The 57671-nt window shown below is 46.5% G+C and carries 43 protein-coding genes and 3 pseudogenes (1 of these 46 cut by a window edge); 11 read left to right on the forward strand and 35 right to left on the reverse strand.

Annotated features, from left to right (window positions below):
- Positions 1-225: 225 nt before the first annotated feature.
- The 13 genes from WDV75_RS05955 to WDV75_RS06015 all read right to left on the reverse strand — a co-directional run bounded on the left by WDV75_RS05955 (position 226) and on the right by WDV75_RS06015 (position 18259).
- Positions 226-372, reverse strand: a complete 147-nt coding sequence (locus WDV75_RS05955; protein ID WP_273571435.1) for a hypothetical protein — start codon at positions 370-372, stop codon at positions 226-228.
- Entirely contained in the window at positions 366-596 is a 231-nt protein-coding gene (locus tag WDV75_RS05960; protein ID WP_273571434.1) for a hypothetical protein, read from the reverse strand. The genes WDV75_RS05955 and WDV75_RS05960 overlap by 7 nt, the downstream gene beginning before the upstream one ends.
- 473 nt (positions 597-1069) lie before the next feature.
- A complete protein-coding gene (locus WDV75_RS05965) occupies positions 1070-2344 on the reverse strand; it encodes a condensation domain-containing protein (protein ID WP_338860874.1) in 1275 nt (424 codons plus the stop codon).
- A 38-nt stretch (positions 2345-2382) separates the two neighbouring features.
- Complete coding sequence (locus tag WDV75_RS05970) at positions 2383-3759, reverse strand: MFS transporter (protein ID WP_273571431.1); 1377 nt, start codon at positions 3757-3759, stop codon at positions 2383-2385.
- Between the two features lie 76 nt (positions 3760-3835).
- A complete protein-coding gene (locus WDV75_RS05975) occupies positions 3836-4426 on the reverse strand; it encodes an aminodeoxychorismate/anthranilate synthase component II (protein ID WP_273571430.1) in 591 nt (196 codons plus the stop codon).
- Entirely contained in the window at positions 4423-5823 is a 1401-nt protein-coding gene (locus WDV75_RS05980; RefSeq protein ID WP_273571428.1) for an anthranilate synthase component I family protein, read from the reverse strand. Before WDV75_RS05980 ends, WDV75_RS05975 begins: the two co-directional genes overlap by 4 nt.
- Positions 5816-7144 (reverse strand): phenylacetate--CoA ligase family protein, encoded by a 1329-nt coding sequence (locus WDV75_RS05985; RefSeq protein WP_273571426.1) that lies wholly within the window; start codon positions 7142-7144, stop codon positions 5816-5818. The genes WDV75_RS05980 and WDV75_RS05985 overlap by 8 nt, the downstream gene beginning before the upstream one ends.
- Positions 7141-12705, reverse strand: a complete 5565-nt coding sequence (locus WDV75_RS05990) for a non-ribosomal peptide synthetase (protein ID WP_273571424.1) — start codon at positions 12703-12705, stop codon at positions 7141-7143. The genes WDV75_RS05985 and WDV75_RS05990 overlap by 4 nt, the downstream gene beginning before the upstream one ends.
- An 11-nt stretch (positions 12706-12716) precedes the next feature.
- The gene (locus WDV75_RS05995) at positions 12717-13844 is read right to left on the reverse strand and encodes a DNA glycosylase AlkZ-like family protein (protein ID WP_273571422.1); all 1128 of its coding nucleotides are present in this window, start codon (positions 13842-13844) and stop codon (positions 12717-12719) included.
- Between the two features lie 144 nt (positions 13845-13988).
- A complete protein-coding gene (locus tag WDV75_RS06000) occupies positions 13989-14699 on the reverse strand; it encodes a flavodoxin family protein (RefSeq protein ID WP_338860880.1) in 711 nt (236 codons plus the stop codon).
- 61 nt (positions 14700-14760) lie between these two features.
- Positions 14761-16116, reverse strand: a complete 1356-nt coding sequence (gene glyA, locus WDV75_RS06005; RefSeq protein ID WP_187655509.1) for a serine hydroxymethyltransferase — start codon at positions 16114-16116, stop codon at positions 14761-14763.
- On the reverse strand, positions 16113-17111 hold the full coding sequence (locus WDV75_RS06010) for an alpha/beta fold hydrolase (protein ID WP_273571418.1): 999 nt from the start codon (positions 17109-17111) through the stop codon (positions 16113-16115). The genes glyA and WDV75_RS06010 overlap by 4 nt, the downstream gene beginning before the upstream one ends.
- On the reverse strand, positions 17108-18259 hold the full coding sequence (locus tag WDV75_RS06015; RefSeq protein WP_273571416.1) for a hypothetical protein: 1152 nt from the start codon (positions 18257-18259) through the stop codon (positions 17108-17110). The genes WDV75_RS06010 and WDV75_RS06015 overlap by 4 nt, the downstream gene beginning before the upstream one ends.
- 1138 nt (positions 18260-19397) lie before the next feature.
- On the opposite strand from WDV75_RS06015, the pseudogene WDV75_RS06020 reads away from it, so the two are divergent.
- Positions 19398-20432, forward strand: a pseudogene (locus tag WDV75_RS06020) (3-deoxy-7-phosphoheptulonate synthase).
- A 60-nt stretch (positions 20433-20492) separates the two neighbouring features.
- On the opposite strand, the gene WDV75_RS06025 reads toward WDV75_RS06020, so the two are convergent.
- The 5 genes from WDV75_RS06025 to WDV75_RS06045 are packed head-to-tail and all read right to left on the reverse strand — an operon-like array spanning position 20493 to position 25178.
- Positions 20493-22007 carry a conjugal transfer protein TraG N-terminal domain-containing protein gene (locus WDV75_RS06025; protein WP_273571413.1) on the reverse strand — a complete coding sequence of 505 codons (1515 nt, stop codon included), beginning with the start codon at positions 22005-22007 and terminating at the stop codon, positions 20493-20495.
- Complete coding sequence (locus tag WDV75_RS06030; protein WP_273571412.1) at positions 22004-22354, reverse strand: hypothetical protein; 351 nt, start codon at positions 22352-22354, stop codon at positions 22004-22006. The genes WDV75_RS06025 and WDV75_RS06030 overlap by 4 nt, the downstream gene beginning before the upstream one ends.
- 8 nt (positions 22355-22362) lie before the next feature.
- A complete protein-coding gene (locus WDV75_RS06035; protein ID WP_273571411.1) occupies positions 22363-23799 on the reverse strand; it encodes an integrating conjugative element protein in 1437 nt (478 codons plus the stop codon).
- Between the two features lie 15 nt (positions 23800-23814).
- On the reverse strand, positions 23815-24783 hold the full coding sequence (locus WDV75_RS06040) for a TIGR03756 family integrating conjugative element protein (RefSeq protein ID WP_273571409.1): 969 nt from the start codon (positions 24781-24783) through the stop codon (positions 23815-23817).
- Positions 24780-25178, reverse strand: a complete 399-nt coding sequence (locus WDV75_RS06045) for a TIGR03757 family integrating conjugative element protein (protein ID WP_273571407.1) — start codon at positions 25176-25178, stop codon at positions 24780-24782. The genes WDV75_RS06040 and WDV75_RS06045 overlap by 4 nt, the downstream gene beginning before the upstream one ends.
- A gap of 421 nt (positions 25179-25599) precedes the next feature.
- Between WDV75_RS06045 and WDV75_RS06050 the strand changes: the two genes are divergently transcribed.
- From WDV75_RS06050 to WDV75_RS06070, 5 genes are read left to right on the forward strand one after another with little or no spacing between them, the layout of a single operon-like run.
- Positions 25600-27336 carry a type VI secretion system baseplate subunit TssF gene (locus WDV75_RS06050; protein WP_338860887.1) on the forward strand — a complete coding sequence of 579 codons (1737 nt, stop codon included), beginning with the start codon at positions 25600-25602 and terminating at the stop codon, positions 27334-27336.
- An 18-nt stretch (positions 27337-27354) separates the two neighbouring features.
- On the forward strand, positions 27355-29526 hold the full coding sequence (gene tssI / locus WDV75_RS06055) for a type VI secretion system Vgr family protein (RefSeq protein ID WP_338860889.1): 2172 nt from the start codon (positions 27355-27357) through the stop codon (positions 29524-29526).
- Positions 29527-29528: 2 nt separating this feature from the next.
- The gene (locus WDV75_RS06060) at positions 29529-31049 is read left to right on the forward strand and encodes a VRR-NUC domain-containing protein (RefSeq protein ID WP_273570484.1); all 1521 of its coding nucleotides are present in this window, start codon (positions 29529-29531) and stop codon (positions 31047-31049) included.
- A 14-nt stretch (positions 31050-31063) separates the two neighbouring features.
- Positions 31064-32254, forward strand: a complete 1191-nt coding sequence (locus WDV75_RS06065) for a type VI immunity family protein (RefSeq protein WP_273570485.1) — start codon at positions 31064-31066, stop codon at positions 32252-32254.
- On the forward strand, positions 32238-32507 hold the full coding sequence (locus WDV75_RS06070; protein WP_187650394.1) for a PAAR domain-containing protein: 270 nt from the start codon (positions 32238-32240) through the stop codon (positions 32505-32507). Before WDV75_RS06065 ends, WDV75_RS06070 begins: the two co-directional genes overlap by 17 nt.
- 101 nt (positions 32508-32608) lie before the next feature.
- Here the strand turns inward: WDV75_RS06070 and WDV75_RS06075 are convergent, their stop codons facing one another.
- On the reverse strand, positions 32609-35860 hold the full coding sequence (locus WDV75_RS06075; RefSeq protein ID WP_273570486.1) for an Ig-like domain-containing protein: 3252 nt from the start codon (positions 35858-35860) through the stop codon (positions 32609-32611).
- A 450-nt stretch (positions 35861-36310) separates the two neighbouring features.
- Between WDV75_RS06075 and WDV75_RS06080 the strand changes: the two genes are divergently transcribed.
- Complete coding sequence (locus tag WDV75_RS06080) at positions 36311-36655, forward strand: hypothetical protein (RefSeq protein WP_273570487.1); 345 nt, start codon at positions 36311-36313, stop codon at positions 36653-36655.
- A gap of 300 nt (positions 36656-36955) precedes the next feature.
- On the opposite strand, the gene WDV75_RS06085 is transcribed toward WDV75_RS06080, so the two are convergent.
- Both WDV75_RS06085 and WDV75_RS06090 read right to left on the reverse strand, forming a co-directional pair.
- Positions 36956-39736 (reverse strand): conjugative transfer ATPase, encoded by a 2781-nt coding sequence (locus WDV75_RS06085; protein ID WP_273570488.1) that lies wholly within the window; start codon positions 39734-39736, stop codon positions 36956-36958.
- Positions 39736-39816 (reverse strand): annotated as a pseudogene (locus tag WDV75_RS06090) (TIGR03751 family conjugal transfer lipoprotein); the annotation flags it as partial. The pseudogene WDV75_RS06090 and the gene WDV75_RS06085, both read right to left, overlap by 1 nt.
- Here WDV75_RS06090 and WDV75_RS06095 point away from each other — a divergent pair.
- Positions 39810-40814 (forward strand): annotated as a pseudogene (locus WDV75_RS06095) (helicase RepA family protein); the annotation flags it as partial. The pseudogenes WDV75_RS06090 and WDV75_RS06095 sit on opposite strands and share 7 nt — an antisense overlap.
- 373 nt (positions 40815-41187) lie before the next feature.
- Here WDV75_RS06095 and WDV75_RS06100 read toward each other — a convergent pair.
- The 6 genes from WDV75_RS06100 to WDV75_RS06125 all read right to left on the reverse strand — a co-directional run bounded on the left by WDV75_RS06100 (position 41188) and on the right by WDV75_RS06125 (position 48345).
- Positions 41188-41640 carry a hypothetical protein gene (locus WDV75_RS06100; protein WP_273570489.1) on the reverse strand — a complete coding sequence of 151 codons (453 nt, stop codon included), beginning with the start codon at positions 41638-41640 and terminating at the stop codon, positions 41188-41190.
- Positions 41641-41643: 3 nt separating this feature from the next.
- Entirely contained in the window at positions 41644-43359 is a 1716-nt protein-coding gene (locus tag WDV75_RS06105; RefSeq protein ID WP_273570490.1) for an S-type pyocin domain-containing protein, read from the reverse strand.
- A 19-nt stretch (positions 43360-43378) separates the two neighbouring features.
- Entirely contained in the window at positions 43379-44164 is a 786-nt protein-coding gene (locus WDV75_RS06110) for a DUF4123 domain-containing protein (protein ID WP_273570491.1), read from the reverse strand.
- Positions 44161-46167 carry a type VI secretion system Vgr family protein gene (locus tag WDV75_RS06115; RefSeq protein ID WP_273570492.1) on the reverse strand — a complete coding sequence of 669 codons (2007 nt, stop codon included), beginning with the start codon at positions 46165-46167 and terminating at the stop codon, positions 44161-44163. The genes WDV75_RS06110 and WDV75_RS06115 overlap by 4 nt, the downstream gene beginning before the upstream one ends.
- A gap of 32 nt (positions 46168-46199) precedes the next feature.
- Positions 46200-47957 carry a type VI secretion system baseplate subunit TssF gene (locus WDV75_RS06120; RefSeq protein WP_273570493.1) on the reverse strand — a complete coding sequence of 586 codons (1758 nt, stop codon included), beginning with the start codon at positions 47955-47957 and terminating at the stop codon, positions 46200-46202.
- A 100-nt stretch (positions 47958-48057) separates the two neighbouring features.
- On the reverse strand, positions 48058-48345 hold the full coding sequence (locus tag WDV75_RS06125; protein WP_273570494.1) for a hypothetical protein: 288 nt from the start codon (positions 48343-48345) through the stop codon (positions 48058-48060).
- A gap of 675 nt (positions 48346-49020) precedes the next feature.
- Here WDV75_RS06125 and WDV75_RS06130 point away from each other — a divergent pair.
- Both WDV75_RS06130 and WDV75_RS06135 read left to right on the forward strand, forming a co-directional pair.
- Positions 49021-49890: an integrase domain-containing protein gene (locus tag WDV75_RS06130; RefSeq protein WP_273570495.1), complete on the forward strand. Its 870-nt coding sequence runs from the start codon at positions 49021-49023 to the stop codon at positions 49888-49890.
- A 256-nt stretch (positions 49891-50146) separates the two neighbouring features.
- Positions 50147-50416 (forward strand): helix-turn-helix domain-containing protein, encoded by a 270-nt coding sequence (locus tag WDV75_RS06135; RefSeq protein ID WP_273570496.1) that lies wholly within the window; start codon positions 50147-50149, stop codon positions 50414-50416.
- A 633-nt stretch (positions 50417-51049) separates the two neighbouring features.
- Here the strand turns inward: WDV75_RS06135 and WDV75_RS06140 are convergent.
- From WDV75_RS06140 to WDV75_RS06170, 7 genes are all read right to left on the reverse strand, one after another.
- Positions 51050-52078 (reverse strand): tyrosine-type recombinase/integrase, encoded by a 1029-nt coding sequence (locus WDV75_RS06140; RefSeq protein WP_273570497.1) that lies wholly within the window; start codon positions 52076-52078, stop codon positions 51050-51052.
- Positions 52079-52187: 109 nt separating this feature from the next.
- Positions 52188-53186 carry a TraI domain-containing protein gene (locus WDV75_RS06145; RefSeq protein ID WP_273570498.1) on the reverse strand — a complete coding sequence of 333 codons (999 nt, stop codon included), beginning with the start codon at positions 53184-53186 and terminating at the stop codon, positions 52188-52190.
- Between the two features lie 227 nt (positions 53187-53413).
- Positions 53414-54103 carry an N-6 DNA methylase gene (locus tag WDV75_RS06150; RefSeq protein WP_273570499.1) on the reverse strand — a complete coding sequence of 230 codons (690 nt, stop codon included), beginning with the start codon at positions 54101-54103 and terminating at the stop codon, positions 53414-53416.
- A 117-nt stretch (positions 54104-54220) separates the two neighbouring features.
- Entirely contained in the window at positions 54221-55144 is a 924-nt protein-coding gene (locus WDV75_RS06155) for a DUF1281 domain-containing protein (RefSeq protein ID WP_273570500.1), read from the reverse strand.
- A gap of 90 nt (positions 55145-55234) precedes the next feature.
- Positions 55235-55543 carry a TA system toxin CbtA family protein gene (locus tag WDV75_RS06160; RefSeq protein ID WP_273570501.1) on the reverse strand — a complete coding sequence of 103 codons (309 nt, stop codon included), beginning with the start codon at positions 55541-55543 and terminating at the stop codon, positions 55235-55237.
- 9 nt (positions 55544-55552) lie between these two features.
- Positions 55553-56101 (reverse strand): hypothetical protein, encoded by a 549-nt coding sequence (locus WDV75_RS06165; protein WP_273570502.1) that lies wholly within the window; start codon positions 56099-56101, stop codon positions 55553-55555.
- Between the two features lie 119 nt (positions 56102-56220).
- Entirely contained in the window at positions 56221-56841 is a 621-nt protein-coding gene (locus WDV75_RS06170; protein ID WP_273570503.1) for an antirestriction protein, read from the reverse strand.
- A gap of 118 nt (positions 56842-56959) precedes the next feature.
- Between WDV75_RS06170 and WDV75_RS06175 the strand changes: the two genes are divergently transcribed.
- The gene (locus WDV75_RS06175) at positions 56960-57160 is read left to right on the forward strand and encodes a hypothetical protein (protein WP_273570504.1); all 201 of its coding nucleotides are present in this window, start codon (positions 56960-56962) and stop codon (positions 57158-57160) included.
- An 87-nt stretch (positions 57161-57247) separates the two neighbouring features.
- On the opposite strand, the gene WDV75_RS06180 is transcribed toward WDV75_RS06175, so the two are convergent.
- Positions 57248-57671, reverse strand: the final stretch of a protein-coding gene (locus WDV75_RS06180; RefSeq protein ID WP_273570505.1) for an AMP-binding protein. Its footprint extends 2678 nt past the window's final position; 424 of the gene's 3102 nt are visible here — the last part of the coding sequence; its start codon lies beyond the right edge, outside the window; the stop codon is at positions 57248-57250.

Here is a 57671-nt window from a genome sequence, read left to right on the forward strand (position 1 = left end):
ACCGTTCCGTGGTGCGTCAGACAATGTGTAGCAGGGCGGGATTGTGTTGAGTTATTGCAGGAGCTCGCGACGTGCTCAGCACAGCGATGACATGCTCCCCGTTCAGGGCCTGATCAGCTCAGGATGAACGCCTCATTATCTTGACGTGATGAATTTCTCCTTCATTTTTACTGCATCAGCCTGTAATCAGGCAATGGGTTGAAGATCCGATAAGGCGATCGTTTATCAATCAAACAAAATGGCGGTTAATGGTCTGTTTTGCGTGGTTTCACTGAGTAATGCGGGGTTCAAATCGGCCGTAAAGTCAGGCTCTACGTGCTCTGGACGTTGGCCGCTTTGCGGCGTCACTTGGTAAACGCTGCGCTTTAACACAAGTGACGCCGCGCAATATTCGGGACGTTTTTCGTGATAAATGCAAAATGCAGGTGAATGTTGTACCGATTAAAACGGTATCGATTAACGTAAGGCAGAGCCTGTTCTGCTCGGTTATGTATGTGAATAGCCGATGATGAATACCACCGGGAAACTTTCATCCTCAGACGGAAGGTTAGGTGTCCGAGGATATCTGCTTCCAAAAGTGCGCAGATGTACCGCATTGCATGCACTCCCTTTCAGGCTACAGGAGTTTTGTTTCGCCACCCGATGGGTGATCTTTACAGGCGATAAGATCATTGATAACAATTAAGTACTCTATCGATTGGATAGAGTGGGGTCAAATTTTTGTTCGATAATATGTTGTGGAAGAACGGGCCATCATTTTTTTTTTGATGAAAATAACTTCCGTCTGCTCATAATTTTAACAAGCTTGTAGAATGTCTGGGATTCTTATCTCATGACTTGCCTAGGTGAATTATTTCAGCCACCCTATGGGCTGGATAAACTCCTGCTATGGAAAATGGTAGAAAGCAAGGTGACTATTTGTTAACACTTACAGTTCTACTGCTCAAAAAGTGCCAATCACTCGGCTTGGGTAAATAGGGGCTCAACGGTAATAAAAAGACGTGGAGTCACGTGCAAGAAAGAAAAAATCACTCTTAGTTTGCCAAAAGGATACAATTGATTACAGTATCTAACCCAAACTAATACTCTCTAAATCCTCAATCATCTGTTTTATTACCTGTTCTACACACATGCCATAAGCATTAACATCCATATCTATTCTCCCCGATATATATTCAGAGTGTTCATCTAAAGTAATTTCAAAACCTGCTCGGCAAGTACCATTTGGTAGCAGCTGAAGATTCATCCATTCACTATTTCCTAGAGGTATTCGTGTACCGTCACACCGTGAGTTCCAGGCATTAAACAGTTGAGGGAAAGGAAGTTCATAGGCTACAGTTCGAGGTGAAATACCATCGGGATACAAAGCAGCCGGTTCTATGTCCTGGCGAGCAGATGCTTTGATTACGTCACGTTGCAGTCGATTAAACATACTTGGTAGCAATTCACCTGGCATATGATGAGTCGTGATCGGAACAGTGTTCGACAAAGGGCCAACAACGGTGAACTCATCGGAATACTTTCGGTTGATAAACGGAACTCCTGTGACAACAGTAGCAACTCCACTGATCATACTGATTGCACGTTGGAAAATAGAGAATAACAATACAAATGGAGTGATACGACAAGCCCTTGCATAGACCAAAACACTACTACGCAATACAGAAGTGCTAAACCTTACACTCTGCATAACTCCTACCGAGCCATTTGGAGTTTCTCGGATCGCATCAAGGCCATACGGCCCCTGTTCTGGATAAACCTCAACTCGTTCCTGTAAACTTATCACTTTTTTTGATACACGAGTGTTCACCATATGGGCATATTCTATCCAGCATTTAGATATTCCAGACTTATCACGATAACATTGAACTATGTCTTCAATTAACAAATCAATTGATGCGCCATCGCAGGTATAAGTCCAAAATCCTATCCACACGTGAATCCCAGTATCATCAATAACTGATGCTATTCTGAGTCCGGGTTCACTAGCTCTACTTGCTTGGTGAGCCAGGAATACCTCATCCGTTATGTCTGTATGCTTATAATTCAAGCGTTCCCAGAGAGCATTACGTAATTTAGTTTTGTTTGGAGCGTGACCAATAAGGTCATCACCTTCAATATCAAATTGAGCAGCTAAAACGGGATGCCGTATTAATGTATCAACAACTGCATTAAATACTCGCTCTGGCACACATCCTGGAGAAAAATCGAGTCGTAACGCCCCGGAATAAGCTCTCCCCGTTTTATCTAACATTGCTCCGATCCATTTTTCACGTAGGCTTACCGTACTAGGTACTACTATAGGAAGTTCATCCACAGATGAAATTAGATAGTTCTGGTACATAGAAGGCCCCAAATGTTTAATTTCAGTGTTTTCTATATCTAGACTAATGCATTACGCCTAATCCCAATAAGAACTGCCCCACCAATAAAAATCATTGCAGATAAAACAAATGCAGCTATGAAACCGTTAGATTCAATCGTCGAAATCCCAACCCCATCCGTAAAACTAATAGCAACAGCGACTAGAAGTGTCATTCCTCCTACCTGAAACAACTGTTGAATTGTTGTTGCTATGCCTGATCCAGCTCCAGCATCAGATTCAGAAAGCCCCGTAGTTGCGAGAGATTGTGCAACCGGAGCAACACAACCAAAACCAACAGACGTGACAAGCATCGCTGGCATCATTCCGATCCAGTAGTTTTGCACAGGTATCCCGATTGCAAACAATACGAAACCAAAAGCAGAGATAGATAGACCAAAAACAGCCGCAATCTGAGAATTCCACCTTTGAGTCATGAGCTGAGAGAGAAAAATTCCTGGGAAGAAGCCAAAACAGAATGGCAACCAAGCGAGGCCTGTTTGCAAAGGAGTCATCCCAATATAATCTTGCAGCAACAGAACACCGAGATAAAAAACAGCACCAGATGTTCCCGCTTGAATTGCAATAATAGCGTACCCTGTTAATCGTGGCGATCTGGTCATTAGTCGGGCAGGAATGATGCTACCATCAGAATGCTTACAACGCTTTAACACTGCGGTAACACCGAACAAGCCCAATAAGAACAGCATAATTCGGAGCCATAAAAGCTGTTCGATGCCAGATCCAATCAGACCAAGCACTGTTATACACACTGCAACCGCTAACATCAGAGCATTACTAAGATCCAACCGAGTAGATCTTTGATTAGAAAATTTTGGTATCACTAATACTGTAGCTATAGCTAGGATCAATACAATCGGTACATTAATTCCAAAGACCCAGCGCCATGAGAGCTGCTCTGTGATTACACCAGATAGCAGAACCCCAATTATTGAGCCAAGTCCACCAAGAGCAGCCCAGACTGAAAATGCTTTACCGCGATCAGGTCCCGAAGGGAATAGCAAGGATATCATCGCTAAGCCAGTCGCCGAAGCTAAAGCTTCACCAACCCCTTGTCCAGCACGACCCATGATTAAGATAGTAGCGTTAGGGGCGATCGTAGCCACAAGAGAACTTCCCCCGAAGATTGCAAGACCTACTTGGAATGTACGCAATACCCCATAGGCATCGCCTATCCGCCCTCCAAGTAATAGTAACGAGCCAGCAGTGATGAGATACGCGTTTACAATCCAAGTCAGAGACCCATCTGTAAGCCCTAGATCGTACTTAATCCGTGGTAGTGCTACATTTACTACGGTGGCATCAAGCAGTAATATTAACTGAATAATAGAAACGACACCCAGCGCTTGCCATTTCTTCTTGCTTACAGTATCCATAGTTCCTTCCTCTAAATTTTGGGATTCAATTAAAGCTGGTTCTATTCCGGTTAATACGCCCCATTTGTTTTTAGGATTAGTACTGTATGACCTTACGATTAACTAAAGCTAATGAATTTTGAATCATTTTGAGTCCATACTCCGTTCCTATACTTTCGGGATGAAACTGCACACTTTCGATGGGACGAATGCGATGACGCACAGCCATGTTCACCGCCTCTCCTTTAGTATATGCAGTCGCCACTAATTCATTTTCAATTCCAGAATTAATGATAGATAGTGAATGGTAACGCACAACATTAACAGGTGATGGGATATCACGAAAAATACCTTGACCATCGTGTTGCACCTGTGAATACTTACCATGTTTCACAGTAGGTGCTCGTGTAAGCTTCCAACCAAAATATTCCCCAATTGCTTGGTGGCCTAAACAAACCCCAAATATGGCCTGATCTTCACCCACTGCACGAATTATTTCAGGATAACCCTGCTCTTGAGGAGTTCCGGGACCCGGTCCTAAGACCAAAAGTTGTGGCTTCCATTTTTGATACTTACCTATTGGATCATCATTAACACGCACCACTTGCGTCTGTACCCCAACCATGGAGTAGTACTGCTCAATAACAAATACAAAACTGTCGAAAGCATCCACTAATAATACTTTCATACCCCTTCCCCCATTGCTCGAGCAAATGATTTGATCTTCGCACCAGTTTCCTCCCATTCAGCTGAGGCTTGCGAATCAGCAACAATACCCGCAGCAGACTGCAATACATAACAGCCAGAATTTCCAATAATTGTTCGTATCGTCAAAGCAAGAACTCCGCATTTTTCTCCCATAAGGTATCCCGCACATCCAGTGAACAATCCGCGTGGCATTCCTTCTAACTCCATAATAATTTCCATTGCTCGAATTTTAGGTGCCCCCGTCATTGTTCCAGCAGGGAAATTTGCTACAATCAAGTCCCATATATCACAATTATTACGAACCTTAGTTTCAATTGTAGAAACCAAATGGTGAAGTGAGCCATAGACATCTTCTTTCATAAACGAAGTTACCTTAACTCCGCCAGGAATCGCGCAACGAGCTAAGTCGTTACGTGCTAGATCCACAAGCATCAGGTGTTCAGCCGTTTCTTTAGGAATCTGATCCAGCTGATTGCCTTTCATATCTTCCCGGGCCATAGTTCCAGCTATAGGGCGAACTTGAGCTACACCATCATGAACACGGATCATGAGCTCTGGGCTGGAAGATACTACGTGCTGATTATCAAGATCTAAATAGTACATGTAAGGAGCAGGATTAACTGATGCAAGTCGTTCATATAAGTCTATTGGAGGAATTGTTGCATTCGATACAGCACGACGACAAAGTTGTACCTGATAAATATCACCGGCTCTAATATATTCTTTTGCTCGTTCTACTGCGGAATAAAATGCGCTACGGTCAGTTAAGTCCCTAATAACACCAAAATTCCATGAATTGGTAGGTGTGAGGACTTCCCTTGGTTTGTTAAGTACTGCCACTAAAATTGTGGTATCTATAACCTCATCAGGGTTAAGCTTCAATACATCAATTTTCGCACCATCACCTGTGCCATCGTAGCGTATAACGTGTCGGTAGATACGGATCACTACTTCTGGTACTCCTTCCTCAGTACCCATTCCAGGTAGGTGTTCCACAAAACGAGCTGCACTATACCCTAGTACTAACATTAACGGGAAACCATCCGGCAGTGCGAGAATCTGTGTCACCTCCCGTAAACGTTTCCATAGAGGTTTATTGCGGTCATTTACCACTAATTCACATGCCGCAATGTACTCCTCAAAAGGGCCATTGCCCCTAATTCTCCACGTATCATTCACTAATATGAGTTCAAACAGTAAGTCGATCATGAACATCGTTTGTGAACCATCAACAGCTTGAAAACCAGTTCCAGTTTCGAACAAAGCTGGGTTAGGGTACAAACTGAGAAGTTCCTTCCGTACTTGTATTATCGGAGCGGCCTCTGGAATCTCATATTGTTCTACAATCCACGAATGTTTCAGATGCTGTTCAATCATAGGGTTGATTCCTCTTATCTTGAATGCGAGCATGCTTCCAGGATACATAGGCACCAGTCTCCGTTCTTGGATCCAACCGATCTACCAAATGTAGCCTAACTGGAACATTAAAAAGCTCCTCCATCTGCTTTTGAACCTGAGTAACTGATCGCCCCTCAATCTGAGCAATCATTGATATCTCTATCTCATCAGATCCGCTATTTGTCTCCAAAACCGTAACCTGGTATCCCCAAATCCGCTCAGCTGCCCTTAAAACAACAGATTCAATTGATGAGGGTAAAATCAAGCGGCCACCAAGTGTCATAACGTCATTGATCCGACCAAATACTTTCAAGCAACGGGAGTGGTCACCACAACTGCAAACCTCTGGTGACTGAAGATAAGCTAAATCTCCTGTACGAAACCGAATTAACGGCTTAGCCCCAGGTACTAGCATCGTCAGACATAATTCACCTACATCACCATCTAATCCAGAGATTGGAATAATTTCTGCAAGATAATTTGTCTCTGAAAAATGTAAGTTACCTTTTGAACAACCCGTCGCAATTGCATGAGCTTCTTGTGAGCCATATAGGCCATGAGTACAATGCGCATCCCATATATGGGATATATTTGAAAGCATTCCTGGTGTACATAATTCTCCAAGAACAAAAATCTGCTCCACTGAAGTTTTTTTAGGATCGACTCCAAGACTTATATAGAGACGAGCTAACGCCAGCGCTATTGCCGGAGAGCAAATTAATGAACGCACACCAAGATCAGTGATAAGGCTGGACGCTTTATCCAAACCAACTCGTGGACTTTCCGGCCACAATCGTACAAATGGAATCCCAAGATTCCGGCAAATTTCACCATAGGTATCCCCAAACGCATACAGTTCTGATGGGCCCATGATAGCAGTAAGAGCCTGCATCGTACCGAAAGTTGATTGGTATACCTCTTCGATAGCTCTTTGAACGTAGATTCCACTAGTTTCAACATCAATTGATGCCCGTGGGCATGGCGTTGGCTGCCCAGTGGTTCCTGTTGTTTCATAGTACATAGCTATCTCGTTGAATGGGACACAGCAGACAGCAGTACCTGCAGAACGAAGATCGTCTTTGGTAGTAAAAGGAATACCGTCAAGAATCTTGAATGAACTTGAAGAGCCTTGTTTATTATGTAGATGTTTGCGATAAAATGGCGATTTATCCGCAACATATTTCAGTATTTCTTGTACCCGTAATTCAGTTTTTTGATACAGACAATGAAGTTTTATTTGCCCATTCAAATATGCAGTAACATATTCAAGCCATTCCTGATGTAATTGCTTATTGGTCATGACAGACTCCTTTCTGCAATTTGTTCAGCACATTCGCGAATTGACTCGGTCAACATAATACTTTCAAGTGGAATTGAAATTTCAAATTTGGACTCTAATTCGATTTTAATCTTCATCGCAGTCAGTGAATTACCTCCTAAATCGAAGAAGTTGTCTTCAGGTAATACAACTGGTTCGGCAAGTTGGACTGAAATTACTCGTATAACTTCTCGTAAGATAGTCTGTTGATTTCTGATATTAGGTTCTTTCATGTCATCCCTCAGTATGTTACGCAAAGCTATTACATCCACCTTACCGTTTTTTGATAAAGGTAGTTTCGTCATGTGCTTAATAGTTTTTGGAATCATATAGGTAGGTAGATATCGTGTAATTACTTCACTGATAATGGTTTCATAGTTAGGAGTACCAATATAGGCCAATGCTATCTGTTTCGGGCGCCCATCTGGGCCAGGCAATGCCACTGCACACGCTCTGGATACCCCGTCACAGGATTGAGCTATGTTTTCGATTTCTCCAAGTTCTATCCTAAGCCCATTAATTTTAATCTGATTATCTATACGCCCAAGGATTTCAATTTCACCGTTAGGCAAATAGCGTCCCAAATCTCCTGTACGATAAATTCGATGTCTAGTTCTAGGATGATAAGCGAAAGCACGTTGAGTAAGTTCTGTCTGGCCTATATATCCACGAGCCAACGAAATGTCACTTTCTACCAGCATTTCACCTGGCACCCAGTCCGGACAATCTATCCAGTCGTCAGCAACAATGTGATATGCAGAATTTCGCATCGGCATACCATAAATAACTGAGCGAACTATGCTGCCTTCACATTCATTAATTTCATGTATAATTGACCAATTCGTGGTCTCTGTCGGCCCCCCACACGAAAACATCTGAGCAGAAGGGAAGAGCATTCTTGCTCGTGGTAATAATGACAGTGGGATCCAATCACCAGCCATTACTATTTTGGTTACTGACTCAATAATATATGTAGTACGAGCAACTTCAGCCACACTACATACGAGTTCCATAATAGCAGGAACACATGCCCAAAATGTCACCTTATGGCGACGATGTAATCGTAGCCAAGTGTCAGGATCTGGTCCAGCTGCTTGATCAGGCACCACGACTGAGCCGCCATGGACTAAAGGACCAAAAATATCAAATACTGACATATCGAAATGCAGAGCAGCAGTAGCGAGATGCCTGGTTGATGTATCCAGACCAAAACGTTCAACGACATCGCATACATGATTGACCACTGCGATCTCTGGAATTTCAACTCCCTTTGGATTACCAGTAGAACCTGAAGTAAAAATCACATATGGCGCATAGTTTTCACGAATGGGTTCAATAGCAGTTTCAGTATCTTGTTGAATCCAAATATTAAGGTTTGCAGTCGTACACTCTATCCTATGGATACCTTGGGATAATATAGTCTCTGGTGATGAGATTACAGTTTGTACCTCAGACTGTGTGAGCATTGCATCTATTCGCTCAAGCGGTAGATCAATATCTATAGGAACATAACCGACACCAGCCAGTAAACATCCATAAGCAGCAACATACTGCATCACTCCTTTAGGTAATACGATCCCGACAAATCGATCGCTAGGAGAGCAAACTTTCTTAATTAGAAAATTGACTTGTGCTGCTGCATTGCCTATCTCACCCCAAGAATATGTTCTATGGGCATCTATGACTGCTGGTTCATTTACACGATTTGAAAGACAATCTAAAAATAAGTCTCGCAAGTGAACTTCAGGCACTGATTTCTGTGTTGAGTTAACAATATTTCGTATAGCAATCTGCGATGCTGGCCGCAAGTCAAGCCATGTACGTTTCCAAATTTCTGAATCACATGCTAGCTGTTGCAGTAATTTACAAAATGCACCAAACATAGCTTCAATTACATCAGGGCGAATAACGCCTGTAAGATAGTCCCACTTGAAATATAACACCCTATCTGATTCTCTGACCTGAACATCCAGCGTCACTTGCGGAGTTTGCGACACTCCGAAGACTTCTCGGCCTAACCGAGCAACATCGTGTCGTCCAGGATGACCAAGAAGGCTTGTCAACACTACTGGCATCAATGGTGCACGCCCATTTCTCCGTATCCGAGACAGTTCTCGTAATACTTCAACACCAGTAAAAAGCCTATGATCAAGTGCATTCCAGATCGCGTTCTGTAGTTTCTGACCACGCTTCTCGAGTGTATCGTCAGTGATAGTTTCGTAAGGAACAAGTAATGTGTTAGTGAAATCTCCAACAACTAAATCAATATCATCACTAACTGGCATTCGATCTGAGACAGGGAAATTTAATGTAAACCGATTTTCTTCGCTCCAACAACGTAGAACTTCACACAAGACCAAAGCTACAACCCCTGAAGGTGAAATATTTCGTTCTTGAGCTTGGGCTTTTAATCTATCCCAAGATTCTTGTTCGAGTGTACCTTCATATCTTTCAAATCTTGAGGGGACAGCAGATTCTCCTATTTCAAGCTGCGGTAATTGAGGGGCTGACGGCAAGTCTACGATTTTTTGTAACCAATATTCTCGATCAGCACGATATTGTTCGCTTTGAATAACTTTGTGCCTATAAGCAATATAGTCGAAAAATGAAGTTTTAAGTTTTGGTAACTGAGGATTTTCCTCAATATATAAGTCGATCAAATCAGGAATCATAACCTGAAATATTGACCATGCATCAGCGATCAGCATGTCAATACTGAAGTGCACTCTACTTAAGTGCGAGCTAATCTTACTCACGACAAACTTAAATAAGGGCCATTGCGTTGTTCCAATTTCATCATCCGCCATACGGCGACGTATTAGATTAATTTTGTCATTTATTTCACTATCGGGAAGACCACTCAGATCTATATATTCGACTGCCTCACGTCCATTGACTACACCAATTTGCTGATAACCGTTTTCATTAATCGTCATTCGTAACATTGGGTGGCGGTCAACTAACAAACTCACAGCACGTACAAATCTTTCTTGTTTCAGGTCTTCTACTTCCCACTCAAAATATCCTTGGCAGCCAACACCACCGTAATCGAAGTCAGATCCACGCCCAATCCACAGAGCTTGCTGACTTTCATTAAGCGTAAAAGACTGTAGCTGTTTGTCGGCTGGCAGATGTTCAAACGTTGGTAACTTGCTGTTACGTGAATCGTTGCCCAAACGTATAAGATTCGACAACACAGGCTCTTCGAGAAAGGCGCTCATCTCTATATGAATTCCATGCTTACAAGCAAGTTCGCCCAACATTCTCATCGCTCGTAAGGAATCTCCACCAGTGCTAAAGAAATTAGATTCAAGGGTTGCCTCATTATATCCCGTCCAATTCAACCAACAGGAACGCAACACATTTTCAATTTCCGTGCTTGGAGAGAAAATAGTATCCGTCATATCTGGCTCAGCCGGAGATATCTTCAGAGCGCGATAGTCCACCTTACCGTTTCGTCCCATTGGTAGCACATCAACAACTATTCGATTCGGTTGAGCTGCGGGTTTTAACCTCTTACTAAGATGTTTACGTACGGTATCTATGACATCCATGCTTTCCGTAGTGTATAAGACAGGTTCAATAAATAGCACTAGAGTTATTCCAGTATCGTTGGTGAAGCAAATTGCGGCAGCTTTTGCTACTCCAACGACTTCAAGAGCAGAAATTTCTATTTCTATTAGATCTATCCTATGTCCGCGAATTTTTACGATCGAATCCAATCGCCCAAAAATTTCGACGGTGCCATCCAAACTCATCCGTGCTCGATCTCCAGTGAGATATTGCAATGCTGAAGTATCATCGAATATATTCGGATGGAAAGATTTCCTAGTATCCTCAATATTGATATAGCCTACAGAGAGAGTTTCTCCGGTAATAACTAATTCTCCAACACAATTCGCTGGGAGTTCTTGACCTGTATTATCAACTACATACATATTTGCTCCAGCGACTGCGTGTCCCACAGAAGGCAACAAAGTGTGACGCCGAGGAGATGACAAATTTCCAATCGAGACCACCGCAGCTTCTGCGGAACCATAAACATTGAATACTTGGTAGCTGAGATTAATAGGAGGCCATTGTTTACATCTCTCACCAGCAATCAACATAGTGTGCAGGTTCGTTTGCCATTCACCAGCCCAAAACGCTTCAGCAATAGATGTCATTACTAGTGTATGTGTAACATTGTTCTTTACAAACCAAAGAGCTAGTAACCTTATATCCTGTAAGATTTCAGATGAAGGAATACATACTGTTCCACCTGCATATAACACTGGCAGAGGATCAACCTCAACCATTCCATACCCCGGTGATGTCAACCATGTTCCTCGTGAATTTTCCCCCAGCTCGGCACATTTAATAACTGCATCAAGTGTGGCAGCCATCCCACGATAGGATAAACAAACAGCTTTGGGTCGACCTGTCGTTCCAGAGGTACCAGAAATGAAGCACTCCTCATTGGTCGTTTCAATCCAATGACCACATTCCCAGTCAATCTGTGTTAGCTGCGTATCTTCTTTACCTATTTCACCTATTTCCAATATAGGACAGCTTGTGAGATTGCGTGCCCTTTCTACCATACTGCCAGTAGTCAGCACTGAGTCGGGAAGACATTCCTGAAGAAAGTTACATATCAAATCATTAGGGTTAGCAGGATCTATTAATACACAAGTTCCACCCATTCTCTGGGCAGCAATAATTGAAGCCAAATGTTGCCAACCCCGTTCTAGAAAAAGAGCAATCCTCGGCTGTAAACATTGGAGGGATGTCTGCTTACGCACCTGCTGTATTATCATGCTGGAAGAATTCCAAAGCTCGGCGTAAGTCAAAGTCTTACCATTATTATCATCCACGATTGCTAAGGCTAATGGCCTCATCTGCACGTGATTAAATATATTTTCTATCAATGAATTACGCAGAATTAATTCATACAGAGGGCGTGTAGGTAGAGTCTCAGGCATAGGAATTGCTATAGGATGAAATACCCGTGTACATGCGAAGAGTGTAACTTTTCGTAAGTGTTCACGAGCAGCTTGGTCAATCCGATCTTTCCTCACAGACAGGACACACTTATCTCTCTTTGCCACAAGCCATACTAATGATTCCAAAGGTGGAGAATTTTGGCCATCAGCCACCTCTATATCAGCAGCATGGGGTAGAACATTTGGTTGTGTCAGCTCTGTTATTTTACGCAGCTCTGCAATATAGGTACGAACATCATCAACACCACATAGCTCATTCGTATCAATCTCAAGATAATTTACTGAAATATCAGAGTATATTCCTATAGTTATTTTTCCTTCAGTGCTGAGTAAAGACCCCAACATTGCAGCAATAACAATAAGGCTATCGACAGATGCAACAAATCCATCAGGTAAAAGAATTTCCTCTTCTACCCGTTCAACCAATGTTGGTTGATCAGTGGAACAACATTCAAAAGCATCCCATATTGTCCGAGCAGTACGGGGAAACTTCCCAAATTTCTTGTTATCTAACCGATTATTATTTAGTTCAGGTGCTGTTAATATCATGTCATTCTTCATGTCATCCAACCTTATCCATTGTAAATTATTTGGTTATTAGGATCGTAGAATGCTCCGATTCGGTTAGCCCAAATTGAGGCAGCTTTTTGAATATCTTCTTGTTCCTTGCCTGTAACATTTGAGAGATCAATCTGAATAGAACGTTTGGAACCATTAACTTTCATATCCCAGGTAGCCACAGCCCGTGCTCCCATTAAAACAACTGGGAGACCATTTCCCGCTGCATCGTATCCACCAACTTGATCAAGCCCGAGACAAATACGTTGTCTTGAACCAGGGGCATACCCCATTACCAACGGATCCCAAGCAGGCAAAAAACGCACATCAGTATTTAGTTTCTGAGCTGTTTTGGAAATACAATGCTCAAACAGCTTTTGCCTAGTTATACTTATCCACATTCCTCCCCCTATCTCGCACGCCCTAGAGTTTTCCATAAGCCAACGAGACTTTTCCTTGGAAACTGGTAGCCACCAAGCTAAGTCATCGATTGTGACTGGCCCATAATGTTCAACGTAACGAACAGCAATGCCCTGCAATAGCCATTCATTAGTTAATAATGTGTCATTGCTTTGGAGCAGTTCACTAGGAGCAGCAGCATATAGCCACCTGTTAGACCAAATATTTGGAGGAGGGATCCGAATTAAAACGCCGTCGTAAGTAGCAACAGAGACGCACGCACGAGCCTGAGAACCAGTTAATCCAAGAGCGTTCCCAATATCTTGCAAGCGGACAGGAGCACTTGTAGTGAATTCCGTAAGATCAGGTAATATTTGCCTATAATCTGCCAAAGTAAGGCCGACATCACGCAACCGCCACTCATGATTGGCCAAAGACAAACGTGTAGCACTAAATACCGTTGCGGCCAAAGATTGTGGGAGTAAAAACTTTGAGCGTCGCATTCCTGGTATCCGAACTAACCCAGGATCAGCTTCCATAGAAATAGCTTTTGTTCGCGCAATATTATTATTGCGCGTCAAAAAAACTAGCCAACTGGTTGGACGAGTTGAATATACACCAACATAAGCCTCAGCGACTTCCTTTACAGTTGCTCCTTTAAAGCGCTCAAAATGTTCCGATATAATCCATTCAGATAAAAAATTGTTAGGTAGCCCATCCCAGTTAATCTTGCTATGCTTCATTTTTCTGTGTCCCTCACTCATTAGGAGGATGTTAGTCACTTAAAATCACATTAGAATAAGAAGGCACAAATACCCATAACTCATACAAGTGACATGGCAGAATCCGCATACGTCATTCCCATACTGCCCGTATGTGAACATTATCTAGTACATATCGAGCTTTGATGGGACGTAAAATTCACCATTTTCATTCATACGATGACGCTCTCCAGGCTCTAAAACCTGTAATGCTTTTTGTCCCGTTAGCTGTTCGTATTCACGTATGAGTTGAGTCATCGATACCATTCGGTCGAGCATCCGACGCAGCATCTCCATTCCTTCTTGATCTCTAAGCACTTCACCTTTTTTGTCGCCCATCAAGATAGCTGGAAAACCATACCCAACTACAATCATTCGATTCAAGAGCGCACATTGGAGCATTTGATTGTAAACTTCGACATGTCCCATCCTCCGCCCTGTAACCATTACCCCAGCCACCTTATTAGTTAGTGTTCGATTATGTCGCAAAAAACCAGTTCCAATACGCTCTAAAAAAGCAGACATTAAAGGGGTTGCACCAAACCCATGCACTGCACATGCAAAAATAACACCATCACTAGCTTCCATTAGGTGAATTGCATGTGCTGCATCATCATTTTGTACGCATGGCTCATTACGAAAATTACAGTCTCCGCACGCTCCACATGGTTCAATTTTAAATTTGGCTAAAGAGAAAACATCTAGAATAATGTCTTGCTTTTCCAGATAATGTTTTGCCCATTCTAGAGCCTGCGTATTGTTTCCATCTATTCGCTCTGATCCATTAATAGCGACATACCTGATTTTATTCGTCATATTCTTTTCCATAGTATCCATTAACCCAATTCATAACCGACATAACATTTTCTAGATATTAATCAATTAGTTATCCAGTTATTTAATATTCCATGTAATTGATTAAAGGATACATTGTGCATAATGTCTCGGCCTCTGAACGAAACTCTTTATGTATAGCGGGGTCTAGCACAAATTTATGCTCATCAAGCGGCTTCACTGCATTCAATATCCGACAAAACAAATCAACAAGTTGAACGCATCCTAGCTGGTCTATATGGCGTTGTGCCAAGGATCCCGTACCAATACGTAACCCACTTGTGACAAATGAAGGACGAGTCTCTCCAGGTACTCGATTCTTGTTAACTATAATTCCACATTGTTCTAACGCCGATTCAGCAATGGAACCAGTGATAGAACCATACAGACGAATTAGAATTGTGTGGTTCTCAGTCCGTCCCCCTATAACTTCATAGCCATGCTTCTGAAATTCGCTTGCTATTGTGTCAGCTATAATTCGGATTCGTTCCATATAAGCGTCAAACTCTGACGACATTGCATAGCCAAAAGCTGCTGCTTTCGCAGCAATCATATTGACAGCTGGGGCTCCCTGCATTCGAGGGAATACTGCTTGTTCCAAAGTACGTGCAAAGGTTGTTTTCAAGCCTAAAACCTTTTCGTTGGCATCACGTCCAGACATAATCAAACCACCGCGTGGTCCTGCAAGTTGTTTATGAGTACAAGTAGTAGTTATGTGTGCGGAATTGATTGGGCTAGGGTGTCGTCCAGTTGCAACAAGTCCCGCAATATGCGAAATGTCAGCAAGCAAAATTGCTCCTGTTTCATCGGCAATTTTTCTGAACTGCTCAAAATCTACAATTCTTGAATAAGCGGTAGCACCACAGATAATTATACGAGGATGATGGATATGAGCTAACCTTCTCACTTCGTCATAATCTATAAGCCCTTCTGGTGTGGTACCATATCCAATTGCTCGGTAATATGTACCCGAAAATGTAACGGGGCTACCGTGGGTAAGATGCCCTCCATGATCAAGGCTCATTCCTAGCAAAGTATCTCCAGGCTCAAGTAAAGCTGAAAGCACCTGATAATTTGCACTTGATGCTGAATGCGACTGCACACCGGCATATTGAGCACCAAATAACTCCTGCGCTCTTCTGATGGCTAAGGATTCGACTAAATCAACATTCTCACATCCTGCATGATACCGCCGACCAGGAATTCCCTCTGCCGTAACATTGACCAATGCAGAAGCTGACGCTGCCAAAATTCGAGGAGTAACCGCACAGCAAGACGCGACCAGTGACAATGTTCGGTGTTGACGCCTTACTTCGTCATCTAAGATCTTCGCAAGTTCTTTATCTTGTATTTCTAAATCCGCCAAACCTCTTTGTAGTAGACTAGCTTGGTTTTGGAGTAATTCATTATTGACCATCATTCTGTATACCTTCTTTTTCTATTGCGTGTTGCAAATGAAATTACTGTGTCTGAAACTTCTCTAGAATGAGTACGCATAAAATAGTGCCCACCGCCGATTAAATTTTTTGAATCAACAACATCAATAAAATTTTTCCATTTTTCTACTGTGTCACTGAACTTAGGTGTAGTAGGATCTGCATCACCTAATAGTACCAGTGCGGGTATCCCACGAGCTGGGTGCTGTGCTAAAGTTTTATATGCCTCCGCAGCGATTAAGTGATCTCTTCTGCCTCGAATTAACATCTCATCAATTTCCGTATCAATCAGCCCGTTAAACGCACCTAAGAATCTTAAATATTGGCTCCATGTATGGTCTGAAGTTTTTTCGGATTCGCTTATTGCCATATCAGGAGCATCCATTGGATTTGATGCCGCAACCACAAGAGATAGAGAGGTAACCATAGATGCTGTAGCTGAAGCTAGGCAGCCAGCCAGTGCTGCGCCAGCACAATGTCCATAAACAATGAATTGATTAGAATCAATTTTTTCAATCTCACTAACGAGTGTACTAACCAGTGTAGAGAAATCTGATGAGTCTCCGATTTCAAAATCACCAAAATCCACCCCAAATACACGCACATCCCTATTTTCACGAAATAGATCTTTATATGCTGTAGGATCTCCTCCTCCAAATGGAACTCCAATTACTACAATCGATCCATTGGAGGAATTCTCGTCGTATAGAGGAATAAGCCGCGCACTACGATTAATGGATTCAGAGAGGATATACTTAGCTAAATCTCCTGCAGTTGGATTTTCGAAAAGAGATACGATCTGTAAATTTCCCCCTAACCGTGATACCACACGAATAGCATCAAAAGAGTCACCACCAAGTCTGAAGAAATTATCATTTGTGGAAACAGACTCGATCTTAAGAACATCACAAAATACAGTAGCTATCCGCTCTATTTCGTCGGCAAGTTTTTTTTTACTTATTTCAATATTTTCAATCATTTTATTTCCTTCTTTCTATCCGAAAGTTCATAAGCTAGTTCATTGAGTAAGTCGTCTACTGCAGCCCTACTACAAAATGCTCCCTCTATTTCCAATCGAATCTCTGAAGCATTTATTCGTTTGATGTCTATGCCCACAGGAAATGTAGAACTTATAACTTGAGAGGAAGGGATTCCACGGGATGCGGCTCCATTGATAAACAACTCGGACACACGACAGCATGTAAGCACCTCACGCAAAACCGAGCTATATCGCGCACAAGCCTCTAAGCTGGTCTTCAGCTTGCTAGGAGTGCATTTTGTCCACCCAAAAGGAATTGCAAAGAGCCCTGTCATCATACCGATAGCCCCTGATTCGTGTGGTAAACGCCAACTACGCGATGAACATACCGTGTTCCCTTCCTGTACCACATCTGTTGTATTACGTAGCACCTCAAGAACTATTTCTATAAGTTGCTGTTCCTTATTAATGTTCTCAGTTTGAACTATGCGGTGTAGACTTATCCGCTCCACTCGCGTATTCCACGCTAATCTCCCTATTCCTGACAGCCGCACAGGTATCATTGGATGATCACATATCTCTTCTAGTAGTACTCGATGATCGTCTTTTGCTGCCATAAGTTGGCGCTCCACATAACTACAATAGAGCTGCCGACCTTGTTTCATATTGTGTAGCGCTAACTCTATCTTTCCTGCATATGCCATCTGTACTAGATCACTAACGATCATAAGGGTATGTTCATCCGCAAGCGCATGATGTATAGAAAGACAACAGTGCTGGTAATCCCCCCTCAATACGTTGTACATCGCGAATAGTACTGTTCCGGATCTAACTGCTAATTGTGTCAGCCGCAAAACTTCATGATCTGTTACCTCATGACTTTCAATTGCTTTAATATCAATATATTGCTCTATTTTTTCACCCCACCCAGCGACCACAAGTTCACGCAAAAATTCTTTATCCAAGAGTCTCCCCTTCAGTTTTATGATCGTGGATACTTCTTGTATAAATCCCGAATAAAATGTATGAGCAACCACAGCTTTCGCCTCAGCACTTAGATTTAGGGGAACATTTGTCAACGTTTGCATTACCCTCAACCATTCTGTGGTTTCTCTATCAGATAAAATAGGAAATATTTTTTTTGACATATTCACTTCACTCCTCAAAACCACTTATTAACCAGTGGAAAAGACATTCACAGTAAATTAATACTGTGTTTACCTTTATTATATTTGTTAGAAACGAGGCGTGCTTCATCTATCAATAGATAGATGAGTGTTCATACATTAGGGTAAACAAATGAATACCCCTCAACTTTTTTCTGAATACATATCAAGCAATTACAGTAATTTATATATACATATAAAAACCAGAGTTATTATTTTTTTAATAAATATTTATTTCATTGTATATTCTATAATGAGTTAACCATATTAATAATAAAATCAAAACAATATAAAAAATCTAAGCACTAAAAAATTAAGCATTAAAATTCAAAATTTAGTATAAAACAAAACTTATGCATCCATTCAAAACAATATTATTTCTCGCAACTGTCATATATAGTATCTAATCTCTCTTTATATTTTATACCATGACATTTTTCAACAATACATAAACATTATAACTACAACATTTTTAAATTTATAAATTCACATCAACTCGAACTCTGCGCTCACTTAACTTTTTAATTTTAATACTCATATATTAAATCATAATCACAATATAGAAAACACACTAAGACGTTATATCTAAAAAAATCAATAAGAAAAATCAAGGCTAAACACGACTATCTTAATAGACTTATTTCTATAAATTAAAAGCAATTTTAAAGAATAAAGTTATAAGGCAATTGGCTTACCCACACAAAAATAATCACTATTTATCATTAGCATGTTTATACCAAAAATTAATTTTGACAACAAAAGAAAAACAATTAACAAATTGAAAACCATTAATATTTTGCTTGTTTTTCTAAATTAGAATTAAACTTTTTCTTTCAATGTCTATAACTCAAATTAATTGAGACATCTGTTGCATTTTTTGTTTTTCATAATTAAATTAATTTACATTTAAATAATATTTACTATAACATTCTTAATAAATATAGTTATAGTATATTTCTCCTGCCACTGTGGTTATTACATTGTAGGTTTTCATATACCACAAATGATAAATTATTTTTAACTTTCACTCCATATAGAAATATTAACAATATTTTATATTTAATAATATTGTAAAAACAACAATAACGATATTAACTAAACATATTTTCAGAGGTTATATATGAATTCGAATTATTTTAGATTCTTACCAAACTTACCTATTCCTAACCAACTACCTTATAAAATAAAACTTAATAATGAAGTTATATTACACGTTAACAATAGCAGAGAAATCATTAAAAAAATTTTAACGGGAAAAGATGAACGGTTATTAGTAATTATTGGTCCCTGCTCTGTCCATGATGAAGAAGCGTGCCTAGATTATGCATAGCGATTAAAAAATATAATGCAACAATACCAAGACTCATTATTTATCGTAATGAGAACCTACTTAGAAAAACCTAGAACAACGTTAGGATGGAAGGGCTTTATTTCTGATCCCAATTTAGATGGTTCAGCTCACTATGCAGAAGGTTTATACCGCTCGCGAGAGCTTCTTTATAAAATCAATCAACTGGGAATAGCTACAGCTACAGAAATTCTCAATCCATATTTATACCCTTATTACTCTGATTTAATTAGTTGGGCAGCTATAGGTGCAAGAACAACAGAATCACAACCACACCGAGAGCTTGTATCTGGGTTACCCTATGCTGTTGGTTTTAAGAATAGCACCGATGGTAACATTCAAGTGGCTATAGATGCCATTAAAACGGCCAGACACTCGCACGTAACTTGTACCATTAACAATTTTGGTCAACTATCACTGGTATCTACACCAGGTAATCAGCATGTGCACATAATTCTTCGGGGTGGGAAGGCTCCCAATTATCATGAGCTTGACATTATACAGCTTAATGAAATACTAAAAAAACAATGTGTTATGATAGATTTGAGCCATGGTAACAGTCAGAAAAATCATAAACAGCAATTAATAGTAGCTGAATCTGTATGCCAACAAATAGAAAAAGGCTCTGTATCCATAAGAGGAGTGATGGTTGAGAGCTTTATTAAAGAGGGTAATCAACCGTTGAGCAAGCCTTTAGTTTATGGGCAATCTATCACTGACGCTTGTTTGAGCTGGCAAGATACTATAACGTTACTTAGTAAATTTCATGAGACGGTGCTCACCAAATACCAAGTTACAAAAAAGTGAAGGTAACTTTTCCCACACAAGACGCGGTAGGTTATAAATAGTATCTGCTCCCTTATGCTGTTACTTTCCCTTCGACAACATCTTTTGCATCACCATTTGCCCGAACAAGCCGGCAGACTGCCTGACCTGTCCCACGCCCTGGCTCATCATGCCCGCCATATCGCCCATCCGCACACCCGCCCAGGCCAGTGCCCCCAGCCAGACCATTGGCAGCACAATAAACAGCGTGCCCATCACCAGCCCCATAATCAAATCATCCGAGGTGTTCTGAAATCCCGCCAGATTCAACAGGCTGTGGGTGTCTGAGCCATACAAGGCGTCCAGTAAATAGCTATCTAACCAACGGGCAGTTTCCCACCAGAAAGTCAGGAAATTCAACGCAAACAGGGCGAACGTCAGTGTGAGTACCGTCTTAAATTCATAGGCGGCAAACAGCAGGATCAACGGGATCAGGATATACAACGCCATCAGGATCACCGCCTGTATCATCGGCAAAGCCTGACGCACCGCATCAAACGCCGGCATGCTGAGGAATCCCCCCAGCAGAGTCCCCGCAGAAGACCCCACTCGATTTGATTTGTCCCAGACCGTAAAATCGGCATTGCCGCCATACCCCGCATACACATAGCCGTCCTGAGACATTGTCAAGTTAACCGGACTGACTAAACGGCGGATCACCGCTTCTTGATATTCACGGGTTTCCTTGCCCAGCATTTTGAGGGCTGCCGACAGACGCAACCACAATCCCGGATCAGCCTCAGCCAATACTCTGGCCTTCAGTCCGGTTTTAGGGGTTGACCACCAGGCCTGACAGGTGGGATAACCACCCTGCCCGGTATTGGGCCGGCCAGTGTCCCGGCTTTTATTCCACGGAAATAGTCCCCTGGGCATTCGGGATTGCAGCGTCCGGTAATCGCCGGATAAGAAGGTGCGACTGCCCAGCCAGTCAATATCATGCAGGGTGGTCGGATCGGAGGTTTGCCCCTGATCCCGTTGTTTCCACTGATACAGTGCCAACGCATAGCAATCGTGGGTAAAATCCTGCAACTCCGCCGCCAGTGCCGGGTTGCTGATGCGGGTATGCTGCACCTCAAAGCGCACTTGCCGCAGATCCGGCCGGCAGGGAATGGAAGCGACCGCCGCTTGCGTTAATCCCTTTGACAACCGATGCACCACGGCCCACCAGAGGGGCACCGCCGCCGTCTGATTATTCAGGCTGGAGATCACCGGCGCATAACCACTTTTATCCGGCGCTTGCGGTGTCCAGGTGCCGCAACTTTTGGCACGGGACTGATCATACTGGAGGGTACTGAGGCTGACATTGACCAGCGGCACACAACACACCACCATGACGAAAAAGGCGCCATACAACGTATTTTCGAGACGGGCAAGCGACTGCAACCCGCCATGACCGTCCTCTTCACCGCATTCCCGCACTTTCAGCCAGACCGCGATGACCTTTATCACTAAAGGGGTTGTAAACAGTCCGGTGGCAATCAGTATTTGCCATAACCCGTTATTGACCACCCAACCCAGCAGGGTCAGAAAATATTCCAGATAGCTGTTGGTGGTCATTGCGTTACCTCAATCGCGCCTGACAGGGCATATTCACCCAGCAGGATAAACAACAGGCTGACCACTATCATCCGTATTAACGCGGCGCGGTGTGTCTTCTGATATGTTGTCCGTTGCCAGATTTTCCATCCGCCCCAACCTAACGTGACATAAAGGCATCCCCGCCAAACCAGCCAAACCGCTTTTGTCTTCATTATCCACTGATTCAGCGCGGACATTTTTTCGGGATACTCCATGCCTGCCCAACCCATCAGCAGTGTGACGACCATGACTGCGATGATGACCAGTAATACCCTGAACCCTGTTTTCACTTTCAGAATAGAATGCAATTTGACCGTTTCTGCCATGATCTACCTTACCTCCGTTCACTGTTAGGCATTTCCAGCTGATAAAAACGGGCATCGGTGCTGTCCGGCACCTGCTTTTGCGGATGGGCCTGAATACGGTGCGTGTCCCGCTCAATAATGGTCAGGATGGCGTTACGGGACAGTTCCCGTTTCAGCATCATTTCATTTTTCAGCGCATTGATTTCCCGATCCAGAGCCTCAATCCGCCGTTCCCCTTCGGCCAGCGCTTCCGGCTGGGCGGCCGCATTGGGTTCCGACATGCCGGTAATCAGTATGCGCCGCATCAGCAATGCGGTCTTGGCGGTCTCAGCCATCGCCAGCTCGCCCGCCAGACGCGCGGTCAACGCCGCACTGTCCGGGTCTCGCTGCAATGCCTGAATGACACCTTTGGTCACGGCCAGGCTGCCGGTTTTCAGTCTGGCCAGATTGGCGGCGGTCGGTTTTTCCATGCCATTGACCAGCTTCACCAGTTGTTCAATATTGGTTTTAGTGCCCTCTTCCAGCATCGGCGCAAAGCCGGTGCCGGCCACCGTCACGCCCGGCTGCTGCATTTCCCCACCGCTGGTGCATTCTGCGGCATTGGCACAGGTACGGATAGCCCGGTCGCCCAGCACTTTTACCACCGCCTCCGCCGCTTCTCTGGCATTCTGAAATTGGGTACAGGCACCGCCATCACACTGTTGATGGCTGACGGAAGCCTGGCTCAGTACCGGCAGGTGATTCATCATATTAAATCCCGCGCGGGCTAAATCACGGGTGGGCCGGATGGCATTTTGTCCCTTGCCCCCCTGCTTCTTCCCGCCAATCCACGGATGCCCGCTGGTGCCTGTGGCTTTGCTGCCGGCATTATTGACTCTTACCGCATCGGCATCCCCGCTGTTCACCTGTGTCTTATATTCCTGTAGGGCAGCCGATTGCGTCCATTTACTGTTTTGCGCAAAATCCATCATCCGTCGGGCCATGTTCTGGCAATTAAACTGGGCCTTGTCGTACGCCACATTGGCCTGCAACACACCGTTGGTCAGCATGTCATACAGCCCCGGGTTGGCACGCTGAATGATCATGGCGGGTAAGCTGGCAACAGCGCCGGTTGCCCCCTGGATCACTTCACTCATCAGGTTTTTAAACCCGGCTGTAATACCGTTTAACTGATTACCGACGGTAGTTTTTAAGTCAAAATTGCCGCACATCAAATCGGAACTCCAGCTCAGCTCCAGTCCACCCAGCGTGGTCAGGGAACGGCGGGTGGCCGGCTGTGAAATCACTGAGCCGCCCCCTAAGGTATAAAACAACGTATCGGAGACCGCACCGGAGACATCGGCACCATAACCCAGCACACTGTTATTTACCTGCGGTAATGAGAGGGATACAACCGGTGTATTACCCTGCACAGAAGCGGTTGCCAGCCCACTCAATACCAGCAATAACCCATTTATTTTCGTCATTATTCCTCCCTTATTTCAGATATCGGTACTGCCAAGAAAACGCTGCCCGCGACGCTGACAACAACTGTAGGGTTGCCACAGGGCATACGCCTGATTGCCATTGACCGCAGCCGCATGTTCGCCGTCAGGAAACACTGCGCAAGATTGACTTAACCGGGGTGATAATCGCTGCCATTGGTGGTTCTGGGTACCGGTATTTTCTGTCACTGGTTTGGGTGGCCAATAACCGTCAGCGCGTTGACCTTTTAATGTCTGATAAACATGGGGTTGCCCGGCGCGGGTGATAATATCCGCCACCCGCTGCGCCACCACGGCAGACGCTTTGTCATCATCGGTCTGATTGACAAAGCCTGAGCGCGGGTAAATAGTGCCCCACAGATTGGCGGCCATCTGGCTGCCCAGCTCCCGCTGGCCGGGAATAAGCGCTTCCGGGTAGAACGCTTCCGGCAAACCGGTGCGCCATGCCATCGTATCCAGCGTGCTGAGAAAATAAGGCACCAACGGGGTGGCCGCACTGCGGCAGGAATAGCCGGGAATTTGCCCGCCAATCAGACGGGTAGCGGGATGCCCGATGGCATCGGCATATTTAAAACGCAGGCTGGTCCGCCGCTGGCCTGAAATCTGGCTATTATGGTGGCCACCGCCCGCAGTCAGGTGGGATAACGCACCGGTGACAGCATTTTCCGGTCCGCCGGATAATCGGCTGACTTGCGCCATGTCTGCCCACGGATTGCCGCCGGGGGCGTGATAGGTGGACACCACCGCTTCGGGGAGGTAGTGAGTGACTTTAACCGACGTTTTTACCGTACAGCCATGCCAGGAACAAAACAGCCAGTAACAAATACCGCTGACCCGCCACTGGATACAGGATGGCGAGAGACTGCTGGCCACAATCTGGGCGGTGTTGAGGGAAGCCTGCGCAAAGGGAGCAAACGCCGCCATCAGCGTGATGACCACAGGAAAAGCAAGGCGTTGTGTCTTCATGGTTGACTTTGCTCCCTGAGGGCACTCGCCTTTGCCACATCTGCCGTACCATACACGACGTCCCGACCATTAAATACCACGGCCGGGTACTTACGCACGCCTGATTGCCAGGCTTTAACAACAGCACGATAAGACTGAATCAGTTGCTGTTCCTGCTGATGCCATTGGGGTGATTGCAGAATAGCTTGTGCCTGTATCAAAGCTTGCTGAGGGTCGGCAGACAAGTGAGTGAAGATTTGTCTCTGATGTTGTTCAGCCGCATCCAGCCAAACGACAGGTGTCTCCGGGGAAAAATTAACGGGAGGATGTTGGCTGTCGGTATAGATAACTATTTTCGCATTGACCGATAATGAGGCCAGCAATCCCCCCCAAAGCAATAAAGCCGACTTCCACATGGCACATTTCCCGTTTTATCAAACACCGGGATAGCCTGAAGAAATGCATTATTGATGTCAGTAATTAATTAGTTTTTGCAAAAGTAAAAAAAGTAAATGCACTTCAGACTAAGATCTTTCTTATTTGGGTTTTGGCTTGGAATTCTGATAACCATTTATCAAGACGCGTCCCCAATCACAAAAACAACCTTCCATAAAGTAAATTTAACAGATAATGCCGTAAAATACGCCATTAACCGTTATCAATGCCCAAATATGTATAAATTTTTCCAATAGAACACCGATGAGTAATTCATCAAAACATACATACGAGGATAAAAATAAAAGGCATAGTGAATATCCGTGCCTGGTAAGAGGGATTTAAACAAGTTGTGCCATTGTGAACCGGCCGAGTTTATTGAATATCGATAAGGAAAACGGTGTGAAAACATTTGAACAACACTTTCAACACGAGATCGAGTATCTCCGCGCATTACAAAAACTGGTGCGGGAGGAAAAACCACATCTGGCGGATATCCTCAGTGGACACGATCCGGATGTGGAAAGAGTCAATGAAGGCTTGGCCTTTTTGACTGCCCGTCTGCGCCAAAAAATTGACGATGGATTGCCTGAATACACCCAACCATTACTGCAACGCTTACACTCGCAGACAATAAAAGGTCTACCGGCAACCAGTGTGATGCAACTGGATAGCGTTCAGGGGACAGATAATGCTTACTCCGTACCGGCAGGCAGTAAAATCACCACAGAAAATGACACACCATTCATGAGCTGTCGCCCCTGTGATATCGAGCCACTGACACTGATTCGGCGGGAACTCCATCATCAGGCACAGGAGACCCAGATTACCCTGACATTCCGGTATACGGGCAAAGATGCCCGTTGGGCAATCAAACCCATCAGCCTGTTTCTCAGTGCTGATGAAACCGTCGCAGATACCCTGATGCTGGCACTGACACAAGAGGCTTATAACATTCAGTTATACCGAGAAAATTCCCCTTACCCAATGGAAGGTTTGCGTTTGGAACCCTTGCAGGGCACTTCCGGGCTTATTTTGTCCCGGCCACAGCGGGCGGGAAACTGGGCGCCACAAATGCTAATAGAGTCACTTTATTTGCCCCATGTTCATCACTTCATCACATTGGTTTTGCCGACGACGATGCGAAGCCACTTATTCATGACAGAAACCCGTGAATTTACTATTGTAATCAAACTCAGGTATGAATTGGCCGTGTCTGAAGCACAGATAGCGACAGCGTTTCACCTGCATTGTGTGCCCGTGGTCAATCGACAAATAACACAATTAACCGTGCCGTTTAATTTAGGGACTGAGCGTTATCGCTTACCCTTATCACCCTCGCAGGGTGTACTGGATGTGCACAGCATTGCACTGGAACAAGAACCGGATGAAGAGTACGACCGGGGCGAGTCTTTCCGTTTCTATCCAGATCGCTTGTTAACCGGTATGGATCGCTATTTGGATGACGAACAGGCCAGGTTCTATTCACTGGAAATGGGGGAAGATGCGTTAGGCCGCTTGCAATACGATCTGGTCTTCCGGGACAGTCGGGGACAATTCATGACACAGCCTCCGGCGCGAAAATTTATCTGTCAGGTAGCGACATTCGGGCTTCAGCCGGAGCCATTAATGGCTGATGAAATGTGTGATGCGGATGAAACATTCCCTGATAATATGCAAGTCAAAAACCTGACACCCCCTTCTTCGCCCTATCCGCCGCTCACCGACAGTCACCGCTACTGGACGTTATTGTCACATTATTCGGCCAACCCATTTTTGCTGCATTCTGCTGACATGCTCAAAGAGCTATTGCGCGGCTATGACTTTTATACAGAAACAAACCGAAGCCGGAGCCGGGCACTGCGCCGCAGGATTGATGGCATTGTTTCCGTGCATTCGAAAACGAGCGACTGGCTGATTAAGGGCGTCCCCCACCGCTGCCTGTTTATTGAACTGATGCTGGATGACAGCGCCTACACTCATGAAGGGGAGGCTTTCATGTTTGCCCATGGTGTGTCTCAATTTCTGCCATTTTGCCTGACGCAGGATATGCACATGTTAGTGACCTGCCGTACCACGGCGGGAAAATTCTATAAGCTAATGCCCCGTCCCGTACTGGGGTATCGTCCGTTAATGTAACAATAAGGAAATACGGTTATGGATGGTTTGGTTTTTACCTGCCAAATCGGTCGACTCCCGCCAACGACCTTTCAGGTGGTTAACTTCACTCTGCGGGAGCATTTATCTCAGCTTTTTCACCTGACTCTGACGGTGGTCAGCGCCGTCAATAATATCCCTCTGGGTGAGCAGCTTAACCAGGAAGCCTCACTGACCGTCAAGCGTAATGGCGTGGTGGAACGGACGGTCAATGGTATCGTTGCCGGCGCAGTACAGGGGAATACTGACGGAAAGCAGACGGTTTACACCTTTACCCTGCGTCCTGACATGTGGCGGATGACGCTCAATCAGGACAGCCGTATTTATCAGCATCTTTCCGTACCGGATATTTTGAAAAAATTGCTGGGAGAGCACCGGGTAAAAGCTGACAGCAAGTTCTATGATAGCGCCGGTTATCATGCGCCCCGCGACTACATTACCCAGAAACGGGAATCAGCCTACGATTTCTGGTGCCGGTTAGCGGCGGAAGAAGGCATTATTTTCTGGTTTGAGGAAAACCAGATGTTTTACAGCAACTCTCACCTCGGTATGACGGCCGCCTTACCCTTGGTCTACAATGGTCAACCCAACACGGATGATACTGACTCAACCGTCTGGCAGTGGCAGTATGGCGAATATTTATGCCCTGATGAGTTTATCCATAAAGATTACAACTACCTGCGTCCTTCCCAACCGATGCAAACCAAAGCCAACGTAGAACCCAGCTGCGGGCATTCCGTTTTTGAAAGTTACGGGCGTTTCCAGTGGAGTAAAGAAGGACAACCCTTCGGTCAAATTCGTCTTAACCAGTTGAACAGCGAAAGTAAACTGGGCTCCGCACAGTCTAACTGCATCAAATTACGGCCGGGTAAAATCTTTACCCTCAGTGCACATCCGTCTGACGCGATGAATGACCGCTGGCAGGTGGTCAGCATCACGCATCATGGCGCTCAGCCGCAAGCAGCAGGAATAGGCGGTGAAGGCACCACATTAACCAGCGATATGACTTTTATCCCCGGCTTTGATGACTGGCGGCCACCGTATCACTATAAGCCACTGGCAGACGGTGATGAGCTGGCCACAGTTGTCGGGCCGGAAGGCGAAGAGATATTCACCAATGAACTCGGTGCCATTAAAGTGCATTTTCACTGGAACCGCTATGATAAACTTGGTGACAGTTCGTCCTGTTGGGTGCGTGTTGCCCAGGGCTGGAATGGCAATAACTTTGGCTTTATGGCAATCCCCCGTATCGGTCAGGAAGTGATTATTTCTTACCTGAACGGTGATATAGACCGTCCAATAGTGACCGGTTGCAATTACAATGGCCGCAATAGCCCGCCGCTGGATTTACCGGGCCAAAAAACTCGTACCACGTTTAAAACTAAAACGCATAAAGGTGAAGGTTTTAACGAGCTACGCTTTGAGGATGCCAAAGGTAGCGAAGAAGTCTATATCCATGCGCAGAAAGACATGAACACCAAGGTGCTGAACAATCGTACCACTCATGTGGATGTTGACCATGAAGAGCGTATTGGCAACGACCAGAAGATAACAATAGTACGTGACCAGTTTGAAGAGATTCAGCGCAATCGCCAAACAGTTATCAAACAGGATGATGACGAATCAGTTTCCGGTCACCAGACCTTGCGGGTTGAGAAAAATCAGTCCAGCACCATTACCGGGCAGCAAAGCACCAACATCGGTAAAAGCCAGTTACTGGAAATTAACGATAATCAGGAAGTGCGTGTTGGTAAACACATTGTGCTGCAATCCCAAAGCGGCCAGATCACCATTGGCAATTCAGGCGGTCAAATCATCATCGATCCAACAGGAGCAATTACGATTTCGGGTACGTCCATATCCATGACCGAACACGCAGCAGGAAAAGCTGGCAGTCAGCCACTGTTTGATTATTCGGGGCGTTATATTCTGACCAACAGCAAGAACGAAAATAAACCACTGACCAATACTCTGTACCAGATAAAAACACCCTCTGGCATCGTATCTGGGCGTACTGATGCCGCAGGGCGTACCGCCATCGTGCAAACTCAACAAGCGGATACACTGGAATTCAGTATCCCAGAAGAGCAGAAAAAGAAAAAAAACCAAACGCTGTACCACGTTGGTAATAATCAACCCGTGGATTATGTGATGGAATTTAAGGAGGAATAAAAATGACTCAGCAATTACAACCCGGTGGAATGTGTCCAGCCATTACATCAGTGAGATGTAGAATGGAGCGAGTCGCATTTCCCAAAGATGAGGATCAATGTTATTTAGCCAAGAAAGCAGCTTTCGCCATTTGGGCACCAAAGGCAGGAATAAATAAAAATGGAGCCGCATTCTCGCTAAAACAGGCTGTGATGAGTGGTCTCATCAGAGTTGAGGAAAAAATTCACGATTGGTTATGGCAATACAAGGCTGAAGTCGTTTTCTTTATGAGAGGATATGATGTGCCATTACCAATGCTGGCCAATAGTGAGGCAAGAAGAACTAAATACGCAGGTAATCTCCCCCATTCAGAAAGCCCATTCTCACATTTGACTAACGTGGAAAAGAATAAATTCGGTGTTACGAGTATCCGACGACCGGATATTATTTTGGTCAAAAACAAGCAACTCCGCTGGCCTGGACGTGAAGGTCAATATTTTGATGGTTCTGTTCACCCTGATAACCTAAAGATGCTCATTGAAGTGAAGTTTCCTGGTGATACTTTGAAGAAAGGGCAGGAAATAGATTATGAAATAATCGCCACTCAAGCTCGTTTTGGGGTTTTTGTTGTTGAGGATAACCGTGATTCAAAGGAGTGGGAAACACTTTCGGCAGAAGCTAAAGCCGCCGAGCGGGAAAACATTAAGCAACATCTGTCTCAATTCAGCCGTTCTATTATCCCCCCTGCAATAGAAGGATTGGCCTCTTCTTTACCAGTGCCAATACCAGGCTATACAGGTATTGAGCAGTTGTTACTAAAAAATATCCCCCTAGTCAGCGAGAGGCAATGGCAATACGAACCTATATTTAGCCTGTGGTTAGCCGTGCGTCATACGGCCATTCCAGCGATGATAGCGCTTTCTTCCGAGAAGGAACCATCATTTTTAGAGCGCGTAGAGCAATATTACGATCAGAGTGCCAGATTTGTATCAGAAAGTGTGACTTATGCCAAAAATGCCATTGTCCGAAGTTGGGAATGGACATGGGATTTAACTGCCAGTGGTTTTAATTACCTGAGTGATAAAACCCGTGCAGCATTAGCTGCCTGTGGTGCCTGGTTTCGTGAATCAGGTCAGTGGATAGCGGATGAAATTATCGATCCGGTGACAAAAAAGCTGAGTTATGCCATTCATTGGGTAAGTGAAAAAACAGGAGAAATCGTTCGTCTCACCGAAGCTAAAATCAAGGAAGCCGTGGAAACGGTATACAAATATACCGATTTGACGATAGACGCCTTGAAACAGGTCGATTGGTATCAGATAGCCGCTGACCTGGGTAATGGAACAATTCAGTTAATGGTAAAAATAGGAGAAGAAATCATTACCATTATTGAAAAAATTATCGTTGTCGCAGCGATAGTTTTGTTGGCGGGTTTAATTATCTGGGTGGGTGGCATTGTTGGTGGTGCCGCATCCGCGGTATGGGCAACCCTAGCAGCGGCAGTGACGGGGATTACCGCCTTAACAGCGGCAACCGTATCATAAGGAAAATGATTATTATGAATAAAGAAGCCTATTTTGAGCATATCAAGGCACAATTAACGGGATTTACCCTGCAAAGTGAACGAGATATTACCGTCACCCGTTTAGGGTTGGCTATCACGTTGTTTTTTAAACAAGGTTATACCCGTGAAAAGAAAGAACGTATTTTAGCCTGTTATCGCCGTTTTCGGGAAATGTACGGGGGGAGGTTAAAATTTCATACGCATGAATTTGATGGATTGAAAAAATATTCAGATCAAAATATTACAAAAGTTGAGCAATTAATTCTGAATGCCGATGGTAATCTGACATGCGGTTGGGATATCAGTGATGCAAAAAATGTGAGTGAAGCCCCTCAATATTGGATGCACTATATTGATTCATATGAAATAGCAGGTAACAAAGGTAGCTCTTACCTGTGTCTAGTATTACCGTGGGATACTCTAACTACAGAACAAGGACAAGCTGAATTTATAGAATGGTTGACATTTTTATGTAACCAATTGAATCCAGATCATGGTGATTGTGGTTATACAATAGTACTACCGCGGGATTATCATCTGTATATGCCGCAAGAATACCAGCTTGCTATTCGTTATCCTACTATGCAGGTTAACTCTACCGTACACATGTGTGCAAGACACTATTTTAATAGTATACGTAGTATTAACTGGATTACTTTGTTATCAAAACGCTTCATTAAACGATTGGGTAATGAGCAATGGGTTAGAAAAAAATTGTCTATCCACCCAGATATCGTTATTACCAATTATGATGATGGGTTGATAATTCAAGCGGGAGAATATCCTGATTTAACTCCATTACCTGCTAATGTCCCAGAAAGCTATTTTGCTCTTAATGAACTAATCAGACCTATTCGTTATGCTTTAGAGGAAGGTGATTCTTTACATTCTTACGGCTCAGGCCATTTCACGGGTACAACCAGCGCCCTCTGGTATGCCCGTTATGACCGTGGCCCCCTACAGGTTGACCTGTTAATAGCTGGCGAACCCGCCAGAGTCGATGGTTACTGGACAACCAAAGGCCGTGAAGGACTGGAAAACATCATTCTGCAAGGTGATATCGCCCCGGATGTAGAGGGTAATGCCCCCGGCACCACTGTATGGCGTTTGGTGCGTCAGATTGAACATGACGACATTAAAGATCTGAAAGAACTTGAGGCACAGCAAAATGCGGGCAACCATTGATGGAAAAAAAATTATCCTGAAAGGCGATACTACAAACACAAGTGGCACCGTACTAACAGGTTCAGGCCTAACCAAACAGGGGGAGCCCGTTGCTTGTGTTGGTGACAGCGTGTTTTGCCCGGCTTGTAAAAGCACGGGAGCTATTGCTGAAGGTTCTCCACTGACGGTGATACAGGGTAAAGCGGTTGCACTGGAGGGGCACAAAGTGAATTGTAGTTGCCCATCTGGATGTACACTTGTTGCTACGGGTTAATAAAACAAGAAATCAGACATTATCCTGACCGATTGAAATTCTCTTAAGTGGCTGTTTTAACAGCCACTGACTTTATTTAGCCGGTAAATTGGGCAACATTGCTACCTGCCACACGCAAATCCGGTCATCGGCCAGCCATTTCGCATCCACCGGTCTGTTTCTGCCCAAAACGCCCATTTCGCCTGATGCTCTGCTGAACCTGAGCTGGCCGCCAGATAATCCGTTGATGTCACGTAAAATTCCCGCGCCCAACCATCATAAAGATAAAAGTTCCCCCATTCCTCATAGAGCCGTTCCAGGGCATATTTGGTGGCAATCCGGCTGCCGAGTGATTGGCAAAGCTGTTTCGCATGAGAATAAAAGTCTTTTGTCAGGCCGGAGCGCTCAAACCAGGTGTGAACCGTCAAGGTCAGTGCGACCTGTTGCCCGGTCTCATCAGTGCCGGTGAGCCTGACTCCGTCAGGATTTTGTTGCACCGTCACCCCATCCCCCGATACCGTCACCGAGGGTGAATCACTCTGCCAGCTTACTCTGCCTGTATTGCCGGCCGTGATAAGGCGAAATTTTGCGCCACGCCAGAGTACGGAAGGTCCCCGGAGACCAAACGATTTCTGGTTGGCATTGCCACCCTGGCGGTCAACGGCAACGGTATCAACCAGGCGTAACGGCAGGATAAATTCCACAGAAGAAGCGACTTGCTGCGCACCCACTTCAGCAGTGACCGAAGCCTGTCCAGCATGACGACTGACAAAGGTTGCCGTTGCATTTCCCTGACGGTCTGTCCTGTCTTCTGCAAAAATCATCTCGCCAAGGTTGCCAGACCAATCAACCGCTTTATCCGCAAGCCCCTGCCCATGAATATCGGTAACGGTGACAGTAAAAGTCACCCGATCTTCGCCATCCGCCGCAGCACGGGTTTTATTGACCCGAATGGTGGATAACAGCACTTCATCAAAGGTGACAATAGGGGCAGCCACTTTATGATCACCGACCTGGATCTGAACCTGGTGCTCCCCTGCAAACGTACTACTCAGCTGAACCTGCGCTTGTCCCTGAGGGTCGGTTTGTGTCCGTTCTGAGGACAGCACACCGTGATCTGTTTGCCAACTCACTGGCTGATTTTCCACGGGTGATCCCAGTGAATCTAACACCCTAGCCGTCAACACAATCGTATCCTGCCCATCACCTTTCGCCCTGACTTTATCCACCGTGATCGCGGGTCTTAGCCGGCGTTCAAACGTCACCGGAGCAGCATCAAGGGTTTTTCCCGCCACCTCGGCTTTCACCGTTGCCCTCCCTGCGATGCGGCTGATTAACCGGGCTGTCGCTTCTCCCTGACTGTTTGTCTGTTCCTGCCTGTCCAGAAGTTGCCCGTTATCCGCAGACCACTGCACTTTACTGTGGGCAACGGGGTGATCTGCTGCATCGCGCACGTTCACCGTATAAAGAATGCTGTCCTGACCATCGGCCATCGCGGTTTGTTTGTCTGCCTGAAGGGTGTGCGTTAACGAAGCGATAAAAGTAATCGGTGAAGACATCACCGTTTCACTGCCAACCGCCACTGCTACTTCTGCATTTCCTGATACTTTGCTGGTTAAATAGGCGGTGGCCTGCCCTTTCCCATCAGTCATTAATGAAAATGAGGAGAACTGGCCGAGAAGAGTCTGCCAGCCAACAGCCTGATTGGGCACAGGTTGACCATCGGCGTTTTTAACCGTGACCGTCAAAGTCGCTCTCGATTTCCCATCCGCCTGAACGCTGTGCTTATCAATGGTGATTTCGGGTATCAGCACCGCATCAAACTGGCCTGAAGGTGCAACAACAGATTCTTCATCCACAGTAACACGTACCGCATGCAGCCCCTGCTGACGACTGCGCAGCACGACCGATGCCTGCCCCTGCGCATCGGTGTCCTGCCGGGTTTGGGATAATGTACCTTTATCACTTGACCAGATAACAGCCTGATAAGGGACAGGAGTGCCTTCCTGATCGGTGACAAGGACGGTATAGATCACACTGTCATGACCATCGGCTTTGGCCTGCGTTTTATTCGCTGTCACCTGCCATCGCTTTTCGGTCGGCAGACTCACCACCAGGATTTCTGCCCGGTTAGAGCGGTTACCCCGATTATCAACGGCAACCCCCGAAAGCCGGACGGGGTTTTTCGGGGTTTTCGGCAACCGTAATGTCACTTTACCTGGTTGCTGATCAAGTATTTTCCCGCCTGCCTGCTGTAATTCAGCCGTATCCAGCGCTAAACGTGCCAACGGATATTGGGTGTGGATAACGGGAAAAAAGGTCACTTCCTTGCCTTCATAGCCTTTAACCGAGGTCGGAAAGGCCAGCGTCAGCAGCGTTTGCTTCTGATAATCCAGTACCATATCACTGCGCCGGTTCACAAAATCCCACTGACTGGATCTCAGGCTGCGCAGGGGGGCGACGGCGTTCGGGTCAAGCTGATGGCTGAACGGAACACCCAACCGATAATTGAGGTTCAGGGTAAAACGGTTCTCACTGGTCCCTTGTTTACCCTGCTGAAAATCGGCACCCAATGTGACTAAGGGGACTGGCGTGTAAGTCAGCCCGGCGGTGACGCTGTACGGATTTTTCTGGCGTTCTGCTTCACCGAATAAGGCAACCTGCTGCCCATCATAGTGTTCATACTTCAACTGTCCGCCCCAGTGAGGAAAAGCCGGCAAATACGCTTCGGCCTGAATATCCCAGCCATTGGCGGGTCTTGCATCAAAATCGGTGAGCCGTGAGGGCTTCCAATGGGATAAACGCTGGTAAAGGTTGGCAGACAATTTGACGTTATCATGCCAGGCTTCTAACCCAAGACTGTAACGGTGGTGCTGCTCCGGCCACAACGCATCCCAGAAGATATTGGCACCCCAGAGCCAGTTATCATTCAAATAGCGGTATCCCATGCCAAGATGGGTAGTCGTCTGACCGTGTCCGGTTTTAACACCTAACTGGCTGAATGCTATGTAGGCTGAGGTGGTATGCCACGGTAGCAACCAATCCAGTGTGGCTTCTTTTAACGAAAAAGCGTGCTCAAAGGGGAGTGATACCCGGGCATTACCGAATTGGTTAAGCCAGGGGATTAATGTGGAAGTGACTACCGATGATAGCTGTTGAGCGGTGATTGACTGTATGGCTTCGGTGGGAGATTGCGATTGGTTAAGTTGTTGTCCTAATTGTGAAGTGATTTCTGCCAGTTTGAGGTCAGAAAGATTATCTTCGTTTTGATGTTCTGACGTGGCCTGGCCTTGAAAACTCAGAGCCAAACTCAACAGGCCGATGATCAGGCGTCTCGTGTTATTGAACAGAGAGGATGGGAATTTTTGCAACACTGACTGTTACCCTTTTCATTAATGATGAAAGGGGTAACATGATTGAAAAACAGCTCATATACAGTACTCAATTCTTTTTCCGATAGTGAAAATTAAAACAAATAGGGGATACGCTAATGGTGAAAAACATGAGTAATACGTCAGGAAAATGGTCAAAATGCCTTGTATCACAAGAGATAGAGTGAATTAGTAGATAAGATAGATAATCCCAGCCTATTTTTATAAAAATTAAAACATAAAAAAATCTAAACCTCTTATTTTAATGGGTAAAATCAATGTCTTATTATTAATAAATTAAGTTCATAAAATGAAATAATTATTATTTAATCAATATGTTACAATAAGCTACATTTTCACGTCTTATTTAAAGTGTGGCGTGTTTTCATTGGGTATCTACCAAAAGGTAAGGATGGTATTTACATGTGTAAACAAGCCAACAAGGAGGCAAGTATGTCTGATAAATGGTACAAATATACGATAAGCGCAATAGATCATCGCTGGGAATTTCTGCCAACGGTAGAGGAAATTCTTACCAAATTGGTATCATCGGAAGATGATGAACAGGAATATGAAAATAAAACATTTCGCGCTCTCAGTAAATTTTTAGCCGACTGGGAAGAAGCCAGAGCAATAGCTGACTACTGGGAAGAAGTTTTTATCAAAGGGCCATGCGTTTTTTGTGTTCCGAATGATCTTACATTTAGCTACGGATTTGTCTGGAAACAACGTAGCAATGGGTTAACTTTTGTAATCAGCCCTGTGGAACTTCCTCACCTTAATGAGTTTGCGTATTAAAGGTAGTAGTAAAAATGAATTAGGCACATTATTCAATAATCAACCAAAACAAAGAATCATTATACCATTAACAAAAATAGATCTGGATAATTTGAAAAAAGACATTGAGTATTTAGTGGGTAATGAACTCTGATAACGTAATCAAGAGACAACTGTATGGCAGGGTTGTTTAATTACAATTGACTTTGAAAAAATGGAGACGAGTATAGAATTCAAATACAAAGACTAATCACCTGAAAGTGATCCCAATCCTGGCATTGGGATCTTGACTATTATTTGCTCTCAGTAAGTCAGATTATCTCAGCCAGTTTCTTTTGCTATATTGTGTTCCACAACATCAGTCCTTAATCCCCGAACAACATCCATTTTTCTGGCTACCCACATCGCCGCCTCCAGTTCACTGCACTGATGCTCGCGCATTAACGCCCGCCGTTCTGCTTTTTCTTCTTTTTCCGTCATCCCCAACGCCAGATAGAGGCTTGGGGGCACGACCCGGAACAACGCCTCGATTTTTTTCGCCAGCACCACGCCTTCGGTATAACAGCGGGGTAATTTACTGGCGGAGAGCAAGACAGCTTTCTGTTCTTCGTTAAGTTTTTTGAAGCGGGCGATTTGTTCGACTTCATCCGGGGGCATGGTCAGGCACAGCCACCATTCGGCCATATTCAGCATTTTCTCAGCCGTATCCGGGTAATCGGCGAGGTTTTGCGTCGCCAGCCACAGCCAGGCCCCCAGTTTACGCCACATTTTCACCACTTTGGTCATATAGGGGGAGAGTAGCGGGTTGGTGGTAGTGATATGCCCTTCATCAATCACCAGTTGCAGTTCTCTGTCCTGATACTGGTCGCGTTCGGCCAGATTATTCACACTGTTAATCAGTGACACCATCGCCAGCGCCATCTGTGCCGAATAGTTTTCACGCGCCAGCGTACCCAAATCAATCAACGTGACGTCGACTTCCGGCCACGGGGTGCCGGGACGGTTAAACAGCTCCCCTTCAAAACCCTGGGTAAACATCGACATGGCGCCGGCCATTTCATCTGCCCGCGCCCGTCGGTGTGCCGTAATTAAAGGTTGCCCATGCTCATCCTGCCGATGATTGCGGGCGATAGCATACAGCGCATTTTGTAAGTCAGAGGCCAGCATCTGGCGTCCCTCAGCATGGCTGGTGTGTGCCGCCATCATAATGGCTTCGCGGATCAAACCCCGGTCGGAACGGGTTAAACGCTCCTCCTCTTTTTTCTCACCGCCGGTGATCATCAGCCGGGCCGCGATTTCCATCTCACCCAGAATATCACGCTGTTCATCCCCGTCATCCTGCGATTCATCGGCATCCGGAATATCGGCTTCATGAATACACAGTTGTCCGGGACTCAGTTGCAGCAGCTGGTGCGCATCAGCAAACAGCGCCAGACTCACGCCACAGCCCGGTTTAATACCGATTTTATTGACCGTCAGCCCCAGACTGGCGTAGTAATCGGCCAGTAAACCAAAGCTGTTACCGGCTTCGACAATAAACAGGCGCGGTCGGTGGATCGCCATCAGTTGCACCAGGGAGGCGCACAACGTGGCGGATTTGCCTGCCCCGGTCGGGCCAAATAATAATAAATGCGCATTCTGGGTACGATCCTGTTTATTCATCGGATCGAAGGTCAGCGGTGCCCCACCGCGATTAAAGAAGCTGAACCCCGGGTGCCCGGTGCCGGTTGAACGGCCGGTCACCGGTATCAGTCCGGCCAGATGCTGCACCCAGCTCAGGCGGCTGTACCAGTGTTTTTTATCTTTCTGCGGATTAAACCCCATCGGCAAAGCGCGCAGATAGGCATTCAGCGGGGACACACTGAATTCCGGTCGCACCGGCTGTAATCCGGCGGTCAGTAACGTTGATGATAACTGATGCACCCGCTGGTTCAGGTCAGTGATATCGTTGCCCCGCACCAGAAAGATCAGCGCACTGCGGTACAGTTTATGGCGTCGTCCCAGTAAAGCTTTGACTTCCTGCACATCCTGCCGGACACGCGCCGATTCGGTATTTTCCCCCACGGCATTTTTTGCCAGCCGGGTAAAATCCGCTTCCAGCGTATCCTGTGCCTGCGCCACGATGGTCAAAGAAACCACGGTGCCTGCCGGCATCATATCCATCAGGGCATTGATATTATCCCCCCGTTTCACTTCCCCCGTCAGCGTGCCCGGCACCGGCGGGCGGCGCAGACGTTCAACCGGCACCGCTTGATGTGGCAGGCCATCAAACCACCAGATGCCATTGTCAGGATCAGACACCGGCGGGGTAAACCACAGGCTTTCGGCAAAATCATTATGGATCGGGAGATCGGGCTGCGGAGGCGTTTCATCACTCACCGTGCGATAAAAATCGGCTTTTGCCATGCCCCAGTCCGGGGCTGGATTAAAATGACGTAACAACCAACGATGGATCTGCGCGCCATGCTGCCGGACAGCCACAATTCCCGCCGCCGCCAGTGACGACACCAGTCGTTCGCAGACCTGGTTGAGTGCGGCCACTGAAGATAACGTTGAGTTGGTTGCCTGTGATTGGTGAGCAGGCAGCCAGCGATAGACGACCATGCGCGTCTGGCGTTGTTGTCCCCGCCATGGTTGTCCGGTGATCAGGCTATCCTGAAATATTCCCTCAGGCCGGGCAATGCTGTTCAGGTGGCGCTCAGATTCAGCCAGAAAAGCCGCCGTAAACGCGGTCCCTTGCGCCCAGGGTTTGACGTAATCCCGTAATGTATTGAGATAGGCCGCAGGATCATCTTCGTCCTGACAAAAAAATTGCACCACCCACGGTGAGATATCGTCCTCTTCCAGACTGTCCTGGATCGCATCTTCCAGCTGATCCCGAATTTCAATCAGTCTCTCCATTGGACGCCCTTCGGTGGCAACAGGCTCGATGCGGTAGATCGCCCCGACAGAGACACCATCATCCAGCAACAGGCATTGCCCGTCTTCCAGATATTCCACCCAGGGCAGATAATCGATAATGGAAGGGTTGGCCCGGTAAATCGCGGCTTCATCGGCTTCACGCAGCTGGTCGGGGCGGTGCAGCGGTTTAGGGATTTCCATCACAATGCCTCCGTGCGTTCACCCGGCAGGGCATATTGCACCTGCTGATAAAACGGGAACACGGTGCTGTAGCCCTGTATCCGTTGGCTCAGAAGGATTTGATGCTCAGTTGGACTATGTTGTTAAAGGCATCATCCCAGCACATTCCTTATGCAGCATTTACGGAGCTAGCGGGTCATATAAAAGTTTTCTGGCGGGTGCATGGGGTTGTCACATTGCCACGGGTAAAGCATGGGCAGGAAAAAAGGTTGCTCAGGGTTCTGTGCTGTACGTTGTCGGCGAAGGCGGGATTGGTGTACCACGGCGCATCAAGGCATGGGAAATCGTCAACGGTCAGACAGTTAAAAATATGTATCTGATCAATACCCCAGTATTTCCGGCCTCACCAGCCGAAGTACATGAACTCGTGATTGCCGCCCAGCAGGTTGAGTCTGAAACAGGCGAACCGGTACGCCTGATTATTCTGGACACTCTTGCCCGTTGTTTTGGTGGTGCTGATGAGAATGATTCAAAAGATATGGGCGCTTTTGTCCGGGGCTGTGACGAACTAAAAGCCAGAACAGGGGCAAGTATTCTCGTGGTTCACCATTCCGGTAAAGATGAAAGCAAAGGCGCAAGGGGTTCCAGTGCCTTTCGTGCTGCGCTGGATGTTGAATACCGGATCAATCGGGAAGGGAAAAAAGGCGGTGCGCTGGTTATCACCTGCACCAAGATGAAAGATGCCGAAGAACCGGAAACCAAAGCCTATGACATGCGTGTAGTTGAACTTTTTACCGATAAAGACGGTGAAGATATTACATCACTGGCTCTGATTGACAGGCCACGTGATCCAGTTGAAGAGGAAGAAATCGGTCATGTTTCCAATAAGAGCGATAACCACACAGCATTATGGCAGTGCATCCGATCACGTACTGCTTTGAACGAGCCTTGCAGTATTGCCCTTGTCCGTGATGATTTAAAAGCGATGGGGGTGAATGTGAAGAATTTCAGCCGTTGGTTGACCAAGTTAGAACAGGATGGCTTGATTGCCCGCAACGGGCAGGAACTCACCATCATTAACCAGAGAAATGAAGATTAAAAAGTGAGTAAAAAAGTGAGGAACGGCGAGGAAAGGAAATTTGTGCCTTACCAAATTCCTCACTTTTTACGCCTATATACGGAAAAAGTGAGGAGCACAAAACGCATTGATTTTTAAGGATAAAAAATTATCAATTCCTCACCTGTTTTTGCAGTGAGTAAAATAAAAAGTGAGGAGAAAAATGAGGAGCAGGTGAGGAAATATTTTTTCTGGCAGGTATTTCTCATCTCTCCGTGTTACCGGGTTAATGTATTAGCCCGGTAACACGGAGAAGACAAGCGCAGCGCGTCAGTATCAATCTGAACGATCAAAATGATTGTGCGAATAAAATGCTTATTACATTAACTGACCGCATTTTCAGAAATTGTACTTATCATATGAGTCCAAGTTCTCTTTCTAATTTTTTGTAAAAATTCAATATACTATTTAGATCTGTTCTCCATTCAGATATTTTGTTCCCATCCTCAGTTTCTGTATAGCGAGGCTCTATGAAATCATTTATTCTATCAGGAGAAAAACTGGGGCAATTATCTATAAATAAAGTTTGATTTTGTATAAAAATCTCTTGTTCTTTGAAATAAATTATCCATATAAAAATAAAATTGACACTACTAGGTTCATACATAGAGACAGCTAATGCAGCATGATCTTTTTTATATAGGCCTTCTTTAAGAGATTTCAGCCAACTTTTTTTATAATCATGTATATTCCAATAGGTTATTGGTAGATGGAATTCCTCTTTAAAATCATCAATAATGATTGACGATGGTAAAGCTGGCTCTCCGAAAAATTCAATAACAGAATTTTTTGTTACAATATCAAACATAATTTAATCCTTAATCCTATTTAGTTCACTATCATAAGTACCCATTCTTTTACCTTTTTTATCCATCATTTTCCAACCATTAGTAATGTTGTGTCCATCTACATCTGGTGTGATATAAGTTTTTGTTTTTTTGTTGTAAAACACAGTTTGTCCATGAGAGTTAAAAGGTGCTTTCTGTGCTGGAATTCGTTGGTCATAACCTAATTTTTTAGCAGCTTCAATAGCATCTTTACCTTTAAGTGACGCGCTCAAATAAACATAAACCGCCGGCACGCCCTCAATCGGGAAAACCAGAATATAATCCTGGAAATCACTCTCCTGTACCGGTGTGGTCGTTTTCGTTGGCCCGCGGTCTGTTCCATCCGATATTGGCGTTTCTGTTTTGTTCCCCGCCATTTCATTCGGATCTTGCTGCGGGTTGACCATAATCCCGTCCCGCCACGTTGGCTGCTCTGGGATTTCCAGGCCGGGTGTTTGACCGGTCATGCTCGGATCATCAAGCGGCACGGTGTTGACATTGATTGGCGTACCACGCTGGTTAAAATATTGAGGTAATTCCTGCGGTGATAATGCCTTATACATTGACGACGCGTTAGTGTACCAGACCAGTATAGGCGAATCTGCGCCATCCTCCCGAAATTCGTATGTTCCCGGTGCGGTTTGCTTCACATGACGCACTTTAACCGTATCCATACCACTTCCTTCGCGGGTATGGTAACCAACCACCTTCACTTTTCCGGTCTTCTCATCCTCCACAAAACGATAGCGAACACGGGTCTCTGCACGGCCTTTTTGATCAGCCAATTGTTTCAGTCTTTCGAGCTGGTGTTGAGCCGTGTCACTGTCAGCGCCAAATGCCCGTTTCAGAGCCCCCCAGGCTAACTGTGCCCGGTCCGTCGGTGTGGAAGAGACAATGGCGGCCATGAACAGCTTTTCTTTCTCAGAAATCAGTGGCGGAGCACTTTCGGTTTCCCATGATCCATCGTTATTACTCGCCGTACCCACTGCCGCACCCAATGCCATCTGCGTTTCCATTGCCTGAAACACCAGCGGATGGGCTTGTGCCGGTGGCACCACTTGATCAAGCAGCCACCCTATCGGCACCATATACCATGGCGGCGTGTTTTTATTCTGCGCCGCAGAAGCCGTTGCGGGTGCTGGCAGGTAAACCTGCAATTGACCAAAATTGGCTGCGGGCTCGGTTTCTGTGCCCGCATCGGTGCAACCCGCGGGTTGCAGGCAGGATTTTGCAAATACTGGTTTCACAATGCGTTCGACGGCTATCACATGCCGGCGGTTATGTTCGGGTATCACCGTGATGCCCGGATATTCGCGGTCAGTGTAATATTTTGTTTGCAGGGCTTCTTCTGTCCAGCCTTCGATCTTCGGCAATCCATCACTGAGTTCGCCCGGCATAATCGCGGAGGAGGAACCCGATGCTTGTTCATTTTTCACCGCTGCAACAGCGGGTTTTTCAACCAATTGGTTTGCCAATTTCTGCGCATCCACATGCAGAGTCATAGGAAGCGGTGATAAATTTTCTTCCCGCAGTATTCCCTGACCATTCGTCACGCCATTGGCCTTGATCACCCCATCCCGGCTTTTCAGGTGATAGGGAATACCGATTAATGGCTTGCCCTGATTATCCAATAACTGAAATTCCAGCCAGTGTTTGAATGTATTGCAGGGAACACAATCTAATCTTCCTGTGTCACTCATTCGATTAATCCTTTATTGATTAAGTACGTTGTGCATCAATCTCGCTTCCTGCCAGAAAGTCATGGAGGGTCAGCGCCTGTAAACGTGAACCCTGTTGGCGGTGCTGACGCAGCCATTTTTCAAGGTTACGGATCAAAGTACCTTCGGGCGTATCCCGTTTCAGTGCCAGTTCGCCCTGTGCTTCCCACAGTTCATACATCAGCGTTTTTGCGAGTCCTTCCAGTGCAAAATCGGATTGCTCCCACGCTGCAATCAGATGCGGCTCCAGTACAAAAGGGCGTTCAATCTGGCTGAACGGGCATTGTGCCGGTCGAAGAAAAACCGTCGGTTCAGGCATATCCACCATCAGCTCAGTGATCGGGTTAAGCAGAGATGTCCAGTCTGTCGGCTGCATCGCGGGCATCAATACCCGCAGAATACGCGTATCCATGAGCCGGAAGACGACCTGTTCATCTCGCAGGGTCACGAGCTGGTGACGTTGCCAGTGATCCAGTTGTGCCTGCCAGCCCGTATCGCTACGGTATGCCCAGCCCCAACTGCCGTCACTGAACGCGTGGTGGTCGAGCAGACTAGCAAACATGGACAGACAGTCCATTTTCGGCTGAATAAGCCACGACCCCTGCTCCATCAAGTGAGCAAGCGATGTACCGCTATACAGGGGAAAAGCCTGTTCAACCCAGTTGTTCACATAGAGCGTGTTGACAGGATTAGGCACCGAAAGCGGGTTGATCATCAGGTAAACTGGCGGTTTGTCAGATCCGCCCAGCCAGGTTGCCCAGCTTGTTTTTTGGATAGAATCAATCATGACTGCCCTCCCTGCGGGGATTTAATCACCCAGGCAGCATTCTCCTGAGCCTGCAATGCACAATATTTTTTGACCGGAAATTCCACCATTGGCAATGGCTCCACACCTTCCGGTAATTGCAGTGAAATACCGCGACCGCTGCCGCCTGAACCTTGTCCAACATTAATCGGTGAGCAGAGAATGCCACCCGGTGTAACTTTGAGAAAACTGCCGCCCACTTTCAGGGTGATTTCTGCTGCCGCTTCCAGTACGACTTTGCCGCCACTTTTCAGGTGGATTTCCTGCCCGCTGTCAATCACGGTCGCATCGCCAGTCTGGATATGCTGGCTGCCGGCAATCCGGTGTGACACGTCCCCTTCGGTGGTGATTTTGCGCGAACCGGCGACCTGATGATGGTCATCAGCGCGGATATCGTGGTAACGGTTGTTATCGATGCGTTGTTTCTGGTCGTGCTTGATATGCCAGTAGGCATCATTTTCGATATGCGCGGTCAGGTCTTTCTGACCGTGGAGATAGATTTCTTCGCTGCCTTTCGCATCCTCAAAACGCAGTTCGTTAAAGCCTTTACCCTTGTGGGTTTTGGTTTTAAACGTGGTACGGGTTTTTTCTGCCGGCAAATCCAGCGGCGGGCGGTTCAGGCCGTTGTAAACACAGCCGGTGACGATGGGGCGGTCGATATCCCCATTCAGGTAGGAGATAATCACTTCCTGCCCGATGCGGGGTATCGCCATAAAACCAAAGCCGTTACCGTTCCAGCCCTGAGCCACGCGTACCCAGCACGATGCGCTATCATCGGGTTGGTCATAGCGGTTCCAGTGGAAATGGACTTTAATCGCCCCGTCTTTATTGACGAAGATTTCTTCGCCTTCCGGGCCGACCACGATGGCGGTTTCATCGCCATCTGCCAGCGGTTTGTAGTGGAAAGGCGGACGATAATCATCCAGACCGGAAATAAAACTGAACTGGTTGGAAAGTATGGTGCCTTCACCGGTATCATTTCCCAATGCCTGCGGGCAGCGCCCGTGATGGCTGATACCGACCACCTGCCAGCGCACATTAAGCGGTTTATGGGGATGATTTTTTATCTCGAAGATTTTACCTGGCATCAGTTTGATACAGTTACTGCTACCGCTGCCAGTCTGTTTCTGGTTATCCAGCGCTTCCTGCCGGTATTTTAAAAATGGAATGGCGGCGGCATCTTTCTGGAAGCGTCCGTAACTTTCAAACACGGTGTAAGGTGTCTGGCTGTCGAAATCGCGGAAGCCTTCGCTGCTGTGCATATGGGAGAGATGATAGCGCGGGTTTTCCGGGTTGAAATCTTTGTGCAGGCTGCGTTGCGGGCTCATGCCGACGCCTAACCGTACCTGATAAATCGTATCTACCCCGTGCGCGGTTTCCGGCTGGGGCTGGTATTGCAGCGGTAAGCCAGCGGTCATGCCCAGATGGCGGTCACTGAAAAACAGCGTTTCATCCTCAAACCAGAAACTGATACCTTCTTCCGCGGCTAACCGGCTGAAAAATGCATAATCGGATTCGCGCTTCTGGGTCACATATTCCCGGTCCTGATGCACATCGTAGAGTTTTGAATCGGTTTTTACCCGATGTTTTTTCAGCAGGCTGTTTAATATCGTCGGCACATTTTGCTGATGATAAATCCGGCTGTCCTGATTGAGCGTCAGCCGCCAGCAGGCAGGCCGCACGGTGACGGAATAGATTGTCTTATTACCATCGGTGCCCACCCAGTCCGCATGGGAGATGATGCCAGTGATTTTGCGCTGCTCCGTTTCACCATAAAAAACCTGCAACACCGCTTCCTGCATCAGCAGCGAGGCCAAATCAATCTCCGCCTGTGGCTTAAACGGATTCGGGTTGCCCGTTCTGACCAGTGTCAGATTGAGGGTAAAGAGTTCGGATAATCCTTCCTGTAGAGAAAAATCGCCAACCGCAAAGGTGTCTTCCGGCACACCGGCGATGTGGCAGGTAAAACGTAATCCACTTTTCATTTTTATTCCTTATCGGTTATGACATGCATGTCTTACATGGCCGGGCGTAATCCATCGACATGCCAGAACTGCCACAGCACTTCACTGTTGTCCGGCGTAAAAATCTCCAGCATGACAAACGAAGATTGGGTGATAAAACAAGCCAGTGCCTGATTGATTAACCGGCAGAAGCGATACATTTCGCCCTGATTACGATAACAATCAGGGTTCAGCGTCAGTGAGAGTAAATGCCCGCGAATGGGGCGCCCCCGCCGCATCCGGTCAGTCAGACGCTCTTCCACCTGTACAATGCCGTCAATGTGTTGGCGGAACTGGCGGCTCAGCGGACGGTTGGTCTCGCTATGCGGGTCAAACAGGCGGAGAAACTGTTTCAGGCTGTCGGTGGCAAATAACATCATCGGCGGACTGGAGAGGCAGGAGAGCAGCGGCCAGCCGTTATTTTCCTGTAACAAGGGGGGATAATCGGCCACCACCGGAATAATATTCTGCACATCAAGATGGGACGGGGCACTTTCCGGCGTCACGGTAATGGCGCTTTGTGCCAGCATCAGTGCCTGCTCATGGTAGCCGATGAAAGAGCACGAGACAGCAATCTCCGGCAGATTGTTTGCCGGTTTACCGGTCAAATCAAAAAAACACAGCCGATGTTGGATCCTGCCCAGAAAATCCTGCTCAGTCTGAAGCTGGTAGTAAAACGTGTCGGGCTGCGCATCGTCATCGAAAAAACGCCCGACGGGAACAAATTGCTCAATCGGCAGCCAGTGATAAGGTGCGCCACGCTGCCCACTGTCTTCGGGCTGCACCACCACCTGAACCTCCCGCAACCGATACAAGCACACCGAACCGCCCAAGGGCAGCGGATAGCGGTGATTACCGGCTTCCAACCGGACAGGCGGGCTGGTCTGGTTTTCCAGATGGATCGCCGGCACACAACCCAACCAAAATGCCCCCTCGACATCATCCAGCGGCAATTCACCCCCGAAACGCAAAATCAGCTCAAACGTGCCATCATCATTCAGCGGGATTTTTGCGCAACTGCTGCTGATATCCAGCGTGACAAAGTTATAAAGCGCCGGCAACGCATAATATTCCACCAACGGTTGCAGGCCGGAATAGGGACTTTGGGCGGTGGGCAGCAACGGTTCGTCAAGCAAGCCATGCCAGCCATCAGGAAAACTTTTCATTGTTCGCCGCTCACCCTGTGTGTTCAGGCTGATATCACAGATATGTTGATCCAGCCACAAGCTGAGCTGGGCGGCGCGCTCCGTATCGGTGCCAAGGAAAAAAGATAAGGCTCCGCTTTGCCAGAAAGAAGACGCCGTGCCGGTTTGGCATAGTGTCAGGATGATTTCACTGTGAGTGCCCGTTTTCCTGACTGCGCGCGCCTGTATAATCAACGGTTCAATATGCAAAGGGCGGCAGGTTTTAAAGTTGATCAACTGCCCGTTAAGGCTGGCAGACACCGATGTACTGATCGGGATCTCGGCAGTGCCCTGATGTTCATCATCTGTGGGCGTAAACTGTACTATTGTCGTCGGTGGAATAGGACACAGGGCTAACGGCCAGATACGGGAGAGAATACCGTGAACAATTTCGGGCAAATTATCCTCCAGCTTGTCCCGCAGATTGGCAATCAAAAACGCAAAGGCTTCGAAAACACGGGCAATATCAGGGTCATGAGAGGAAACCAGAAACTCAGCCAGATGCGGTGACTCTTTCGCGATGTGCTCAGCCAGCTCTCGCAGGTAAGCGCGCTCTTTTAGATAAAGCGATTCTTTGTTGTTTTTCATTGAATTTAACTTGTGTTTTATCAATTAGGCTTCGGTATCATGCTGAATCTCAGCGAGATAAAATGCGTGGTTGAACAGCAAAGCACATTTATTCTACACATTAATCAATCAAATTAATTAACGAATTAAATCCAGTTTTTGGCGGGTGTTGGCAGAATATAGGGGGATTATCGGAATATGCACGGTAATTCAGGCAAAAATCAGGCTGGCAGGAATAGTTAATGGTTTGACTCTCGCCTGTCTGACCGTTAATATCTTTCTCTACAAAAATGATCCCTCGCCTGTCAGGATCGCCTTCGGGTGGCGAATGAAAACTCCTGTAGCCTGCAAGGGAGAGCAAGCATTGCGGTACATCTGCCCACCTTTGGAAGCAGATATTGTCAGACATAAACCCCTTGTCTGGTAATGAAGGTTTCTTAAACTAAAAATACGCCCAAAAGGTGTTTTTACCTTGTCGCCGAAGGCGTGTTGAACGTAGGTTCATACACTGACTTTTCAAATCAACATAAATCCTATTTATCTTCAATGAACAACAGGATGGCTTTTGCACATCCGTTCATACTTTTATCTATCCCTGTTTGAATTATTCAATAGACAATTTTTCTACCGCTAAACCATTAACGCATGACTACCGTTTGACATTGAATCTGGCGGCGTTTTGCTGTACCCGTTGGTATTTCAACGCTTGCATAGTCTTTGCTGATTGTTCGAAAACTCAAGGCGTCACTTTTTGCGGGTTACCGTTGAAAGTGACGCCGCAGCCAAAGCACAACACAACCCTGACAGACTCAGGCCTGCTTCACCACGCAGTGAATCTGGCACTGCATTTTTAGATTGAAAAAGGAGAACTTGACGATATCGAGGCTGGCTTTTTTGCCGGTGGGGATGACCTGTTTATGCAGGCGGCAGTACCGTGTACTCAACCGATACCCCGCAATACCTCAACTTGTGTTCACTCTGGCGCACAGATATCGATCAAGGGCAAAGCAGGTTTTTCTGTTTTGCCAGAATAGTCGCGCGCCAGAGATTGCATGTTGTCAGGTATAGGTCGCGGGAGAAGCTAATGAGTCGATTGATTAAGGAATTAAAATTTTTTGCCCGGCAAGGCGGCGGTAGTCATAAAACCTGCCATGATCGCATTCGGATCGCTGGGCGTTTGGGCGCGCTGTTACTGAGCCTGAATATTCAGGTCAAAAGCCTCAATAATTTGAAAGTCAAACATGTAGAGCATTACGTTGATGCCCGTTTATCTCAGGGGATTGCTAAGCGCACAGTGCAAAATGAAATGTCCGCACTGCGTAATATCTTCCGCATGGCAGGCCGGGAAAAATTGGAAACCTCGCCGCGTTTGAGCAATCAGGCATTGGGATTAAGCGGCACCAGCCGCGCCGGAACTAAGCAGGCGATCCCTGATACTACGTTTCAGGTTGTTTATCAGAAAGCACGTGAACGTGATGCCGGATTTGCCGTCACCTTGAAACTTGCCCGCTTACTGGGATTACGTTCTCAGGAAGCGGTGCAATGCAGTGCTTCATTGAAAAGCTGGCGAAAACAATTAGATCAACCAGAGCCGAAACTGCATGTTGTCTTCGGTACAAAAGGTGGCCGACCAAGACAAACCCGTGTACTGGATATCGCAGCGGTAAAAGAGGCTGTCGAACAGGCCATTACTATTGCAGAACAACGTGGCGGCAGGCTGATTGATAAACCCGATCTCAAGCAGGCCATGAACTACTGGCGGACACATACCACAAAGATTGGTTTAACAGGCTGCCATTCTCCCCATAGTTTGCGCTATGCATGGGCACAGGATGCACTGAATTATTACCAACAGAATGGTTTTAGTCGTCAGGAGGCAAGGGCATTGGTTTCAATGGATTTGGGGCACGGTGATGGTCGCGGGCGTTATGTAGAGCGGGTTTATAGCTGTTAAACTTAGCCGTTCAGTTATTGAGTTAGATAAAACAATCAGTTAAAGTATTCCTGCCATTAGCAAAATCTAGTGGTCAAGGTTTAGCAGCCTTGTGTACCCAAACACTGGTAGAATATTTCTGCCAGTGCGCTTGCTATCACCCTTTCAATGGTGGTTCAGGCAGGGGAGGCTTCGGCCTCGCCGGTGGGTACTCCGGTCTGCTAACCCTGCTTTGAATCACCACCATCAATATTAATTAATGGAAGGGGTAGCAGGAATGAATAATAACAATGTTCAAAATGACTGGCATCAGGCCGATATCATTGCAGCATTACGTAAACGTGGTACAACCTTAGCGGCGCTCTCCCGTGAGACGGGACTCAGTTCATCAACCCTAGCAAATGCACTCAGCAGACAGTGGCCTAAAGGCGAATGGATCATTGCGAACTATCTTGGTATCCATCCCTCAGAAATCTGGCCCAGCCGCTATTTTGATAAACAGGGTCAACTGATTGAGCGTAAAATTCGCAGTAAACCACAGGAATAACCCGCTGTAATTTGTGATCGATGTCGTAAAAATGATAATTTTTTATCTCAAGCCCTGAGTGTGAAATGACAGTCAGATTTGACCATTTTTAACCCTCACGGCTTTTTTGCTTTAAGATGATTAAAAAGAACGCAATAAGTAAGATAAATAATTAAAATCAGTCAGATAAGAAAGAAAAAACAAGCAAAAAAATCTGGGGGCATTAAAAGGGGCATAAAAGGAAAGTCAGGTTATATACTTTTATTATTCAACAAGTTATAATATTTTTCGATTCCGCCTCCGGCACCAAGTTTCCATGCGGGTTTGTCGTAGGTTGTTAAATTTCCTGACAAAAGCGCAAAAAAGAATCAATCGTTAATTAAATGTTAAATACTAATCAGTTCAATTTGTACTGTTTAGTCGAGAAGAACATTTAAGACAAGGTTTAAGGGTGACTGTTTTTCAGTTACCCTTTTCTTGTTTAAGGTAATGATTTCAGTAATTGATTCTGATGTCAAGTGAGGTGTAAACTTCGCGGGATGCCAGTCCGGTATCAATTATCTTTTTATACCCTCCCTGTTGATGCAGGGCAGTTCAATCCATTCCATCCTCCTAAACCCTGATTGAAACTCGCCCTGTCCTTTTTAATCCATTTTATTCCTTCTCACCGGCACTCTCATCAGAACGATCGGTATACAACCCCAGTTCCCGCGCCAGTGTTTTCCCCGTTACTTCCATATCGAGATCGATATACTCCATCGTGGTCGCCACATTACGGTGCCCCAGTAGCCTTTTCACCAGCGGCAGATTACGATCCGGTGATTTCATCAATGTCGTGGCCACCGTATGACGAAAACGGTGGGGGGAAACCGCGAAATCACACTCCCTGGACAGCCGACGAAAGAAAGAACGGAGCTGTTGTTTTTCCCGATTGATATCATATTGGTAACGGGAAAGCCGGCTGGGGTGCGGCACACTTAACCGACTGAGATCGAAAATCGGATCGTTGCCTTCCGCCCCGGCAGCCACCGCCCTTGCCACGAGTTGTGCCAACCGGGGTTTGAGTTGCGGGATAATCGGTATCTCCCATTCGCTGTGGTTTTTACTGCCTTCCAGTCCCAGTTCAATATAATTGCTTTCCAGGTTAATATCCCGCAACCGCAGGTGCAGTAACTGGTTCTGGCGCATCCCCGTAAAGCGCAATGTCGCCAGTACCGTTGACCAATACCAGGTCGGATACAGGGCACACCGCCCTCCCCGTGGTATCCCCCCAGTCCGTTCTTCTTCAGCAAATTTTCCCATCAACAGATTAATACGGGTTATCTGCGATGGGCTCAGGATCTTCTTCTTTTTCTTCTCTTTTTTAACCACCGCGTTGTTAAACGGGTTTTCGGTGTGGGGCAGCAATTTTTGCTCCATACCGAAATTAAAGATCGCCCGCAGGTGAGACACCTTATTATTCCAGGTGTGGCTCGACTGTTTTTTCTCCACCAGAAGATGGCGCCGCCACCGCAATATATCCCGGTGAATAATCTGCGCGGGTGATACCGCTTCCCCCATAAACCGGATAAAACCCCGTGTGACCTTACGATAACTCCATTCGGTATCCGGTCTCAGGATATGTGAAAAAAAGTATTCTTCTAATAGCCCTTCCCAACTGAGGGTTTCTTCTGTTCCGTGCATCAGTTTTTTCCTGTTATCAACAACACAACCCAGCGGCTTTTCAATAGAAAAAGCCGTTAATCATTCCGTTAAAAATCAATCACAAATTGAAATTATTTCATTATTAATATCATGGCAACGTCTCCCCGGCAGGAACCCTATTTTCTGGCAGCCTGCCTGTGCGTTTGCTTATTTTTAAATCGTTATCATTCTCATTTGCATGTATAGACAATGAAAATTCATCATTGGATTGAAATAATGACAATAACGTCTGGGTATCGTCAGCCGTCGATGGCGAGGGATTTTTCATTTCATTTGCGGAAACAGCTTCCGGCCTTGTATCCGCTTCAGAAGCCAGAACCGTTTCGGCTGCTGTCGGCAAAACCGCCCGTTTCACCAACGGAGAATGAACCTGCCCGGCAGCCTCCTGAAGCAATGCCTCTATCAGCGGGACAGTGGAAGGACGCCCGTTGAGATGCTGCATCAGACAATGCCAGGCCTCCGGTACGGTCACCAGCCACATCATGGCTTTTTCCGGTAACAGACAGGCAGCCAGCAACACTTCCTGCGGAACCGACGGTATGTTCTCCGGTGCGCGAAACCGGAAACGAAACGGTTTGTCGGGAATACCAATGCCCGGTTGCCAGACCTGCCCGTCTTCCAGTTCCCCTTCGAGCTGCCGCAACAACGGCAGGTGGTAAAACAACGCTGCCCAGAACACCACCGCCTGCCATAACAGGCTCTGGGCGGCCTGCGTTTCCGGTGCCGCGCCCGGCGGGAACAGATGCCCTTTTGCTAACCGCACGGCACAGGTGGTCAATTGCAGTGTCAGGTCAGCAAATCCCCCCAACCTGGACCATTCACCCGCCGGAACTGCGGGAATTTGCTGCACACTGCCCAGCAATTGCTTCACCGGCGCAAGATAAAAACGCTGATACAACCCTTCCGGCAAGGCACTGTTTTGCCATAATTGCTGAAGACACTGACGGCGCAGGGAGGTGGCCAGTAACTCATCCACTGATTGCGGCCGGAAATACCCCCCGCTGTCACGAAGGGTTTCCGGTAGTGCGGATGATTGTTGCGGTGTGGCAGACTGGCGGACAAAATGCGATTTAAAACGCTGGAACATGGCTTTTCCTCTTTGGGTTCAAATTGAGCCCAGTGTCGGTGAATCCCAGCCTGAAACAAGGAAAAACTCTTTACGCGGAAATGAAAATTAAACTGACTCGATTCATTCATAGATTCACTTATCGAACCACCTTAATTTTAATTATAAATCAATGCATTAACACCCCTCAAAAATAAGAAAGCGCCCCGAAAGGCGCATGAGAACAAGAGAATAGAAGCTGAAAAAATTCAGGTTGCCGGGGACTGTTTATGCGCCCGTAAACGGCGCGGCCAGTTACCCAGATAATGCGCCGGCGTATAACGTGTCCGTTTGCTGCCGCCATTATCCAGCGCATTGCCGATAGTGACCGCGGCCGGAATGCCGGCCAGGGCAAGCTGGATGTAAGCCATCACGGCGGCCAGCGGGTCAATATCAATCGCCGACACCCACAGGCTGCATAACGGGTCATGCCCCAGCTCTCTCAAAACGTCGGCAGCGGCCAGTGTCATACAGCCCGCCCCACAAGCCGGCTCGTACAGGGTCACAAAGGGTTGCGCCTGCAAACGTGCAGAGATATCCTGCAACTGCATCTCCGCCATCATTCTGGCCACGCTCCAGGGGGTAAAAAACTGATTAAGGGCTTTATCGCCCAATCCCAGCTGCATAAACACACTGCCAAGAAAATCACAGGGTTCCTGCGCCAGTCCAAGCATGGTACAGGAAAACAACTGCACAATCCGGTCAACATCTTCCCGTTCGTACTTGTTGAGGGTTTTCAGGTAATACTGCTCCAGCGCCTCACTGTAACAGTACCGGTTATGTATTGCTGCCATCGTACAATTGCAAAAATCCTGAAAAACCTGATAACGACCGTGGTAACGCGCCGTCTGGTTAAACAAAGCGATAAAGGCTTTCTGGTGATTCGGTTGTGATGCCATCACGTATTTTCTTTGCAAAAAAATACGGGGAAAACACGTTCCGAAAGGGGAACCTGTTTTCCCCTTTCGGTTGAAGTGAAGATAAAACAATAAAGTAATGATGGGTTAAATAACGCGTTATTGTCCGACCGCGATGGCCGGCACGGGCAGGTTCATAGCCTGCTTTTCCTCGTTGACCAGATAAAGCGCCGGCCGGTTTTCCCGTCCTGACAGTCCATTACCGCTGTCCACATGCTCGCCCTGGTCATAGCAATCGTAGCCTTTGAGGCTGCCTGACGGTTCGCTGTACCCGTGGCGGATTTCACAGTCAAACACCGATGACAGTTCCCCCATCAGTTCGGCTGAAGGCGGAGCCCAGGGAGAATCAAAACGCACAGTTAAGCTGCTGACATGGCGGCGCTCCCAGCGAACATGGTGACCCAACGGCCATTCCATACCGTATTGCGCGTCGTAAAACTGCGCCGCCGTCGCAATCCCTTTTAGTAAGCCACTGTTACCGTTAATCTCCGTCGCCAGCCGGGTTGGCATTATCATCAGCATATCGCAGGGCTGTGCCGACTCTGGATAAACGTTCAGCTTATCCCAGCACGCGCCGATATCGGGTGTCTCAGACCAGCCCACCATCCCAAACCAGTCGGTATACTGGCGGGTCAGGAGACGGGTGATAATATCACGCGCCGGCGCCGGGATGTTTTCCCAGCGTACCAGGCTCAGACTGGACTGGCGATACAGGTTATCTATCCGTTTAATGTTGTCGCTGTTTAACGGCACATTATCCTGCAACAATGCCAGCCACTGGTCAAAAGCCAGGTTCTGCGCTGTCGGTGCCGCTGTACCATGCACTAACGCCGGATACGGTGTATAGGTTTGTGGTTTGGTGGGTTTCAGTATCCCCGCACAGCCGGCGAGAAATAACCGCAGGCTTTGCAGCACGGCCTGACGGTAGCGGGGAATTTCTTCACCGCAGACCCATTGTTGCATCACGTCAATACACACCGACTTGCCGGTGATGTCCAGTTGATTGGTATACCATTCTGCCATGGTCAGGCTCCTCATTGGATTGATAAACATAAACCGGAGGAAGCGCGCCATCAGGGCACGGTTCCCCCGATGGGTGATTGAAAAATGGGTTTATTCGGACGGTGTCTCGTTGTCCTGGCTGAGCAGTGCCTCGGTAATCCCGCAGTCGAAAAGCACCCTCAGCTCATCATAAATCCCCAGGTACGGTGTACTGCCCTGCATACCCTGCGCATTTAGCCGGGTTAAATCGTATTTATCCACTAACGCGTTGATAGCTTCAAAAGGCTGAACGCCACGGGCCATCAGTTCCGCCACTGTGTCCGCTTCACACAGGGCCGTATCAGCCAGGTTCAGGCCAAAATGCCGCTTCAGCAACAGACCGGCAATCACCTGCCAGGCGGTTAAACGTAAAGGTGCCATCGTCATACCTCACGCATTAACGCTGACTGTCGTGCCATGCCGGAGAATAGCCTGCACTTCACGGCACTGTTGATAACCGGGTGAAACCACATGCAGCGACAGTAAGTGCGCTTCATGCCACAATACCCAGGCCGCCTGCGTATTCTGCCAGCCCTGCTCAAGTGCGGCTGACTGGCATAACTGCTGCTGTCGCTTTTCCAGTGACAGGCATTCTGAGGCCAGCGTCACCGGCTGCGCCCAGACAATCTCGTCATAAAACCGGCCACCGAGCACTTTTTCATCCCGGGCGTCATAAATCATGACGGTCAGCGGGAAAAAAATGCCCTTCGTTTGATGAGATAACGGTTCCGGCACCGGCCAGTCGCCCAGCAAATGGATAACTTTCAGGCGCTGCACCGCTTCGGTGACTGAAGCCGCTTCGCACACGGCCAGGGTTTCTTCCCGCAGGGACAATGGCCTTTGTGGGTGCTGCATCAGGCCGGTGACCTGAACAGTAAAAATGTCTTCACGTAATTCAACACCGGTGTTATCCGGTGCCGGTAAAAAAATGGGGTTCATTTGTATTTCCTTGATTTGAGGTCAAATAAAGAAAACACCCGCCCGAGACCGGGAAGGTGTTTTCGGCTCCCTGGTCAGGCGCTTAAGAAAAGGGTTAACAGCATCATGGGCTGGTAACGTCAGTGGGCGTGATTATTTTGATTTTCGATTAATGACGGACTGATAAAGTCCTCGTGGGGTCCCAATGTCATGACTGACCCTATCAGCGCGTTTTCCGGATGCTGATCCACATATTTCCGTAATTCGCGAAACCGGCAAGCATCTGCATTCAGCTCATTCAGCGCGGCGATACGGGCAAGCACGATTGACGTCACCGCCAGCCCGAAGGCATCAGCCGAGAGTGTCACCGTTAACTGCCTGTCCGACAGGTAAACCGGATAGTTTTTCGCTGATGTCGGCACCATATAGGCCAGCGATTCAGACACCTGCTGGCCTGTCCATTGCTCAGACGGGTAATCTTTGCATAACGTTGAAGCGGTATTGACAATCAAAAACCCCAGAAACAACCGTTCCAGCGGTTTTTTGCCGGGAAACGCCGCAGACAGCGCGGGACTGTCCAGCATGATGAGTTCACTTTTTTGCATCATGTTCTCCTGTAAAAATAGAAAAGACGGAGAACCTCTGCCCGACGGGAAGCTGTTCCCCGTCCGGGTGACTGGCATCGTGCCAGGGTGGATTAAATAACCTTCATCATCGACAACGATGATATCTGCTTCCAAAGGTGGGCAGATGTACCACACAATGTGTACTCCCTTGCAGGCTACGGGAGTGTGAGTGTCGCTGCCCGAAGGTGATCCTCACAAGCGACCGGATCATCGATAAGTCTGACCACGCTAATGAATGGAAATCATAAGATCAATGCGTAATTCATTTTCCGAGACAAAAAATAATGCCAGAAGCGCGATGGCATTATTTGAATTGATTAGAAGCAATCTACCCGTTTCAATTTTATGGTGTGACCAAATCAGGCAACTTGCTCTGACTCACTTCTGGACAAAAACGATTTGGTTGTACCAACTAAGACTCGATCTGACACTATTGATGATCTACGAGATCTAATCAAACAGTCGGCTATGTGCGAATAGCGGAAGTTACTGGCATTACTGTGTGGTCGCTCAAAAAACAACCTTAATTTCAAACGTTACTCTAACGATCCTCTGCATGATCTGCCAGCCAATCCCCAATCCTTAGCAGCAACGCAAGATATTCTTTGGATAACGCTTTGAGATTACCTTCAGAGAATACTTGCGGATTATAATTAAAACACAGCGTAAAACTTTCGGCGTCCTGGATAAGTAAAGTTAAGTCCAGCTTAAAATAATGGCTGTATATCTCATTGATGCTTAACTGACAGTTATTGATGTTTATTGTCTCTGGAAGCGTCGTTAAGTAATTAAACCCTGTCGAAAAATACAACAGGGATTTATTAGGCGAATGCCGCAATGCATTAACTATGTCCTGATAAGGTAAATGTTGGTTTTCCAGCAATGAAAACACATGCTTTTTGCAGCGAGTTAATAAATGATTAAAAGGCTCTTCACTATTAATATCGATAAAGAAACTGGTCATA

It is taken from the genome of Xenorhabdus griffiniae, assembly GCF_037265215.1.
GTDB lineage: Bacteria > Pseudomonadota > Gammaproteobacteria > Enterobacterales > Enterobacteriaceae > Xenorhabdus > Xenorhabdus griffiniae.

Bases quoted from the DNA above. Each gene is read 5' to 3' on its own strand.
- WDV75_RS05960 (WP_273571434.1), bottom strand. From the start codon at position 596: ATGCGGTACATCTGCGCACTTTTGGAAGCAGATATCCTCGGACACCTA.
- WDV75_RS05965 (WP_338860874.1), bottom strand. From the start codon at position 2,344: ATGTACCAGAACTATCTAATTTCATCTGTGGATGAACTTCCTATAGTA.
- WDV75_RS05970 (WP_273571431.1), bottom strand. From the start codon at position 3,759: ATGGATACTGTAAGCAAGAAGAAATGGCAAGCGCTGGGTGTCGTTTCT.
- WDV75_RS05975 (WP_273571430.1), bottom strand. From the start codon at position 4,426: ATGAAAGTATTATTAGTGGATGCTTTCGACAGTTTTGTATTTGTTATT.
- WDV75_RS05980 (WP_273571428.1), bottom strand. From the start codon at position 5,823: ATGATTGAACAGCATCTGAAACATTCGTGGATTGTAGAACAATATGAG.
- WDV75_RS05985 (WP_273571426.1), bottom strand. From the start codon at position 7,144: ATGACCAATAAGCAATTACATCAGGAATGGCTTGAATATGTTACTGCA.
- WDV75_RS05990 (WP_273571424.1), bottom strand. From the start codon at position 12,705: ATGAAGAATGACATGATATTAACAGCACCTGAACTAAATAATAATCGG.
- WDV75_RS05995 (WP_273571422.1), bottom strand. From the start codon at position 13,844: ATGAAGCATAGCAAGATTAACTGGGATGGGCTACCTAACAATTTTTTA.
- WDV75_RS06000 (WP_338860880.1), bottom strand. From the start codon at position 14,699: ATGGATACTATGGAAAAGAATATGACGAATAAAATCAGGTATGTCGCT.
- glyA (WP_187655509.1), bottom strand. From the start codon at position 16,116: ATGATGGTCAATAATGAATTACTCCAAAACCAAGCTAGTCTACTACAA.
- WDV75_RS06010 (WP_273571418.1), bottom strand. From the start codon at position 17,111: ATGATTGAAAATATTGAAATAAGTAAAAAAAAACTTGCCGACGAAATA.
- WDV75_RS06015 (WP_273571416.1), bottom strand. From the start codon at position 18,259: ATGTCAAAAAAAATATTTCCTATTTTATCTGATAGAGAAACCACAGAA.
- WDV75_RS06025 (WP_273571413.1), bottom strand. From the start codon at position 22,007: ATGACCACCAACAGCTATCTGGAATATTTTCTGACCCTGCTGGGTTGG.
- WDV75_RS06030 (WP_273571412.1), bottom strand. From the start codon at position 22,354: ATGGCAGAAACGGTCAAATTGCATTCTATTCTGAAAGTGAAAACAGGG.
- WDV75_RS06035 (WP_273571411.1), bottom strand. From the start codon at position 23,799: ATGACGAAAATAAATGGGTTATTGCTGGTATTGAGTGGGCTGGCAACC.
- WDV75_RS06040 (WP_273571409.1), bottom strand. From the start codon at position 24,783: ATGAAGACACAACGCCTTGCTTTTCCTGTGGTCATCACGCTGATGGCG.
- WDV75_RS06045 (WP_273571407.1), bottom strand. From the start codon at position 25,178: ATGTGGAAGTCGGCTTTATTGCTTTGGGGGGGATTGCTGGCCTCATTA.
- tssI (WP_338860889.1), top strand. From the start codon at position 27,355: ATGGATGGTTTGGTTTTTACCTGCCAAATCGGTCGACTCCCGCCAACG.
- WDV75_RS06060 (WP_273570484.1), top strand. From the start codon at position 29,529: ATGACTCAGCAATTACAACCCGGTGGAATGTGTCCAGCCATTACATCA.
- WDV75_RS06065 (WP_273570485.1), top strand. From the start codon at position 31,064: ATGAATAAAGAAGCCTATTTTGAGCATATCAAGGCACAATTAACGGGA.
- WDV75_RS06070 (WP_187650394.1), top strand. From the start codon at position 32,238: ATGCGGGCAACCATTGATGGAAAAAAAATTATCCTGAAAGGCGATACT.
- WDV75_RS06080 (WP_273570487.1), top strand. From the start codon at position 36,311: ATGTCTGATAAATGGTACAAATATACGATAAGCGCAATAGATCATCGC.
- WDV75_RS06085 (WP_273570488.1), bottom strand. From the start codon at position 39,736: ATGGAAATCCCTAAACCGCTGCACCGCCCCGACCAGCTGCGTGAAGCC.
- WDV75_RS06100 (WP_273570489.1), bottom strand. From the start codon at position 41,640: ATGTTTGATATTGTAACAAAAAATTCTGTTATTGAATTTTTCGGAGAG.
- WDV75_RS06105 (WP_273570490.1), bottom strand. From the start codon at position 43,359: ATGAGTGACACAGGAAGATTAGATTGTGTTCCCTGCAATACATTCAAA.
- WDV75_RS06110 (WP_273570491.1), bottom strand. From the start codon at position 44,164: ATGATTGATTCTATCCAAAAAACAAGCTGGGCAACCTGGCTGGGCGGA.
- WDV75_RS06115 (WP_273570492.1), bottom strand. From the start codon at position 46,167: ATGAAAAGTGGATTACGTTTTACCTGCCACATCGCCGGTGTGCCGGAA.
- WDV75_RS06120 (WP_273570493.1), bottom strand. From the start codon at position 47,957: ATGAAAAACAACAAAGAATCGCTTTATCTAAAAGAGCGCGCTTACCTG.
- WDV75_RS06125 (WP_273570494.1), bottom strand. From the start codon at position 48,345: ATGTCTGACAATATCTGCTTCCAAAGGTGGGCAGATGTACCGCAATGC.
- WDV75_RS06130 (WP_273570495.1), top strand. From the start codon at position 49,021: ATGAGTCGATTGATTAAGGAATTAAAATTTTTTGCCCGGCAAGGCGGC.
- WDV75_RS06135 (WP_273570496.1), top strand. From the start codon at position 50,147: ATGAATAATAACAATGTTCAAAATGACTGGCATCAGGCCGATATCATT.
- WDV75_RS06140 (WP_273570497.1), bottom strand. From the start codon at position 52,078: ATGCACGGAACAGAAGAAACCCTCAGTTGGGAAGGGCTATTAGAAGAA.
- WDV75_RS06145 (WP_273570498.1), bottom strand. From the start codon at position 53,186: ATGTTCCAGCGTTTTAAATCGCATTTTGTCCGCCAGTCTGCCACACCG.
- WDV75_RS06150 (WP_273570499.1), bottom strand. From the start codon at position 54,103: ATGGCATCACAACCGAATCACCAGAAAGCCTTTATCGCTTTGTTTAAC.
- WDV75_RS06155 (WP_273570500.1), bottom strand. From the start codon at position 55,144: ATGGCAGAATGGTATACCAATCAACTGGACATCACCGGCAAGTCGGTG.
- WDV75_RS06160 (WP_273570501.1), bottom strand. From the start codon at position 55,543: ATGGCACCTTTACGTTTAACCGCCTGGCAGGTGATTGCCGGTCTGTTG.
- WDV75_RS06165 (WP_273570502.1), bottom strand. From the start codon at position 56,101: ATGAACCCCATTTTTTTACCGGCACCGGATAACACCGGTGTTGAATTA.
- WDV75_RS06175 (WP_273570504.1), top strand. From the start codon at position 56,960: ATGCGTAATTCATTTTCCGAGACAAAAAATAATGCCAGAAGCGCGATG.